We start from the raw sequence: 57,671 nt of genomic DNA on the forward strand, positions 1-57,671 counted from the left end.
CCAGCTTTCCAGCTTTCCAGCTTTCCAGCTTTCCAGCTTTCCAGCTTTCCAGCTTTCCAGCTTCTTTCCTGGATTCTCGCCAGCCCAGGCTGCCGGTCCAGCCTGTTATCATCGGCGGCAGTTCATTTGCCTGGAATCGTCATGTCTCGCGAAATTCGCATCGCTACCCGCAAGAGCGCCTTGGCCTTGTGGCAGGCCGAATATGTCAAGGCTCGCCTCGAAGCCGCACATCCCGAAGTGACTGTCAGTCTGGTGCCGATGGTCAGTCGCGGCGACAAGTTGCTCGATGCTCCGCTGGCTAAAATCGGTGGCAAGGGCCTGTTCGTCAAGGAGCTTGAAACGGCGCTGATGGAGCATGAAGCGGACATTGCCGTACATTCCATGAAAGACGTGCCGATGGAGTTTCCCAAGGGGCTTGGCCTGTATTGCATCTGCGAGCGCGAAGACCCACGCGATGCCTTCATCTCCAATCACTACGAGAATTTTGATGCGTTGCCGCCCGGCGCGGTCGTTGGCACGTCCAGCCTGCGGCGTCAGGCGCAGCTGTTGGCGCGGCGTCCCGATCTGAAGATCCAATTCCTGCGCGGCAACGTGAATACCCGTCTGGCCAAGCTCGACGCCGGCGAATATGACGCCATCATCCTCGCCGCCGCCGGCCTGATCCGTCTCGGTTTCGGTGAGCGCATCCGCGCCGGTATCAGCGTCGAGGACAGCCTGCCGGCCGGTGGCCAGGGCGCGGTCGGTATCGAATGCCGCACCGGCGATACCGAGTTGCATCAGCTGTTGCAGTGCATGAACGATCCACAGACGGCCCTACGCGTCAGCGCCGAACGCGCATTGAATCGCCATCTCAATGGCGGTTGTCAGGTGCCGATCGCCTGCTATGCGGTGCTCGAAGGCGATCAGCTGTGGCTGCGCGGTTTGGTCGGGCAGCCGAATGGCACGTTGTTGCTGCGCGCCGAAGGCCGTGCGCCGGGTGCCGACGCCGAGGCGTTGGGTGTGCGGGTCGCTGAAGCGCTGCTGGCGCAGGGTGCGGAAAAAATCCTTCAGGATGTATATGGCGAGGCCGGCAAGGCGTGAGCGGCTGGCGTCTGCTGCTAACGCGTCCCGCTGAAGACTGCGTCGCCCTGGCTGCGGCGCTGTCCGAGGCGGGTGTCCATAGCAGTAGCCTGCCGTTGCTCGCCATAGAGCCCCTGCCCGAGACAGACACGCAGCGCGCGACGATGCTTGAGTTGGATCGTTACTGTGCTGTCGTGGCGGTCAGCAAACCGGCTGCAAGGCTGGGGCTGGAGCTGCTTGATCGCTATGGGCCGCAGCCACCGTTCGGCCAAGTCTGGTTCAGCGTCGGAGCTGCGACCGGAAAGATACTGGAAGCCTTCGGTCTGGATGTCAGCTGGCCTGCCAGCGGCGATGATAGCGAGGCGTTGCTCGCCCTGCCGCGTCTAGCCCAAGCGCTCGGCGTAGCGGATCCAAAGGTGCTGATCCTGCGCGGCGAAGGCGGTCGCGAGCATATCGCCGAGACACTTCGTAGCCGTGGCGTTCAGGTCGATAGCCTCGAGCTGTATCGACGCTTTCTTCCCGATTACCCGCCCGGAATACTGTTCGAAACCCTCCGTTCTGAACGGCTGAATGCGGTGATGGTCAGCAGTGGGCAGGGTTTAGAGTCGTTGCGCGAGCTGGCTGGCTCCGACTGGTCCCTGCTGTGTGAACTACCCTTGTTCGTACCGAGCCCGCGTGTGGCCGAGATGGCCGTGACGTTGGGCGCCAAAAGAATAGTGGACTGCCGTGGTGCCGGAACCGCGGCTTTGCTGGCGGCGTTACGGGAAAATCCCGAACCCGCTTTCTGATGCAAAGGATGGAAACGTGAGCGAAGTAGATCCCGATAAGGCAACGCAGCAACCCACGGGCAACGATCCCGTCATTCCCACTAAAGACACCCCGCCGAAGAAACCGGCAAGTAGCACGCAGAAGCTCGATAGCGGTGGCCGCGGATTGGCCGGCCTTGCGCTGTTGATCGGTCTTGCCGGTCTGGCTGCTGGCGGCTACAGCGTCTGGCAGACTCAGCAACTGAGCACGCAGGAACAGCAGCAGCTCGAAGCGGCGCAAGCCACACGCGATCAGGCACGCCAATTGGGCGAACGCAGTCAGCAACTGGCTAGCCGCCTGGGACGGCTGGAACAGCTGCCTTCGGCAGAACAGCTGGAAGATCGGCGGCGCCTGCTTTCGGAACTGCAAAGCGACCAGCAGCGGCTTTCCGGGCGGGTAGAGCAGGTGCTCGGAGCCAGCCGCGAGCAGTGGCGACTCGCTGAAGCCGAGCACCTGTTGCGCATGGCCATGTTGCGGCTGTCGGCCATGCAGGACGTGAACAGCGCCGAATCGCTGATTGCGGAAGCGGACCTGATCTTACGCAAGCAGGACGATCCGGGCGCGTACGGTACACGGCAGAAATTACTGGAAGGGCTCGAGGCATTGCGCAGCTTGCCAGAGCTGGACCGTACCGGCCTGTTCCTGCAATTGGGCGCGCTACGCGGTCAAGCCAATCAGCTTAGCGGCCTGACCCCTGCGTTCGAGAACGGCCAGAGCCAGCCCGAGACGCAGGGCGAAAGCCGCTGGCAGCGTTGGCTTAACGAGCTGACGCGCTACGTACGGATCGATTTCAACGCCGGTACCGATGTCAAACCGCTGCTTGCCGGCCAGAGCCTGGCGCAGGTGCGGCTGGCCCTTTCGCTGGCCATCGAGCAGGCGCAGTGGGCGGTGCTCAATGGCAACGAGGAAATATATCGACAATCATTGAACCAAGCCGCTCGGCTGATCGAAGATCACTTCAGCGAAGAAAATGGCCAGAGCCGCGGCTTGCGCGATCGCATCGAGGCGCTCGCAAAACGACAGGTATCGGTCACTCTGCCGGACTTATCGCCCGCACTGAAGGCCATGCAGGCCTATGTGCAGCAGCGCGAATCTGCCGAGAGCGCCGAATCTTCTGAAGAAGGCGCAAGCGAGCAGTCCGCTGATGAGGCTGAACAGGCACCTGAGGCCGAGCAGGCAGGCGAGGAGGGACAGCGCACATGAAGCGACTGGCCATCATATTTGTCGTCCTGCTCGCCATTGTCGGCTTTCTCGGCTGGGCCATTTTCCAAGATTCCGGCTATGTCCTGATCAGCTACGACCGCTTTCGGTACGAGTCGAGCTTCTGGGTGTTTCTCGGGCTGATTGCCTGCCTTTGGCTGCTGGCGCTGGTGGCACACTGGGTGCTGGGATTGCTTTACACCTCAGGCACCCTGGCCAATCCCTGGTCGCGACGCCATCGCGCACGGCGCGTTGCCAAGGCCTCGCAGGCAGGCCTGCGGGAATTGGCCGAAGGCCAGTGGAGCCACGCGCTCGGCCATCTGCGTACCGCCGCCGAGCACGATCATCATCCCCTGGTGCATTACCTTGGCGCTGCCCGTGCAGCCAGCGAGTTGGGTGAGTACGAGCAGAGTGACGAGCTGCTGCAAAAAGCGAGGGAGCGCGAACCGCACGCCACGCTTGCGATTGGGTTGAACCAGGCCCAGCTGCAGATCGCACGCGGCCAATACGGCGAAGCTCGTGAGTCGCTGAATACGCTGCACACTGACCATCCGCGCCACCCATACGTCCTGACGCTGCTGCAGCAGCTCTATGTTCAGCTGCAGGACTGGCCCGCGCTGTGCCGTTTGCTGCCGGAACTACATAAGCATCGCGTGTTGCCACCTGCTCGCCTGAGCGAACTGGAGCTGCTGACCTGGACAGCCGCCCTGGAGCAAGCCGGGCAAGCTCAGGGCGGTGCTGAGGGCGATGCCCAGCAAGCACTCAACCAGCGCTGGCAGACCGTGCCTAATGCGCTACGCAGCGAACCGCTGGTGGTGCGTGCCTATGCTGACGGTCTGAGCCGGCTGGGTGCGGAAGAGAAAGCAGAAGAGGTTCTCTATGCCGCGCTCAAGCGTCAGTTCGATGATCGTCTGGTCGAGCGTTATGGGCGGGTGCGCGGACGCGAGCCGTCGCGCCAGCTGGCACATGCGGAGGCCTGGTTGAAAGGCCACCCGGAAAATGCCGAGCTGCTGCTCGCGCTTGGGCGTCTGAGCTTGCGCAATGAACTATGGGGCAAGGCACGCGACTATCTGGAAGCCAGCCTGCGCTTCGAACACCGTGCGGAAACCTGCGCCGAGCTCGCGCGCCTGCTGGCACAGCTGGGTGATAGTGAGCGCAGCAATCGTCTCTTTCAGGAAGGGCTCGGGCTCCTTGATCGATCCGGCGGTAGCCGATTGCCAGTCATCAACGGCAGCTGACGACTGGCACCGCGCGTGACGGTCATCTCGCGCCGCCGCGCCGAGTCTTGCATAGCGCTTGCAGCTCGTCGCGTGCAGCACTACCGTAGCGAGCTTTTCCCTGTCTGCGGAGTCACCATGAACCTGGCCAGCCCACGTTCGCTATTTTTTCTGGCTTTCATCGGCAGCGTGCTGATGATGATCGCTGCACTCTATCTGGAGCATGTGGTCGGCCTGGCGCCATGCCCTCTGTGCATCGTTCAGCGCATCTGCGTGATCGCTTTCGGCTTGGTTTGCCTGGTCGCTACGGTTCATGGTCCGCGCACCACCGGCCGCCGCGTTTATTCGATCCTGGCGCTGTTATCCGCGCTCGCCGGTGGTGCCACAGCCATACGCCAGATATGGCTGCAGAACATGCCGGCCGATCAGTTGCCGAGCTGCCTGCCCAGTCTCGAATACATGATGGATGCATTGCCGTTCCAAGAGATTGCCCGGCTGGTGCTTCACGGTACGGCCGAGTGCGCCGAAGTCAGCTGGACATTGCTGGGCCTGAGCATTCCCGAGTGGACTCTGTTGGCCTTTATCGGTATGGCGCTGTTCTGTCTCTGGCAACTGCTGCGGCGCGATTGAGGCTTTTTGTCGGGGTGGGCGAATGATCGCTGCGCTTGGTGGTCAATGATCGCAGAGCGAAGCGATTCGTCACGATTTTTGCCGGAGAATTCGTCCGCGCTGCTTGATGCTTCGATCGTCGCAGCATAGTCTGCTTGGGCAGTGTCGGTTTTCTGTCAATTTCGCTGTCACTCACCCAAGGCCGTTATCCCCAGACAAAATATCGTCTTGGAAGGCGCAACAAGCATCATTGATTAGGGAAGTGAGGTCATCATGCTCGAGAGCTGTCGGAACGCCCAGGAACGCTGGGGAGGTGTGCACTTGCTGATCGACCGTTGGCTCCAAGAGCGCCACGCACTGATCAACGCATTCGATGGGCTGCACGTGGGCGACGCTACCGCGAGCCGCTCCGTCTTGCAGAAATTTTGCGAAATTCTGCTCGACTACGTGTCGGCCGGACATTTTGAAATATACGAGCAACTGCTTAACGAAGCTGAGGCATTCGGCGACAAGCGCGGCCTCGACTTGGCTCATCAGATATATCCACGCATTGAAGCGATTACCGAGGTTGCGGTGGCCTTCAATGATCGTTGCGATAAGGGTGACTGCCTCGACAGTCCTGGCCTGCCGGATGAGTTGAATTGCCTTGGACGGCTGCTGCATGAGCGTTTCGAGCTCGAAGACTGCCTGATCGAGGTGCTGCACACGGCACATAAGCAGGCCGCCGCCACCGCATAGCTTGGTCGGGCTCAGTTAGGCACCGTGCGCGGCGTACAGCTTTGGCGGGGCTGTTGGCCGACTGCTGCAGTCCGTCCAGTATTGCTGCACCCATCCTGCCAGGAGGCGCCTTCATGCCTGCGAAGAAAAATTCTGTAACCACGCCGTTGGATTTGCTGCAGCAGTTGTCGAACAGCTTGGTGGTGCATTTGGAAAAAGCTTGCAGCGAGGCGCAGAAGGACACGGAAACCCTGCTCGCCAAGCTCGAGAAGCAGCGTGCAAAGACACAGGAAAAACTCACCAAGGCCCGCGCCAAACTCGACGATGCTGGAAAAGCGAAGGCAAAGACCAAGTCCGGCGCCAGGCTCGTCGAACTCGAAGCCATGCTCGCTTTGCTACAGTCGCGGCAGAGTGAAACGCTGAACTATCTGTCTGAACTGAAGCGCGATGCGGAACAAAGCCTGAATCTCGCCCAAGGCGTTATTCAGGTTGAAAAGGCCGCGGCACTAGCCCTGGCGTCACGTGGCAAGCAAGCCCCGTCTCCTGCTGCCAAGGCTCCGAGCAAGGCATCCGCTAGCATCACCGAGCCCTCCGCCAAAGCCACTCCGGCCAAGCCCACTGCCAAAGCGGCCTCTGCCAAGGTTTCGACCTCCTCCTCTCGTCCCTCCGTCAGCCGCGCTAAACCCGCCGCTGCGAAAATAGTGACATCGCAGACACCGGCCAAGCCATCCGCTCGCAGCGCTCCGGCTACGGGCGCTTCTCGTCCAGTCGGAAGTGGCAGTAAGCGAACTCCAGCGGCACAGGCCGCGTCGACAACCGCCAAGCCCGTCGCGAAGAAGCCCGCAGCGCGTAAGCCCGCAGCTCCGCGCAAGCCGGCCGCAGCCACGAACGAAGCTGCAAATCAATCGTCGCCCAGCGCGAGCTGAGCTGCCGCGCGGCGCAGTGTCTCCAGCGATGCATGCCGTTCGCCGCTGAGATCGGCGCCGAGCCGCTCCAGCCAATCAACTGTTCTGTTATCCGCTGTCCAATGCCGCGCTGCATGTTGCAAGCGCTGGAATTGGATGTGCTCGGCGTTCAGCTCCAGCTTTTTCACCCGCTCGCGTAGAGCAGCCAGTTCTTCATCGTTTGCGGCCTGTTCGCGCCAGGCTTGGCGAAGGCTGCGCAATGGTGCGACCACCTGGATCCGCCAGTCATCGCTGACTTCTTTCAGCTGCGCCAGTCGCACTTCGTCAGGGGCGATGCCGCTGCAATCCAGCCAGGCGCCGGTCAACATCAGGCAAACATCGGCGCCGGCCGCCTGCAGTTCGAGACAGGCGGTTTCCACGCCAGGTTTGGCGTAGCAGGCAACGGCGAAATTCCATAGGTCATCGCTCATGATCGGTAACGGCTTTTTTTCGTGGGGCATCGGATGGATTTCCAGGCGACCTGATAAACTCCGCCGCCATTATGATCCGACTTCAGAACCTGACTCTACAGCGCGGCCCGCAGCGTTTGCTCGAAGGCGCCGAACTGACCCTTCACCCCGGCCAGAAAGTCGGGCTGGTTGGTGCCAATGGCGCCGGCAAATCCAGCCTGTTTGCTTTGCTACGCGGAGAATTCGTCCCCGACGGCGGCGATTGTCACCTGCCGCCGGATTGGCGTATCGCCCATATGCGTCAGGAGGTCGATACGCTTGATCGCCTGGCCGTGGACTATGTGCTCGACGGCGATACCGAGTTGCGTCGCGTCCAGGCGGCGCTGGCCGCCGCCGAGGCTGCCCATGACGGCACGGCGCTGGCGCGCCTGCATACCGAACTGGACAACGCAGACGGTTACACCGCCGATGCGCGAGCGCGCAAGCTGCTCGCCGGACTGGGGTTTGCCAACGAGCAGATGGACCTTCCCGTCAGCAGCTTTTCCGGTGGCTGGCGGATGCGCCTGAATCTGGCCCAGGCGCTGATGTGCCCCTCCGATTTGCTGCTGCTCGACGAGCCCACCAACCACCTCGATCTGGATGCGATTCTCTGGCTTGAAGCCTGGCTCAAGGGCTATCCCGGTACGTTGATGCTGATTTCGCACGACCGTGACTTCCTCGACGAGGTCGTGGGCAACGTCGTGCACGTCGAGCAGCGCAAGCTGACCCTTTATCGGGGCGGCTATTCTGCCTTCGAGCGGGCGCGTGCCGAGCGGCTGGCGCAGCAACAACAGGCGTTCGAGAAGCAACAGGCGCAGCGCGAGCACATGGAGGACTTCATCCGGCGCTTCAAGGCCAAGGCGAGCAAGGCACGCCAGGCACAGAGCCGAATCAAGGCGCTGGAAAGGCTCGAGGAGTTGGCGCCAGCGCATATCGATTCGCCGTTCGACTTCGTCTTCCGTGAAGCGGACAGGGTATCTAGCCCGCTGCTGGATCTGGCTGAAGGGCGCCTCGGCTACGGCGACAAGCTGGTGTTGGACAAAGTCAAACTGCAACTGGTACCCGGCGCACGGATCGGCCTGCTTGGTCCCAATGGCGCGGGCAAATCCACGCTGATCAAGACGCTGGCAAACGAGTTGCAGCCATTAAGCGGCCGCCTGCAACGCGGCGAGAATCTGGTAATCGGCTATTTCGCCCAGCATCAGCTCGACGCGCTGGACCCCAACGCCAGCCCACTGCTGCACTTGCAGCGCATCGCGCCGGGCGAGCGGGAGCAGGTATTACGCGACTTCCTGGGTGGTTTCGATTTTCGCGGCAATCGCTGCGATGAACCGGTACTCAACTTTTCCGGTGGCGAGAAGGCTCGGCTGGCGCTGGCACTGATTGCCTGGGGTAAACCCAACCTGCTGCTGCTCGACGAGCCGACCAACCACCTGGATCTGGAAATGCGTCTGGCATTGACGCTGGCACTGCAGGATTTCGAGGGCGCGGTACTGGTGGTGTCGCACGACCGCCATCTGCTCAAGAGCACCACCGATGAGTTTCTGCTGGTAGCTGAAGGGCGAATCGCTGCGTTTGACGGTGATCTTGAAGACTATGCCCGGTGGTTGGTGGATTACCGGGCCCGCCAGCAGCCGGTGAGCGCCGCCGAGCCTGCCGGTGACAAGACTGACAAGCGCGCCTTGCGTCAGGCCGCAGCAGCGTTACGCCAGCAGCTGGCGCCGCTTAAGCGGCAGGCGGACAAGCTCGAAAAAGACCTGGCCGGCGTCCACGACAAGCTGGCTGTGCTCGAAGAGCGCCTCGGCGATTCTGCGATCTACGAGGCGGCGCGCAAGGACGAATTACGCGAGCTGCTCGCCAAGCAGGCGGAGCTGAAGGTGCGCGAGAGCGAACTGGAAGAGGCCTGGCTCGGAGCGCTGGAGGCACTCGAAGCGCTGCAGAATCAGCTCGAGGCCAGCGCATGAACGATCAGATTGTGCTTCTTTCCCAAGAATGGCGTGACCAGTTACTGCTCGGATTGCAGGTGCTGCTGATCCTGCTGGTCGCCTATATTTTGCAGCGCCTGGTGGTACGCGGACTGACGAGGCTCGGCAGTCGTTATCCGCTTCCGCCTGAATTGCTTCTGCCGCTGCGTGGTGGTATTCGCTGGTTCATCATTGGCGGCGCAATGATCATGGTGCTGGAACGCTTCGGGGTGTCCGCAACGGTGCTTTGGACCGCCTTCTCCGGGTTCGTGGCAGTGGCGGCGATTGCCTTCTTCGCAATTTGGAGCGTGCTCTCCAACCTACTCTGCGCGGTGTTGATCATGACCGTGGGGCCCTTCCGTCTTGGCGACGTGGTGGAGCTGGTCGAAAGCCTCGATAAGCCCATCGTCAAGGGGCGCGTCATTGATATCAACCTGCTTTACACCACGCTTGAAGAGGCTTCCGAAAGCGGAACTGATGCAATTGTCCAAGTGCCCAACAGCTTGTTCTTCCAGAAAGTCGTGCGCCGTTGGCGCGGGACCGACATACAGACTCTCAATCACAACACACACGAGTAACATTCATGGAATGGCTTAGCAGCCCGGAAATCTGGGTCGCATTTCTGACCCTGACCGCCCTGGAAATCGTCCTCGGCATCGACAACATTATCTTCATTTCCATTCTGGTCGGACGTTTGCCGAAGGAGCAGCAGCCCAAGGCGCGTTTCTTTGGGCTGGCGTTGGCGATGGGGACGCGGATCCTGCTGTTGTTGTCGATCGCCTGGGTAATGCGCCTGACCAACGACCTGTTCACGGTGTTCGAGCATGGCGTGTCCGGTCGGGACCTGATCCTGTTCTTCGGCGGTTTGTTCCTGCTGTTCAAAAGCACGATGGAAATCTGGCACAGCGTCGAAGGCGAAGAGGCTCACGACGGCAGCACTGGCGGCGCGGTCAAGGCCGGCTTCGTTGGCATCATCCTGCAAATCGCGGTGATCGATATCGTCTTCTCGCTGGACTCGGTAATCACTGCGGTGGGCCTGGTAGATAACGTGCAAGTGATGATCGCGGCAATCGTCATCGCGGTTGGTGTGATGATGCTGGCGGCCGGCACCATCAGCAATTTCATCGAAAAGCATCCGACGCTGAAGATTCTCGCGCTGTCGTTCCTCATCGTGGTGGGAACCCTGTTGGTTGCCGAGGCTTTCGGTGCGCATGTGCCCAAGGGTTACGTGTACTTCGCCATGGCTTTCTCGCTGGGCGTTGAAGCACTCAACATCCGTATGCGCAAGGCGATGAACCGCAAGCTGAAAGAGCCGGTGAAGCTCGGCAAGGATATGCCGGACTAACCTGAATGACTGACTGCGCTTCGGCGCAGTCGTTTTGAGGAACAATCATGACGCTCGAAACCTGGCTTGCGTTCTTTGTCGCGTGTTGGGTCATCAGCCTGTCGCCGGGCGCGGGGGCGATCGCCTCGATGTCCTGTGGTCTGCAGTACGGATTCTGGCGCGGTTACTGGAACGCCATCGGTCTGCAGCTGGCGTTGGCGCTGCAGATCGCGGTAGTAGCGGCGGGGGTTGGCGCCGTACTGGCGACCTCGTCGCTGGCCTTCAGTCTGATCAAGTGGTTCGGCGTCGCCTATCTCTTATGGCTTGCACTGAAGCAATGGCAGGCATTGCCAGAAATGCTCGATGACAGTTCCGCGCCGCGACCGATCGGAAGGCCGCTGACGTTGGTATTAAGGGGCTTTTTGGTTAACGCCAGCAACCCCAAGGCCATCGTCTTTATCCTCGCGGTGCTGCCGCAATTTCTCGATCCGCAGCGCGACCTCGTGCTGCAGTATCTGCAAATGGGCGCAACCATGGTGGTGGTCGATCTGATTGTCATGGCCGGTTATACCGGCCTGGCCGCCAAGGTATTGCGATTGCTGCACACGCCACGCCAGCAACGGCTGGTCAATCGCAGCTTCGCGGTAATGTTCGCCGGCGCGGCTGCATTGCTGGCTACGGTGCGGCGGGCTGTGGTGTGACGAAAACCGAGTCGTTGCGCGTGTGGATTGATGCTGACGCCTGCCCAAAGGCGGCGAAGGAGCAAGTGATCAAATTTGCCCTCAAGCGCAAGTTCGAGGTGCTGCTGGTGGCTGGGCAAAGCCAGATCAAGCCGGCCTTCGCCTGTGTACGCCTGATCGTAGTGCCGAGCGGCCCGGACGCCGCGGACGATTACTTGGTCGAACATGCTCAGCCCGGCGAGCTGGTAATCTGCAGCGACGTGCCGCTGGCGGATCGGCTGGTCAAGAAGGGTGTAGCCGCGCTCGACCCGCGCGGACGTGAGTTCGACGAGCGCAACATGGGTGATCGTCTGGCTGTGCGCAATTTATTCACCGATCTGCGCGAGCAGGGGCAGGTAGGCGGCGGTCAGGCTGCATACGGTGAACGCGACCGGCAGGCTTTTGCCAATGCGCTCGATAGGCTGCTCACGCAGCTAAAAAAAGCCGATAAAGCCGATAAAGGCGCTGGAGGCTTGAAGGCTGAACGGTAAGAGCGGCTGAAGCTTGAAGCGAACAGCCTGGCAGTCCCCATGCTGTCCAGCCTCCAGCCTCCAGCCTCCAGCCTCCAGCCTCCAGCCTCCAGCCTCCAGCCTCCTTAGCCCTTATCCGCAAAGATAGGTGCCGGTGCCCACTGCTACCAGAACCCCTTCCTCGTTATGCAGCTCGGAGCGAACCACCGCTACTTTGTTGCCGGAACGTAGCAGCGTCGCGCTGGCGCTGAAACGTTTGCCTCGCCCTGGCCGCAGATAGTCGATTCGCAGGTCGATGGTGCCGAGGCGCGAGAGCCGCAGGGCGCGCTCTTGGGTCGTCAGGTGCTGATGCTTCTCGAAGGTGCCGATCATCGCCATGGCGCCGCCGGCAACGTCGAGCAGGGACGCGATCACGCCGCCGTGAAGGATGCCATGGAAAAAGTTTCCGACCAGCTCCTGTTTCATCGGTAGATGCATGACGATTCGCTCGTGGGACACTTCGTCCAGCTCGATGCCCAGGTATTCATTGAAGGGAATGCGCTCGAAGAGCTGGCGCACGGCTTGTTGTTGCTCTCCGATAGTGTCGATGTGGCTGGTCATGGGTACAGGTTCCTGGCAGGTAGGACAAAGCTGCCGGAAGGTGACCTGATTGACCAGTGCCACGGCGGGAGCGCCGGTACGATTGGCCGTATAGCCCGCGCGGAATGAAAAACCCGAGCCTGCGCTCGGGTGGGTGTAAGTGAGGAAGGTGATTATCTGCTGGTAAGTTCCAGTACCCGATCGACCAGCTTGTATATGCCTGAAGCCGCTTCGCTGATCGACTGTGCGAGCATGTAAGCGGGGGTCGTCACCAGCTTGTGCTTCGCGTCCTCGACGATTTCAGTGACGTCGCAGGCCTGATGCTCTATGCCCATTTCACGTGATGCAGCCGCGGCGGGATCGTCGTCATCGCCCAGTGTGCAGACCACGCCAGTGCCGAAAATCTGTGCCGCCATGGTTGGTGCGATGCACATCATGCCGACCGGCTTGCCAGCCTTGGCGAAGGCCTGTGCGACAGCTAGTACATCCGGCAGGATCTTGCAGCTGGCCCCCTGGGTAGCGAAGTCGGAGAGGTTCTTTGCCGCGCCGAAGCCGCCAGGCATGATCAGCGCATCGAATTCGTCGACGTTCGCCTCACGCAGGTCCTTGATGTTGCCGCGAGCCAGGCGTGCGGACTCGGTCAGTACGTTGCGGCTTTCTGGCATTTCGTCGCCGGTGAGGTGATTGATCACGTGCATCTGTTCGATGTTCGGAGCGAAACACTGAACCGTGGCGCCGCGCTGGTCCAGGCGCAGCAGCGTAATGACACTTTCATAGATTTCCGAGCCGTCGTAGACGCCACAGCCGGAAAGAATCACGGCGACTTTTTTGTTCATAGATACTCCTGGTCAGATTCAGCGGCCCGACGAGACCGCCGTGCGAATGGCGTCGATGCTAATCCCTGGCGAGTTTCAAGGTAAGTCCATATCTGTGGTTTGGAGGCGTCATTGGCGCGGCTGTTCAATCGGCGCGGGCTCTGGTCGGCAGGTCTCAGCAAGGCGGTTGCTCGATCAAAGCACTGGAAGTGCCTGCCGTGGGTGGCGACAATGAATGTATTCGACACGCCGAGCCGCATGGCGCTGTCATTATTCGGTCATGAAGTCGGCCTATAAACGTCATATTCGCCCGCTTTGCGGGCCAGGAGTTCGCTGTGAGTTTCGTTCCTGCCAATCGACTGTTCCCCGCCACTCGCCTGCGTCGTAACCGTCGTGATGATTTTTCCCGCCGCTTGGTTCGGGAGAACCTGCTGAGCGTGGATGACTTGATCCTGCCGGTGTTCGTACTAGACGGCGAAAATCGCCGTGAGCAGGTGCCATCGATGCCGGGTGTCGAACGCCTTTCCATCGATCTGCTGCTTGAGGAGGCGGAGGAGCTGGTCGCGCTGGGCATTCCGGCGTTGGCGCTGTTCCCGGTCACTCCGTTGGAGAAGAAGTCTCTGGATGCCGCCGAAGCCTGGAATCCGGACGGGATCGCTCAGCGCGCCACCCGTGCACTGCGTGAGCGTTTCCCCGAGCTCGGTATCATTACGGACGTCGCGCTGGATCCGTTCACGACGCATGGCCAGGATGGCATTCTCGATGAGCAAGGCTACGTGCAGAACGACGTGACCGTCGATGCGCTGGTCCGTCAGGCGCTGTCCCACGCGGAAGCAGGGGCTCAGGTTTTGGCGCCGTCAGACATGATGGACGGGCGCATCCAGGCGATTCGTGAGGCGCTCGAAGTCGCTGATCACCACAACGTGCGCATCATGGCGTACTCGGCCAAGTATGCCAGCGCCTACTACGGCCCCTTCCGCGACGCTGTGGGCTCGGCCGCGAACCTGGGTAAAGGCAGCAAAAACACTTATCAGATGGATCCAGCCAACAGTGACGAGGCGCTGCACGAGGTGGGTGCCGATCTCGCCGAAGGCGCCGACATGGTCATGGTCAAGCCCGGCATGCCTTATCTGGATATTCTCTGGCGGGTAAAAGATGCCTTTCGCGTGCCGACGTTCGTCTATCAGGTCAGTGGTGAGTATGCGATGCATATGGCTGCCATCCAGAACGGCTGGTTGAGCGATGCGGTGATTCTCGAATCGTTGACGGCGTTCAAACGCGCTGGCGCAGATGGCATCCTGACCTACTTCGCCAAGCAGGCGGCACAACAATTAAAGCAGGGGCAATAAGCCCTTCCGAGGCAGATAGATGACCAACCAGGGACTCAGCGAAAGCGAATTGCAGCTGTCCGCCAGCGAGGCGCAACCACCTCAGGAATTGCTACCCGAGGTGGAGAGGGTAGAGGAGGCACCAGCCGCGGCGCCGGTGCAACCGGTGCCGAACCTGGACGACAACAGCCTCTATATCCATCGTGAGCTGTCGCAGCTGCAATTCAATATCCGCGTGCTGGAGCAGGCACTGGATGAGTCCTACCCGCTGCTGGAACGGCTGAAGTTCCTGCTGATCTTTTCCAGCAACCTCGATGAGTTCTTCGAGATCCGCGTCGCCGGGCTGAAGAAGCAAGTCACCTTCGCCCGCGAACAGGCGGGCGCCGATGGGATGCAGCCCCACCAGGCGTTGGCGCGGATTTCCGAGCTGGTCCATGAGCAGGTCAGCCGGCAATATTCGATCCTCAACGAAGTGTTGCTACCCGAGTTGGCCAAGCATCAGGTGCGCTTCATTCGCCGTCGACACTGGACGGCCAAGATCAAGACCTGGGTGCGTCGTTATTTCCGCGACGAGATCGCGCCGATCATCACCCCCATCGGTCTGGATCCGACCCATCCGTTCCCCTTGCTGGTAAACAAGAGCCTCAACTTCATCGTCGAGCTGGAAGGCATTGATGCGTTCGGCCGCGATTCTGGGCTGGCGATCATTCCGGCGCCCCGGCTGCTGCCGCGAGTGATCCGCGTACCCGAAGAGGTCGGGGGGACGGGTGCCAACTACGTGTTCCTGTCATCGATGATCCATGCACACGCGGACGATCTGTTCCACGGCATGAAGGTCAAGGGCTGCTATCAGTTTCGCCTGACGCGCAACGCCGATCTGTCGGTGGATACCGAAGACGTCGAGGATCTGGCGCGCGCGCTGCGTGGCGAGCTGATTTCCCGTCGTTACGGCGATGCGGTGCGGCTGGAGGTGGTCGACACGTGCCCGAATCACCTCTCGGACTTTCTGCTCAAACAGTTCAGTCTGAGCGAGAGCGAGCTCTATCGCGTCAACGGGCCGGTCAATCTGACCCGGCTGTTCGGTATTACCGGATTGGATAGTCATCCGGAGCTGCAATACACGCCGTTTACGCCCGCAATCCCCAAGTTGTTACAGAACAGCGAGAACATCTTTAGCGTCGTCGGCAAGCAGGACATCTTGCTGCTGCATCCCTACGAGTCGTTCACGCCGGTGGTCGACCTCTTGCGTGAGGCTGCCAAGGACCCTTGTGTGCTGGCGGTCAAACAGACGCTGTACCGCTCCGGCGCCAATTCGGAAATCGTCGACGCGCTGGTAGAAGCGGCGCGCAACGGCAAGGAGGTCACCGCAGTGATCGAGCTGCGGGCGCGTTTCGATGAAGAATCCAACCTGCAACTGGCGAGTCGACTGCAGCAGGCCGGTGCCGTGGTGATCTACGGCGTAGTCGGCTACAAGACGCACGCCAAAATGATGCTGATTTTGCGCCGTGAAAACGGCGAATTGCGGCGCTACGCTCATCTCGGCACCGGCAACTACCACGCCGGCAATGCCCGGCTGTATACCGACTACAGCCTACTAACGTCGGATGATGCGCTTTGCGAAGACGTGTCCAAGCTGTTCAGTCAGTTGATCGGCATGGGCAAGACGATGCGCATGAAGAAACTTCTGCACGCGCCGTTCACGCTGAAGAAATCGTTGCTCGACATGATTACCCAAGAAACCCAGCACGCCAGCGAAGGCAAGCCAGCGCATATCATCCTCAAGGTCAACTCGCTGACCGACCCGAAGATGATCCGCGCGTTGTACAAGGCCAGCCAGACCGGGGTGCGCGTGGATTTGATCGTGCGCGGCATGTGCTGTCTGCGCCCGGGAATCGTCGGGGTTTCGCACAATATTCAGGTGCGCTCGATCATCGGTCGCTTCCTTGAGCACAGCCGGGTCTTCTACTTTCTCAATGGCGGCGACGAGAAGCTTTACCTGTCCAGTGCCGACTGGATGGAGCGCAATCTGGATCGTCGCGTCGAGACCTGTTTCCCCGTTGAGGGCAAGAAGCTGGTCACACGCGTGAAGAAGGAGGTCGAAGGCTTCCTCACGGACAACACTCAGAGCTGGACGCTGCAATCTGACGGCTCTTATCTGCGCAATAGCCCGAGCGGCAATCAGAACCCGCGTAATGTGCAAAACATTCTGCTAGAGCGCCTCGGTAGCCCGATCGCTCGCTGATCCGGTAACGGCTCGTGGTCGAAGCTGACGGGGCTTGGCGTTGATGGGCAATCAGCGCACCGTCAAGTTGAAGTCGATGCGCTTGAGCCAGTCAGCTTCCTGAGCGAAGTCGGCCTGGGTAAGCGGATTATTTTCCAACCAGCCGTCCGGAAAGGCCACGTCGAGGCTGTTGTCGTCTGCCTTGAGCTGGCATGCCGGCGCCTGCTGCGGCCCGCGAATGTGATGGAAAAGAATGGCGAAGCGCAGCAGCACGCACAGGCGGGTCAGCTTGATGCCATCCTCGCTCAGCTCCTCGAACTTCTGCTTCGGTATGTTGCGACGATGGCCGCGAACCAGCAGGGCCAGCATCTGTTGATCCTGACGCGAAAATCCGGGAAGGTCGGAATGCTCGATCAGGTAGGCGCCGTGCTTGTGATAATGATAATGCGCGATGTCCAGGCCGACTTCGTGGACACGCGCCGCCCAACCAAGCAGTTCGCGCTGCCAGTCTTCGCCCAGGCTCCAGTCGGCCGACACCTGATCGAAGGCCTCCAGCGCTTTGCTTTCGACCCGCGCCGCTTGTTCGGCATCAACGTGGTAACGCTCCATGAGAAAGCTCAGGGTGCGATCGCGGATGTCTTCCTGATGATGCCGGCCGATGAGATCGTAGAGCACACCTTCGCGTAGTGCGCCTTCGGAGTGGGCCATGCTGGTGAGTTCCAATGCATCGAAAATCGCCTCGAGAATCGCCAGGCCGGCAGGGAAAATGCCCTTGCGATCGGGCTTGATGCCATCCATGTCGAGCTTTTCCACGTCGCCCAGTTTGAACAGCTTGCGCTTGAGCCAGCCGAGCCCGTCACTGGTGACTTCGCCATTGCTCAGGCCGGCGCCCTTGATCGCCAGCCCGACGGCGCGGATGGTTCCGGACGCGCCGACCGCATCCTGCCAGCCGAGTCGGCGCAGGCCGTGTTCGATGCTCATCAGCTCCAGTCGCGCCGCCGTGTAGGCCTGGGCATAGCGCGCAGGGGTGATTTTGCCATCGCGAAAGAACCGCTGGGTGAAGCTTACGCAGCCCATTTGCAGGCTTTCGCGTAGCAGCGAATCGAAGCCCTGACCAATGATGAATTCACTGCTGCCGCCACCGATATCGACGACCAGCCGTTTGCCGGGGGCCGCGGGGAAGGTATGCGATACGCCAAGGTAGATCAGTCGCGCTTCCTCGCGACCGGAGATCACCTCGACTTGATGGTTGATGATCGTCTCGGCCTGGCGAATGAACTGCGCGCGATTGCGGGCTTCCCGCAGGGCGTTAGTGCCTACCACGCGCACCGTACCCTGGGGCAGATGATTGACCAGTTGGGCGAAGCGGCGCAGACAGTCGAGGCCCCGCTGCATGGCTTGCTCGTCAAGCATGCGGTTCTCATCTATGCCCGCAGCCAGCTGAACCTTCTCGCCGAGCCGCTCGATGATACGCATCTCGCCGTTGCTGGTGCGGGCTAGCACCATGTGAAAGCTGTTCGATCCGAGATCGAGGGCGGCGATCATTGGAGAAGGTTCGGCGGCTGGTGGGCGCATGGGGCAGTCTCTGTGCAAAACGCCGACATCCTGACATGATCGTCGGTATCCGCCAATGCGCAGCACCCAGCAGCGCCATCTTGCATCTGACGCAAATACCCCGGTTCGCGGCGATGCGCCAATTGCCCGAGCGACGGGCTGCGACTTTCGGTCCGCATCAAGCCGGGCTATGATGGCGTCACTTTCGGTTTTGACCCTGGAGAAATTCCATGAGCGAGTACATCAACAATGTCAGCGACAGCAGCTTCGAGCAGGATGTGCTCCAAGCGGACGGTCCTGTTCTGGTCGATTACTGGGCCGAGTGGTGTGGTCCGTGCAAGATGATCGCTCCGGTACTCGACGAGATTGCCAAGGACTACGAGGGCAGGCTCAAGGTCTGCAAGCTGAACATCGACGAAAACCAGGAAACCCCGCCGAAGTATGGCGTGCGCGGTATCCCGACCCTGATGCTGTTCAAGAACGGCAACGTCGAAGCCACCAAGGTTGGCGCTTTGTCGAAGTCGCAGCTGGCGGCGTTTCTCGACAGCAACATCTGAGTGAAACAGCTCTGCTTTCCAAAGCCCTCGCAAAAGCGGGGGCTTTTTTCTAATAGCAGGGTGGACGCTTCGCCTGCGTGGTGCTAAATTCGGCCTTGCGACGCCTCTTTCGTCGCCCCCCTGCATGCCGTCGCCGACGCACTTCAGCCTCATAAAGCACAACGACCTGTTCGTCTCTTGCTGCGCGGCTTCTAAAGCTAATCGCTTTCTTCATCCTTCCTGATCTCTCTCTATGAATCTGACCGAACTTAAGCAAAAGCCCATCACCGAACTGCTGGAAATGGCCGAACAGATGGGCATCGACAACATGGCCCGTTCGCGCAAGCAGGATGTGATCTTCTCCCTGCTGAAGAAACACGCGAAAAGCGGCGAGGAAATCTCCGGTGATGGCGTGCTGGAGATTCTCCAGGATGGCTTCGGCTTCCTGCGCTCCGCGGATTCTTCCTATCTCGCCGGCCCCGATGACATCTATGTCTCGCCGAGCCAGATTCGTCGCTTCAATCTGCGTACCGGCGACACGATCGTTGGCAAGATCCGTCCGCCGAAGGAAGGCGAACGCTATTTCGCCCTGCTCAAGGTCGACACGATTAACTTCGATCGCCCGGAAAACGCCAAGAACAAGATTCTGTTCGAGAACCTGACACCGTTGTTCGCCAATAAGCGCCTGACCATGGAAGCCGGTAACGGCTCCACCGAAGACCTGACCGGCCGGGTGATCGATCTTTGCGCGCCGATCGGCAAGGGGCAGCGCGGCCTCATCGTGGCCCCGCCGAAAGCGGGCAAGACCATCATGTTGCAGAACATCGCCAGCAACATTACCCGCAACAATCCCGAGTGCCACCTGATCGTTCTGCTGATCGACGAGCGTCCGGAAGAAGTGACCGAAATGCAGCGCACCGTGCGCGGCGAAGTGGTTGCCTCCACCTTCGACGAACCGCCAACCCGTCACGTGCAGGTTGCCGAAATGGTGATCGAAAAGGCCAAGCGCCTGGTCGAGCACAAGAAGGATGTGGTCATCCTGCTGGATTCCATCACCCGTCTGGCGCGAGCCTATAACACCGTGATTCCTAGCTCCGGCAAGGTGCTCACCGGTGGTGTCGACGCACACGCCCTGGAGAAGCCCAAGCGCTTCTTCGGTGCCGCGCGGAACATCGAGGAGGGCGGTAGCCTGACCATTCTCGCAACGGCGTTGGTCGAAACCGGCTCGAAGATGGACGAGGTGATCTACGAGGAATTCAAGGGCACCGGCAACCTCGAGCTGCAGCTCGATCGTCGTATCGCCGAGAAGCGCGTGTTCCCTGCGATCAACATCAACCGGTCGGGTACTCGCCGCGAAGAGTTGTTGACCAGCGAAGAAGAGCTGCAGCGCATCTGGATTCTGCGCAAGCTGCTACACCCGATGGATGAAAGCGCTGCCATCGAGTTCCTGCTCGACAAGCTCAAGGACACCAAGACCAACGACGAATTCTTCATGTCCATGAAGCGTAAGTGATCGACAGGCGGCGAGCCGCCTGGGGCTGAAGGCTGGAAGCAGGACGAGACTTGGCTTTTCGTCCGGCCTCCGGCCTTCGGCGCTTTTATCGAGAAGCCTGATGAAATACTCCGATCTTCGCGATTTCATTCGCGTCCTCGAGCAGCGCGGCGAACTCAAGCGCGTTTCTACCGCTGTGTCCCCTGTTTTGGAGATGACCGAAATCTGCGACCGCACCCTGCGCAAGCAGGGCCCGGCGCTGCTCTTCGAAAATCCGACCGGCTTTGACATGCCGGTACTCGGCAACCTGTTTGGCACGCCTAAGCGTGTAGCGTTGGGGATGGGTGCCGATGAGGTTTCGGAGCTGCGTGAGATCGGCAAACTGCTGGCTTTCCTCAAGGAGCCAGAGCCGCCGAAAGGACTCAAAGACGCCTGGAGCAAGCTGCCGATCTACAAGAAGGTCATCAGCATGGCGCCCAAAGTGCTCAAGGACGCACCCTGCCAGGAGGTGGTGGTCGAAGGCGAGGATGTCGATCTATCGCAGCTGCCGGTGCAGACTTGCTGGCCGGGTGACGCCGCGCCGCTGATTACCTGGGGTCTGACCATCACTAAGGGGCCGAACAAGGACCGGCAGAATCTCGGTATCTATCGCCAGCAGGTGATTGGGCGCAACAAGGTCATCATGCGCTGGCTCAGTCATCGCGGCGGCGCGCTGGATTTCCGCGAGTGGTGCGAAAAATATCCCGACCGTCCCTATCCGGTTGCGGTGGCGCTCGGCGCGGATCCGGCTACCATACTCGGCGCGGTCACCCCGGTGCCCGACTCGCTGTCCGAATACGCCTTTGCCGGCCTGCTGCGCGGCAGTCGCACCGAGCTGGTGAAATGCCGTGGTAGCGATTTGCAGGTGCCGGCGGGCGCCGAGATCGTGCTTGAAGGCTACATCCAGCCCGGCGAGATGGCTGATGAAGGGCCCTATGGCGACCATACCGGTTATTACAACGAAGTTGATCGCTTTCCGGTGTTCACAGTCGAGCGCATTACCAAGCGTCGCGATGCGATCTATCACAGCACCTACACGGGGCGACCGCCGGACGAGCCAGCGATTCTCGGAGTAGCGCTCAACGAAGTGTTCGTGCCGATCCTGCAGAAGCAGTTCCCGGAAATCACCGACTTCTACTTGCCGCCCGAAGGCTGCTCCTACCGCATGGCGGTGGTAACCATAAAGAAGCAGTACCCCGGCCACGCCAAGCGCGTGATGCTCGGCGTATGGAGCTTCCTGCGGCAGTTTATGTACACCAAGTTCGTGATCGTTACCGATGACGACATCAATGCCCGTGACTGGAACGACGTGATCTGGGCTATCACCACGCGCATGGACCCCAAGCGCGACACGGTATTGATCGAAAATACTCCGATCGACTACCTCGATTTCGCCTCTCCGGTCTCCGGTCTAGGCAGCAAGATGGGGCTCGACGCCACTCATAAATGGCCGGGCGAGACCTCTCGTGAATGGGGTCGCGCCATCGTTCAAGACGAGGCGGTCAAGCGTCGCGTTGACGAACTCTGGGCCGAACTGGGCATCGACTGATGGCCAGCCGTCGTCAATTCAGGTTTTAGTGCATGAAAGTAACCCTGCAACCTTCCGGCGCCGTGCTTGAAGTCGAGCGCGGCGAACGGATTCTCAATGCCGCGCGCCGGTTGGGCTACGAGTGTCCGCAGGCCTGTCGCAATGGCAACTGCCTGATCTGTGCGGCGCTCCTGGTCAGTGGCCGGGTGCGTCAACGTGCTGAAAGTGTCGACCATGGTGAGGTTCTCGCCTGCCTGGCCGAGCCCGAAGAAGACTGTGTACTGCTCTGGGATGGCGTGCTTGCCCCAGGCGAGCTCCCGGTGAGGACCCTGAGCTGCCAGCTGATCAGTTGCGAGGAGGTCGGTGGCGACGTGTTTCGTCTGTTGCTGCGCGCGCCGGCGGGCAAGCCGCCGCGCTATCACGCTGGGCAATACTTGCTACTGGAACGAGAAGATGGCGAGTTCAGTGCCTTCTCGCTGGCGTCCGCTCCGGAGCGGGGGCGCGAGCTGGAGCTTCACATGCTGGCGCGAGAGCCTTCGGCTGTCGAGTTGCTCGAATCCATTCGCCGCCAAGGTCTGGTGAAAGTGCAGATGCCGTTTGGCGACACTCATCTCGCCGAGCTGCCGGATGGCCCGCTTGTGCTGATCGCGGCGGGGACCGGAATGGCGCAGATGCACAGCCTGATCGAGCATTGCCGGGCCGAGGGGTTTGTCCACCCGGTGCATCTATATTGGGGCGTGCGGCGACCGGAAGATTTCTATCGATTAGAGCATTGGGACGAATGGCAGGAAATGCCGAATCTGTTCCTGCACCAGGTCGTCAGCGATGTCTGTGGCTGGGAAGGGCGCTGCGGCATGCTGCACGAGGCGGTCTGCGAGGATTTCGCCGATCTCGGGTCTCTGCATGTCTATGCCAGCGGCTCTCCGGCGATGATCTACGGGACGCTCGACGCGTTGGTCGGGGCGGGGATGGACGCGACGCAGATGCGCGCAGATGTCTTCGCCTACGCGCCGCGGGAAAGCTAAGCCGAGCAGACAGCGCCGGTAGCTGAGCCCGCGCTGCTGAAGATCCTAGCAAATCTGCGGTATGGACTGCGGAGGCGTTGCGCCTCCCGATCCGCTATCTGGGCTCAGCGCGCCTGCCGCTGTTGCAGCAACAGGTTGTTGTAACCGCTTGCCGCCAGGGTCTTCTGCGCCTTGCCGAGCTGATTCCGATCGGCATACGGACCGACCAGCACTCGATACCAGACCTCATCCCGGACCGTGACGTTTTCGACGCGCACGTCCTGGCCGAGCAGGATGATCTGCGCACGGACTTTCTCGGCTTCCGGCTTCTGCCGGAACGAGCCCGCTTGAAGAAAGAACTGCGTAACTGGCGCTTTCGCTACAGTAGGCGGCGGAGGCGGGACCTTGCCATTCAGTGCGGCTTCGGCACGTGCCGCATCGATCTTGGCGGCCTCCTCGGGCGTCACCGGCGTTGGTGGCTTGGGTTCCTCCGGCGGCAAGATTACTTCGGACTCCGGCAACAGCGTGTAGAAGTCATATTTCGGCTTGACCGATTGGCCCGTCGCTGGCGCTGAGCGCTTCGGCTGTTCCTTGGGCTTGGGCGTATCCTTGGCGCGCTTGATCTCGTCTCCGCCGGGTTCCAGGTTCATCAAGAACACGATGAAGCCGCCAATCACCAGGCCGCAAATCAGCCATATCCAGCCGGGAACGGGTTTTTTTGGGGGGGCTTGGTAGCGGCTCGCGCCGCGCTTCGGTGCGGGTTTCTTCTTGGCTACCACTTACATCCGCTCCAGCGTTTCCAGGCCCAGCAGTTCCAGGCCCTGCTTGAGGGTTTTGCCGGTCAGGGCGGCCAGGCGCAGGCGACTCTGTTTCACGATCTCGCTCTCCGCGGTGAGTATTGGGCAGTGCTCGTAGAAGCTGGAAAACAGCCCGGCTAGATCGTACAGGTAGCTACACAGCAGGTGTGGAACGCCTTTTTCGCCGACACCGTTGAGCACTTCAGCGAACTGCGCGAGTTTGGTACCCAAAGCCTGCTCCTGTTCTGCATCCAGCTTGATCGTGCCGGTAAGGCCGTCCATGCCGGTGCCGAGTTTGCGAAAGACGCTGGCAACGCGGGTGTAGGCGTAGAGCAGGTACGGGGCGGTGTTGCCTTCGAAGCTGAGCATCTGCTCGAAGTTGAAGCTGTAATCGCTGGTGCGGTGTTTGGATAAGTCCGCGTACTTAACCGCGCCGATGCCCACGGCGCGGGCGATGCTCCGCAGTTCAGCTTCGTCTAGATCGGGATTTTTCTCTTTCACCAAGCTGTAAGCTCGCTGTTCTGCTTCGTCGAGCAGGTCAACCAGCTTGACGGTGCCGCCGTCGCGGGTTTTGAACGGGCGTCCGTCGGCGCCATTCATGGTGCCGAAACCCATATGCTCAAGCTGCATCTCGCTGGGCACGAAACCGGCACGGCGCGCGACCTCGAAGGTCATCTGGAAATGCAACGCCTGACGCTGATCGACGAAATACAGCGCACGATCGGCATGCAGCTGCTGGCTGCGGTAGCGCATGGATGCAAGGTCAGTAGTGGCGTAAAGATAGCCGCCACCGGCCTTCTGTACGATCACTGGAAGGGGGTTGCCTTCGGCGTTCTTGAACTCATCGAGGAATACGCACTGGGCGCCGTTGCTTTCGCTCAACAAACCTTTGGCGCTGAGTGACGCGACGATATCGCCGAGCTCGGCGTTGTAGGCGCTTTCGCCTTTGACGTCGTTCGGCGTGAGCTTGACGTTGAGTCGGTCGTAGACCTTCTGGCAATGCGACAGGGAAATCTCGTTGAAGCGAGTCCACAGGCGCAGGCAGTCGATATCGCCAGCCTGCAGCTTCACCACCAATTCTCGGGCACGCTCGGCAAACTCCGCGGAGTCGTCGAAGCGCTGCTTTGCTGCACGGTAAAACTGTTCGAGGTCGGACAGCTCGCTTTCGGCAGCGACGGGATTTTCTTCGAGGTAAGCCAGCAGCATACCGAACTGGGTGCCCCAATCGCCGACATGGTTCTGGCGGATCACCTCGTCGCCGAGAAACTCCAGCACCCGCGCAACCGCGTCGCCGATGATGGTCGAGCGCAGATGGCCGACGTGCATTTCCTTAGCCAGGTTGGGTGAGGACAGGTCGACGACGACGCGTTGCGCTGGGCTCGTCTTGCTCACGCACAGATGCGGATCGGCAAGCGCCGTGTCGAGTCGCTCGGCCAGCGCTGCGCTGTTCTGGAAGAAGTTGAGAAAGCCGGGGCCGGCGATTTCGACTTGGCTAATACCGGCATCCGCGGGCAATGCCTCGATAAGCTTCTGCGCTAACTCGCGCGGCTTCATTCCCGCCGGTTTCGCCAGCATCATGGCGATGTTGCTGGCGAAGTCGCCATGGGTCTTGTCGCGGGTGTTCTCCACCTGAATAGACGGCGTCAGCCCGTCGGGCAGCACGCCTTCGGCGGTGAGGCGGGTCAGGGCTTGCTGGATCAGATGACGAATGCTGTCTTTCATCGTTTGCTCGGTCGGCCCGGAGGCTTTGGTCGAAAACTGGACATTATCGGTGCCTGGGGGGCGAACCTTCAAGGCTTAAGGCGCTTAGTTGCAGGATGTCGACAGATTCGGCTGGCGTCAGAACAGGTCGATCGGATCGACATCCAGCGACCAGCGTACCGTACGGCTGCCCGGTAGCGTATCGATCCGCGGCAGCCATGCGCTCATCAGCTTGTGCAGAGGCGCCCGGGCGTTGCCTTGTAGCAGCAGCTGCGCACGGAAGCGACCCGCACGCCGCTCCATTGGCGCGGGTATCGGGCCCAGCAGCTCGACGCCGCTGAGGCCGAGTTGCCCGATGAGGTGTTCGGCCTGGCTGCAGGCCTGGTCGAGGAAGTCTTCCGCTTGGCCGGGTTTTGCCGCTTCGGCACGTAGCAGGGCTAGGTGGCTGAAAGGCGGCAGGCTGGCTGCGCGGCGCTCGCTCAATGCCTGGTCGGCAAAGGCGAAATAACCTTGCTCGGTCAGTTGTACCAATAGTGGGTGGTCGGCGAGATGGGTCTGGATGATGACTTTTCCAGGTTCCTCGGCGCGCCCTGCGCGGCCGGCCACCTGCACGATCAACTGAGCCATTCGTTCGCTGGCACGGAAATCGGCGGAAAACAGCCCTCCGTCGGCATCGAGAATAGCGACCAGAGTAACCCGGGGGAAGTGGTGACCCTTGGCGAGCATCTGGGTCCCGACCAGTAGGCAAGGTTCTCCGCGGTTGATGGTGGTCAGCAGCTGCTCCATCGAACCCTTGCGTGAGGTGCTGTCGCGGTCAATGCGCAGCACCGGATAATTAGGAAACAGGACGCCGAGCCTGTTTTCTGCGCGTTCGGTACCGGCGCCCACGGGACGCAGATCGACCTTGCCACAGTCAGGGCAGTTCAACGGTGGCCGCTCCGCATGGCCACAATGGTGACAGCGCAGCTCATTATGACGCTGGTGCAGCGTCATGCGTGCATCGCAGCGCGGGCATTGGCTTAGCCAGCCGCAGTCGTGGCACAGCAGCGAGGGAGCGAAGCCGCGGCGGTTGAGAAACACCAGTACCTGTTGTCCAGCGTCCAGCGTTTGTGCCATGGCTTGCTGCAACGGGCCGGAGATGCCGGAATCCAGCGGCCGGCTTTTCACATCCAGGCGCAGGAAGCGGGGGGCTTGCGCACCGCCAGCGCGTTGGGTCAGCTTGAGCAGCGCATAACGACCACTATGGGCGTTGTGCAGGCTTTCCAGCGAAGGGGTCGCCGAACCCAGCAAGATCGGCAAATTTTCCTGGCGCGCCCTGACCACCGCCAGGTCGCGGGCGTGATAGCGCAGGCCTTCCTGTTGTTTATAGGAGGCGTCGTGTTCCTCGTCGAGAATGATAAGCCCCGGGTGCTTCATCGGCGTGAACAGCGCCGAGCGGGTGCCGATGATGATGTCCGCTTCGCCGTCCCGCGCCGCTAGCCATGCATCCAGCCGTTCCCGGTCATTGATGTTGGAGTGCAGCAAGGCGATGCGGGCATTGAAGCGCTTCTCGAAGCGCGCCAGGGTTTGCGGACCGAGGTTGATTTCAGGAATCAGCACCAATGCCTGTTTGCCGGCTTCGAGCACTTGGTGAATGAGCTGCAGATAGACTTCAGTCTTGCCACTGCCGGTGACGCCCGCCAGCAGCGATACCTGAAAGCCATTGAAACCCGCGCGAATGGCTTCGAACGCGGCGCGCTGTTCTTGATTAAGCGGCAACTCAGGCTGCAGTAACCAGCTGCCCTGGTGTCGAGGGGCTTGATGGCTGCGCCGCGTCTCGATCCGCAGCAAGCCTTTCTGCAGCAGCAGGTCGAGGCTGTCCTTGCTCAGTTGGAGTTGGTTCAGCAGGGAATGAGCGACACCATGTGGATGTTGGGCGATGGTTTTCAGCGCCTCGCGCTGGCGTGGCGCACGGCTCAGACGGGGATCTTCCGGCCGTGCCCCGGTCGCGGCATGCCAGAAGCGTTCCTGTCGCGCCTCCGCCGGCTCACCCTGGCGCAATAGCACCGGCAGTGCCCAGCTGAGGGTATCGCCGAGGCTGTGCTGGTAATACTGCGCTGTCCACAGGCACAGCTTGAACAGTGAAGGCGGCAGTGGCGGTTGGGCGTCGAGCAGTTCCAGCGCGGGCTTGAGCTTTCCTTCGGGTACTTCGCTGTGTGTCGCCAGTTCCACCAGAACGCCGATCACCTCGCGTCGACCGAAGGGCACGCGCAGACGAATGCCGGGCTGCAATACAGCGCAGGGCACGCCGGCCGGTGGCAGGTAATCGAAGAGTCTGCGTAGGGGGGAAGGCAGCGCGAGGCGTAGAATGGGCTGAGGCACGCGGAGGTCCTTGACGACGAATGTCGATGGTAAACGATCCTGCAGCTAGCCGACCCGCTAACAATCGATCGAGCTGCATGCATGTCGGCAGACATATTCGATTGCCAGCCGCGCACACGTCCGCTGTGCGACCGCCTGCGCTTGCATCGACACCCTGCTCTGGTATCATTCGCGCCCTTCCGTGCGGTACTCGACATAGGGTCGGGTGGCGGCACAAGTCCTAGAGGATTCTTCCATGAAAGCCGATATCCATCCTAATTACGTAGAAATCGAAGCCACTTGCAGCTGCGGCAACGTCATCAAGACTCGCTCGACGCTGGCCAAGAACATGAGCATCGACGTTTGCTCCGAGTGCCATCCGTTCTACACCGGCAAGCAGAAAGTGCTGGATACCGGCGGCCGTATCGACCGCTTCAAGCAGCGTTTCGGTGTGTTCGGCGCCAAGTAAGCAGTCGCCGCGACGGAAATCCCATGAGATTTTCCGAGCATCTGAAAAAGGCGTCCCTGGTGGGCGCCTTTTTCGTTTCCGCCATTTTCAGTCTGCAGGCGCAGGCGCTTTGTTCTGTCAGTGGTCCGCTGTCGCGAGTGGCTGTAGCAAAGGTTATCGACGGCGACACGCTTCGTCTGGTCGACGGGCGCAATGTCCGGCTCATTGGTCTGAATGCACCTGAAATAGGGCACAAAGGTCGCAACGCCGAACCCTTTGCAGAAGCGACCAAGCGGCATCTGCAGGCGCTAGTCAGAGCCAGCGATGGACACGTAGGTCTGCGTCTCGGTCAGGAGGCCAAAGACCATTACGGCCGGGTTCTGGCCCATGTATTCAATGAGCGCGGCGAGAATTTGGAAGCTGCCCTGCTCGCCGAAGGTTTGGGTTATTTCGTCACCATTGCGCCAAATACCTTATTGGCGGACTGTCATCGAGTCGTCGAGCGGCAGGCTCGGGCCGCCGGCAAAGGGGTCTGGCGTCAGTCCCCGCTAATCGCAGTCGAGCGCTTACGCCGAGGTGGCTTCGCGGTGGTGAGAGCGCGTGTCGATCGGCTGGAGGAAAATCGGGGCGGTATCTGGCTCGAGTTGGAAGGCTCGCTGGTATTGCAGATTCCTCATCGGGCCGTTGCGGCGTTCACCGAATACTCGCTAACGGATTTGCCAGGCAGAGAGATCGAGGCGAGAGGGTGGGTGATCGATCGGAAGGGGCGTGCGGATCTGTCGCGGCAAGCCCGCTGGATGCTTAGGGTCAACCATCCTTCGATGCTTGTTCCGCTACCCTGACGTAAGTCCGGGCTGCGCGGGGAATGCGAAGCAGTTGTCCCGCCCGTCAGCTGAAAGTCGTAGGTCGAGCCCTTGACAGACAGCTTTCCCACTGGCTTGTGACAGCGATCGATCTTGGCGTATCCTCGACCGCCTGTCTGTCCCAGAAAAAATAAGCGGAATGCCTCATGACTGACCTGAAAACTGCCGCTCTCGACTACCATTCGCAGCCCCGTCCGGGAAAGCTGAGTGTCGAGCTGACCAAGCCCACCTCCACCGCTCGCGACCTGTCGCTGGCCTATAGTCCTGGCGTGGCGGAGCCGGTGCGAGAAATCGCCCGCGATCCGCAGCTGGCTTACCGGTACACCGGCAAAGGCAACCTGGTAGCGGTGATTTCCGATGGCACGGCAATTCTTGGCCTAGGAAATCTGGGTCCGCTGGCCTCCAAACCCGTGATGGAAGGCAAAGGTGTTCTGTTCAAGCGCTTCGCCGGCGTCGATGTGTTCGACATCGAGGTCGATGCGGAAAGCCCGCAGGCCTTCATCGATACGGTCAAGCGTATTTCCATCACGTTCGGTGGAATCAACCTGGAAGATATCAAAGCACCCGAGTGCTTCGAGATCGAGCGGGCTTTGATCGAGCAGTGCGACATCCCAGTGTTTCATGATGACCAGCACGGCACTGCCATCGTGACTGCGGCAGGGATGCTCAACGCACTGGAAATCGCGGGGAAGACGCTCGAGGAGGCCAAGATTGTCTGCTTGGGTGCTGGCGCTGCGGCAACCTCCTGTATGAAGCTACTGGTCAGCATGGGCGCGAAGATCGAGAACATCTTCATGATCGACCGCAAGGGTGTGATCCACGCCGGCCGCGACGATTTGAACCAATACAAGGCGGTGTTCGCCCATGAAACCGACAAGCGCACCCTGGATGATGCGCTCGACGGTGCCGATGTCTTTGTCGGTCTGTCCGGTGCCAATCTGCTGAGTGCCGAAGGTCTCAAGCGTATGGCGGCGAACCCGGTAGTGTTCGCTTGCTCGAACCCCGATCCCGAGATCAGCCCGGAATTGGCGCACGCGACCCGCTCCGACGTGATCATGGCGACTGGCCGTTCGGATTATCCGAATCAGGTCAACAACGTGCTGGGCTTCCCATTCATCTTCCGTGGGGCGCTGGATGTTCGTGCGTCGCGCATCAATGAAGAGATGAAAATCGCCGCTGCAGTTGCCCTGCGCGATCTAGCCAAGCTGCCAGTTCCGGCGGAAGTCGCTGCTGCTTATGGTGTCGATCAGTTGCAGTTCGGTCGTGAGTACATTATCCCGAAACCAATGGATCCTCGCCTGATCACCTTGGTTTCCGATGCCGTGGCCAAGGCTGCGATCGAAAGCGGTGTGGCGACGCTGCCGTATCCGTCGAACTATCCGCTGAAATCGGTTGACGACGTGTTTAACGGTTGATTGAGCGCTGCTCGTATTGGAAAAAGCCTCGCCTTCGGCAGGCTCTGATCGCGATAGAACCCCGGCCCTTCGGTCGGGGTTTTGCTTTTCGGTTATCGCTTTCCAGGAGTCGGCTGATCATTGCAGCGCAAGGACTAAGCTTCGCTTGCGGCAGCAATTAAAGCGGTAGCGCTCTGGTTCTCAGTATGAGCTCAGATATTTCGCGCGCAGTCTGGCGAATACATTAGCCGGCAGAATTTGTAACGGTTCCTGAATGATAAAAGCCTGTTCCGACTCCTCAGAATAGGTCGATCGGTGCGGCCTCGGATGCCGGTAAGGGGCTGCCGGGCACAGCGGAGCCCGGAATCAGCTCGTCCATGTTGGGCGGGGAATCTTCACTTCGAAACAGTTCGAAATAGGCATCCGGCGTTCCGGGGGAAGCTGCACGACCACTCTTGGGGTCGATTCGCAGCGTCATGATTCCTTCGGGTTCGGCGGGGGCATGTTCGGGCGCGCCTTCGAGCACCGAGCTCATGTACTTCATCCAGATAGGCAGCGCTACCGTTCCACCATATTCCCGACGACCGAGGCTCTGCGGTTGATCGAAGCCGGCCCAGACGGTCGTTACGATGTCTGCGTTATAGCCGGAGAACCAGCTGTCCTTGGACTCGTTGGTGGTGCCGGTCTTTCCGGCGATATCGCCACGCCCCATCGCCAGGGCTCTTCTGCCTGTCCCGCGCTTGATGACGTCCTGCAGCATGCTGGTCATGATATAGGCGGTGCGTTCGTCAATGATTTGCTCGGCATACACTGGCGGCTGCTCTACCGGCTCCGAATCGCTAGTTAGCGGTTTGTCATTCTGTGCATAGGTGGTTATCGCTGCTTGGTCTTTTTCTGCCTGGGCTGAACGAGCAAGACTGTGCTCGGGTACGCGCGCCGGGTTTGCTTCGAATATCACCTTGCCGTCTCGGTCCTCGATGCGCTCGATGAGATAGGGTTCTACTTTATAGCCGCCGTTCGCGAAGGCGGTCCAGCCGATGGCGATTTCCATTGGCGTCAGGGTTGCTGTACCAAGTGCCAATGATAGATTCGCTGGTAGGTCTTCGGCCTTAAACCCAAAGCGTTTGACGTAGTCGATGGTGTCTGGAATTCCAAGGGTCCGCAGCAGGCGAATCGAGACTAGATTGCGAGATTTGTAGAGCGCTTCGCGCAGGCGGATCGGGCCAAGGAAGGTATTGTTGTCATTTTTTGGCCGCCAGACGCGATCCAGATCTTCCTCGACAAAGACGATGGGCGAATCATTAACCAAGGTCGCGGCTGTGAACCCGGCATCCAGCGCCGCACTATAGACGAATGGTTTGAAGCTGGACCCCGGCTGACGTTTTGCTTGAATGGCTCGGTTGTAATTGCTTTGACCGAAAGAAAAGCCGCCGGTCAGCGCTTCGATGGAGCCGTCAAGAGGGTCGATCGACACCAGTGCAGCCTGGGCTTGGGGTATCTGGCTGAACAATAATTCATCATCCGAGATAAGAACGCGGACGACGTCCCCCACCTTGATTACATCCGACGGCGCTTTGGGTTGCGGCCCAAGGCTATTGGTATTAATGAACGGACGAGCCCATTTCATGCTCTCCCAGCGAACGCTTCGCTCGGTACCATCGCGGAGCAAGACCTGAATTTTGTCGCTGGAGACCTGACTGACAACGGCGGGTAGCAGGCCGGACTGGCTTCGGTACTCGCGAAGTTTCTGTAGCCAGGTTTCGCGATCGGTGCCCGCCAGCTGGGCTTCCGGTCCTCGATAGCCATGACGCTGGTCATATTCGATTAATCCCTGCGTGAGGGATTGATTGGCAGCAACCTGACGCTCGCTAGTGGGGGTCGTGTAGACGCGGAAACCGTCGGTATAGGCGGCGCTGCCGAAGCGGCCAACCATCTCGGCGCGCGCCATCTCGGCTACATAGGGTGCATCGAGCTCTGGTGAGGAACCGTGATAGGAGGCGTCCACGATTTCCGCCATTGCTTGCTGATAACGGACTTCGTCTATTGACCCGAGTCGATACATGCGCCCGAGAATCCAGTCGCGCCTTTCCTTGGCTCGCTCTGGGTTGGCCAAGGGATTAAACGCCGACGGAGCTTTGGGCAGCCCAGCGATCATTGCCATTTGCGCCAGGCTTAGCTCGCCGATCGATTTCCCATAATAGACATGAGCTGCCGCCTCGATGCCGTAAGAGCGGTTGCCCAGATAGATTTTGTTGACGTACAGCTCAAGAATTTCGTCCTTGCTCAGCTCTCGTTCGATCTGCAGTGCTAGAAGAATCTCACTGATCTTGCGGGAAAAGCTCCGCTCGCTGGTGAGGAAGTAGTTCTTCGCCACCTGCATGGTAATGGTGCTGCCGCCGGTCTGAATCTCGCCGGTTTTCAATAATTGCGTGGCAGCGCGCATCAGGCTGGAAACATCAACGCCATAATGATTCGCGAAGTTGTCATCTTCGGCCGCCAACAGTGCGGCGATGAAATCTTTGGGTATTTCATCAAAGTCAATTGGGGAGCGACGCATTTCGCCATACTCGGCGATCAGCTTGTCGTCATTGCTGTAGACACGCAGAGGAATCTGGAGCTGTATGCTGCGTAGCGATTCGACCGATGGCAAATTAGGGCTCAGATAGAGAAAAGCCCCACTGAGACTGAGCAGAAGTCCGCAGAAAATAGCCAAGCACGACCATAAGAAAAACTTCAGGAAACGCATCGGGGTTCATTGAATCCAGGATGGGGAATGGGGTGTAAGCCGCAGACGATGCCGAAAGGGAAAACCGGTCACATTATAAGCGGATTTTTTACTGGGGAGCCATTTGCGCTTCTGTCAAGGCTGTTATCTAATGTGGATAAACATAATTAATCCGTAAGTAGCGGATAAAGATAGGAAATCGGCCGTGCTAGGGCTCTTCACGAAGAAAGCGAACACGCTGCTTGGGATCGACATCAGTTCGACATCCGTCAAGCTACTCGAATTAAGCCGCTCGGGCTCCCGATATCGGGTTGAGTCTTATGCCGTCGAGCCGCTTCCGCCAAATGCTGTGGTGGAAAAAAATATCGCCGAGCTGGAGGGCGTGGGCCAGGCCCTGACCCGGTTGCTGGCCAAGGCTAAAACCGGGGTTAAGTCGGCTGCCGTAGCAGTTTCCGGTTCGGCAGTCATCACCAAAAGCATCGAGATGGAAGCAGGGCTGACCGACGATGACTTGGAGAACCAGCTGAAGATAGAGGCCGATCAGTACATTCCGTATCCGCTCGAAGAGGTCGCTATCGACTTCGAAGTGCAGGGGCCTGCCGCTCGTTCTCCCGGTCGCGTTGAGGTGCTGCTGGCAGCGTGCCGTAAGGAGAATGTGGAAATTCGCGAGGCGGCTCTCGCCTTGGCGGGGCTGACCGCCAAGGTCGTAGATGTCGAAGCCTATGCGTTGGAGCGCTCATACGGGCTGCTGGCACCGCAGTTGGGCGCTGGTCACGATGAACTTACCGTCGCGCTCGTGGATATCGGTGCCACCATGACCACGCTGAGCGTGTTGCACAACGGTCGCACCATCTATACGCGCGAACAGCTATTCGGCGGGCGGCAGCTTACCGAAGAAATTCAGCGTCGTTACGGTCTGTCGATGGAGGAGGCTGGCCTGGCAAAAAAACAGGGTGGCCTTCCAGATGACTACGACAGCGAAGTATTGCAGCCGTTCAAGGAAGCAGTCGTTCAGCAGGTGTCGCGCTCGCTGCAATTCTTCTTCGCTGCGGGACAGTTCCATGATGTGGATTACATCCTCCTGGCAGGCGGAACTGCCTCGGTTCCCGGACTGGATCGGTTGATCCAGCAAAAAATCGGAACCCAGACTTTAGTCGCCAACCCGTTTGCCGATATGGCCTTGAGCAGCAAGGTCAACGCTGGCGCTCTCGCCAGTGATGCGCCGTCCCTGATGATTGCCTGCGGGTTGGCGTTGAGGAGTTTCGACTGATGGCCCAGATTAACCTTCTACCCTGGCGCGAGCAGCTTCGCGAAGAGCGTAAACAGCGTTTCTTGGTTTCCCTCGCGGGCGTTGCCCTCGTGGCGGTGGGCATGCTGTTTCTAGCGGATCAGTACTTCACTCACGCCATCGAGCGGCAGAACGCGCGAAACGATTTCGTCCGGAAAGAAATTGCCGTGCTGGATGCGCGGATCGTGGAAATCAAGGAATTGCGAGAGCGTCGGCAGCAATTGCTCGAACGTATGAAGATTATTCAGGACCTGCAGGGCAATCGGCCAATCATCGGCCGGATATTCGATCAGCTGGTACGTACTCTGCCCGATGGCGTGTATTTCACCGGTTTGAAGATGACTGGCAAAAATATCGCCATTGTCGGTGGCGCGGAATCCAACAACCGGGTCTCTAACCTGATGCGCAATTTGGACGGCTCTGAATGGCTGGAATCGCCAAATCTGAACGAAGTGAAGGCTGTCACTGCGGGCGCTGTCGAGCAGGAGAATGTCTTTCAGCTTACGGTACAGCAGACGCAGCCGGCAGCTGCTACAGAAGGAGATAAGCCATGAGTCTGGCGAGCTCCATGGAAAGCCTCCGCAGCGTCGATCTGTCCGATTTGGATATGAACAATCTCGGCTCCTGGCCTGCGGCGGTAAAGGTCATTGCCGCGATACTGCTGATGGTTCTGGTGCTCGGGGGCGGCTATTACTTTTACCTCAGCGATTTGCAGGTCAGCCTCGAGCAGCAAAGAGCACAAGAGGATACGTTGAAGCAGCAATTTTCCTCGAAGGCCTTCCAGGCTGCGAACCTCGAAGCCTACAAAGCTCAGATGGTCGAGATGGAAGCGTCGTTCGGTGCATTGCTGCGCCAGTTGCCCAGCGACACGGAAGTGCCTGGTTTGCTTGAAGATATAACACGCACCGGTTTGGGTAGCGGGCTTGAGTTCGAAGAAATCAAGCTGCTGCCGGAGGTGATCCAGCAATTTTATATCGAGCTGCCGATACAGATTAAGGTGGTTGGTAGTTACCACGACCTAGCAACTTTCGTCAGTGGCGTATCGAGCCTGCCGCGGATCGTTACGTTGCATGACTTCGAGATAGCACCTGAAAGCAAGGATTCATCTTCCAAGTTACGCATGAATATCTTGGCCAAGACTTATCGCTATAACGACAAGGGGCTGCAGAAATGAATGGAGCCCGACTTATTGCGCTGGGCTTGGGCCTGGCTCTGCTAGCCGGCTGTGGTGGCAGCAGCAACTTCGACGACTTGCGAGCATACATGGACGAGGTGCGGGCCAAGCCCAAAGGCTCGATCGAACCACTGCCAGCGTTCCTGCCGTATGAGGCGTTCACATACAGTGCTGCGTCCCTGCGGCATCCGTTTCAGCCGCCGATGAAGATAGACCTGACGCAGCGGCAGAAGGGCTCGAAAGACATTCGACCTGACGAAACACGCATCAAGCAGTTCCTGGAAGAATTCAATATTGAGACTTTTGTCATGGTCGGCACGCTGACCAATGATGCGGGTAAATACGCCTTGATTAAAGGCGGCGACGGCGTTCACCGAGTCAAGGTCGGTGACTATCTGGGGCGCAATCACGGCCGTATCGTTGAAATCAGCGAAGCCGAGGTGGATGTGCTTGAAATCGTTCCTGACGGAGAGGGTGGGTGGCTTGAGCGCCCGCGTAGCCTGACCTTGAAAGAGCGCTCCTGAGTTGGGGCAAAAATGGAAAACCTATACCGGTCTGCACAACGGAAGCCTTTTATGAATACCACCCTCTCTCGTCTCGGCTTGTCCTTGCTGGCAGCGTTCATTTCGCCCGCCCTGCTAGCGGCGTCTCTGAATACCCTCGATGTTGCATCGTTGCCAGGCGATCGCGTCGAGTTGAAGCTGGCTTTTGATGAGCCAGTACCTACTCCGCGGGGTTACACCCTTGATCAACCAGCACGCATTGCGCTCGATTTACCGGGCGTTTCAAGCAAGCTTGGTACCAAAACCCGCGAGCTCGGTGTCGGTAATGCGCGGAGCGTTACGGTGGTGGAGGCCCAGGGGCGTACTCGTCTGATCGTCAATCTCACATCCCTGGTTCCCTATTCGACTCGTGTAGACGGCAATAACCTATTCATCGTGCTTGGCGAAAGCGGCGCATCTTCAGCTGCTGTTGCAGCCACGCCGGTGGCGCCAGTGAATAAGGCTGCCCCGATCGTCCACGCAGCGGCGAGCAAGGCGATCAACAATATTGATTTCCGTCGCGGGGAAGACGGGGCTGGCAATGTGGTCATTACGCTGTCGGATCCTTCGATCAGTCCGAGCATCGAAGAGCAGGGCGGCAAGATTCGTGTGTCCTTCGCAAAGACGCAACTGCCGGAAGCGTTGCGTGTAAGACTTGATGTGCAAGACTTCGCTACCCCGGTCAAGTTTGTCGATTCGAGCAGCAAAGCTGACGGTGCGAGTATCGCAATCGAGCCCACCGGGCGATACGACTATCTCGCCTACCAGACCGACGACAAGCTGACTATCAGTGTTAAGCCGCTTAGCGAAGCCGATGCCGAAAAGCGCAAGGCAGAGCATTTCACCTATTCCGGAGAGAAGCTATCGCTGAACTTCCAGGATATTGATGTGCGCTCCGTTCTGCAGCTGATCGCTGATTTTACTGACCTTAATCTGGTTGCCAGCGATACGGTGCAGGGCAACATTACACTGCGTTTGCAGAACGTGCCTTGGGACCAGGCACTGGATCTTGTGTTGAAAACCAAAGGGCTCGACAAGCGCCAGGTTGGCAACGTGCTGCTGGTAGCGCCAGCGGACGAGATTGCCGCGCGCGAGCGGCAAGAGCTTGAGTCGCAGCGGCAGATCGCCGAACTGGCGCCACTGCGTCGCGAGGTTGTGCAGGTCAATTACGCCAAAGCGGCCGATATTGCCCAGTTGTTCCAGTCGGTGACGAGCACGGATGGCGCGAGCGAAGACCGTGGCTCGATCGCTGTCGATGACCGCACCAACAACATCATCGCTTATCAGACACAGGAACGTTTGGATGAGCTGAGGCGGATCGTCGCACAGCTGGATATTCCGGTGCGGCAAGTGATGATTGAAGCGCGGATCGTCGAGGCTAACGTTGATTATGACAAGAGCCTGGGGGTGCGTTGGGGTGGCTCGCAGTTGTTCGCCAATGGCCGCGGACTTGTATATGGAAACGATGAAACGGGTGATGAGAACGGTGATGAAGGCGAGGACAGCAACGGCAACGTTCCGTTTGTTGACCTGGGAGTGACGGGGGCTACCTCGGGTATCGGGATCGGCTATATAACCAACAACCTTATTCTCGACCTTGAGCTGTCGGCAATGGAGAAGTCTGGTAATGGCGAGGTTGTATCTCAGCCAAAGGTTATGACGGCTGACAAGGAGACGGCGAAGATCCTCAAAGGGTCCGAGATTCCATACCAGCAAGCTAGCTCCAGCGGTGCAACTACGACCACTTTCGTCGAAGCTGCCCTGTCACTTGAGGTTACGCCTCAAATCACTCCCGACAATCGCATCATCATGGAAGTAAAAGTCACCAAGGATGAGCCCGACTTTGCAAACGATGTCAATGGAACACCGACTATTCGCAAGAACGAGGTAAATGCCAAAATTCTTGTTAATGACGGCGAAACCGTTGTAATCGGTGGTGTCTTCTCCAACACGCAAAGCAGATCAGTGGATAAGGTTCCTTTCTTGGGAGATCTGCCTTATCTTGGCCGCATGTTCCGGCGAGACGTCGTGTCTGATGCGAAGTCTGAGCTTCTTATCTTCCTGACGCCGAGAATCCTGAATAATCAGGCTATTGCAGTGAATCGTTGATATCGGTGGAAAATATCATCCTCGTGGGCCCGATGGGAGCCGGTAAAAGCACCATCGGGCGCCTGCTCGCCAAGGAGCTTCGCCTGCCGTTTCGGGACTCCGACAAGGAGATCGAGCAGCGCACAGGCGCCAGCATTCCGCTGATATTCGATGTCGAGGGCGAGTCGGGTTTTCGCGAGCGTGAGCATGCTGTCATCACGGATATCTGCCAAATGCAGGGTGTCGTGTTGGCAACGGGCGGTGGTGCGGTGCTCCGGCAGGATAATCGTTGGGTGTTGCGCGATGGCGGTCGGGTGATTTATCTATGCACGTCGGTCGAGCAGCAACTCGATCGAACCTCTAGAGATCGCAATCGTCCGCTTTTGCAGGCACCTAATCCCCGCGAGATATTGGTTGGCTTGATGGCTGTGCGGGACCCCTTGTACCGTGAAATCGCAGACATCATTGTCGAAACGGATGAACGCCCACCTCGCTTGGTGGTAATGGAAATCCTTGATCAAATTCACGGTCTTTCGCCTCGTGAAAGCCTGGGTCGATCTGCGCTATCCTAGCTCCCCTTTAACGGTGGAGCCCCCATGCAGACTCTACAGGTCGATCTCGGCGAGCGTAGCTACCCGATTTTCATTGGTGAACAGCTCATCGATCACGGCGAGCTGTTATCCCGTCACATTCGTGGCAAGCAAATTGCCATCGTCACCAACGACACTGTCGCCCCGCTGTACCTTGAGCGCCTGTCGCGCAGCCTTGCCGATTACGCTATTACTCCGGTTATTCTGCCGGACGGTGAAGCGCACAAGAATTGGCAGACTTTGCATTCGATCTTCGACGCACTGCTCGCTGCCAGGCATGATCGCAACACCACGTTGATCGCGCTGGGTGGCGGGGTCATCGGTGATATGGCTGGTTTCGCTGCTGCGAGCTACCAGCGCGGCGTTGATTTTATCCAGGTGCCCACCACTCTTTTGTCTCAGGTCGACTCCTCGGTTGGTGGCAAAACGGGTGTCAATCATCCGTTGGGCAAGAACATGATCGGCGCCTTCTATCAGCCGCAGGCAGTGTTGATAGACACCGCCACTCTCGTGACTTTGCCGGCGCGCGAACTATCGGCCGGTCTGGCTGAAGTAATCAAGTATGGCCTGATCTGCGATGAGCCGTTCCTCGGCTGGCTCGAAAGTAATGTCGACAAGCTTCGGGCGCTTGATCAGTCGGCGCTCACCGAAGCAATACGGCGTTCCTGCGCTGCGAAGGCCAAGGTGGTCGGTGCGGACGAGCGTGAGTCGGGCATTCGCGCCACGCTCAATCTGGGGCATACCTTCGGCCATGCCATCGAAACCCATAAGGGTTACGGGGTCTGGCTGCATGGCGAGGCGGTATCGGCGGGTACAGTGATGGCGCTGGAAATGTCGCGGCAGCTTGGCTGGATCTCTGGGAGTGAGCGGGATCGTGCCGTGCGCTTGCTGTCGCGTGCCGGCCTGCCGGTAGTCCCGCCTGCCGATATGAAAGCTGATGACTTTCTGCGGTATATGGCGGTCGACAAGAAAGTCCTGAACGGCCAGCTGAGACTGGTACTGCTCAGGCAATTAGGCGAGGCGGTGGTAACAGGCGACTTCCCTCGCGAAGTATTGGAAGCCACATTAAACGTCAATTACGACGTTCTCATGCAACAGTCGAGAACCTAATTCCATGACCAGTTTGTCCGCCGACGATTCGTTTCTGAACCACTACGGGTTCAATCATGATCCTTTCGCTACTCGCGTGCCTGGGTTCAAGTTCTTTCCGGCCCAGCGCAAGCCGGTGCTGGGGCAGTTGCATCACCTTGCCCGCTACAGTCAGTTGCTATTGGTGGTGACGGGGCCTGAAGGGAGCGGTAAAACGCTGGTGCGCCAGGCGCTCGTTGCGAGCAGCAACAAACAATCGGTTCAGAGTGTGGTCATCTCGCCACAAGAGACCACCGATTCGAGCATCGTCTTGCAGCAGATAGCCCAGGCGCTAGGTAGCTCGAGCACTGACTTTGATTCGATCATGGCGCAGATCATTCAATTGGCGTTGACCGGGCAGGATGTTTACCTGCTGGTCGATGATGCTGAGCGGCTTACGGGCGCTGCGGTAGAAACGCTGTTGCGATTGGCCCAGGGGAACCCCGAAGGGCGGCCGCACGTCTTTCTGTTCGGTGAGCACTCGTTGGTGGCACGCCTGGAGGCCCTGGTCGAAGGTGAGGAGCGCTTCCATGTGATCGCGCTCCAGCCTTACGAAGAGGAAGAGACCCGTGAATATCTGACGTTGCGCCTCGAAGGAGCCGGAAGCGGTCTGGACTGTTTCAGCGAAGAGCAGATTGTACGGATCCATGAGGATTCCGGCGGATGGCCGGGCGCGATAAATCAGGCGGCCCGGGACGAGCTCGTCGATGCGATGCAGCACTCGAAGGGCGGTCGAAAATCGGCTGGATGGGGTTTGCCGTTGCCGATGAAGCATCTTCTGGCTTTGGCTGCTGTCCTGTGTGTCGTCGTGATTGCGTTTCTAATGCGCGATGCTGGCGATCAGTCTGTAGCACCTTCTACCACTAGCTTGCCGCTCGACATGGGTTCTGCGGAGGTGTCGGCGGAGATTGGAGAGGCCGAGGACCCCGCCGGTGATTTCGCGCCCAACGGCGCTCAAGCTCAGCCTGAGCAGCCCGTTATTCGCGAGCCCCTCGCTGCGGCCGGCAGCGCTGAAGTGGATGAGTCGTCGGAGCCTGTACCGGAGGACCCCGTAACATCCCGCAAGGAAGTCGCCCCGGCTCAGGAAGGCTCGGCTGCAGTTCAGAGCCCGCCTTCCGAACCTGTAGCTCCAGCTGAGGCTCCTCGCGAGCCAGAGCGGCCGGCTGCGAAGCCTGCAGCGGCCGGCGCGTCCGCAGCCGCCTGGTATGCCAGTCAGCCCGGAACCAATTATCTGATTCAGGTGTTAGGAACACGTACTCAAAATAATGCAGAGGCCCTGGTAAAACTGCACGGCGATGGCTATCGGTATTTCGTCAAACAGCATGAGGGCAAGCCGCTATACGTTATCACTCATGGCGCTTTCTCCAGCCGGAACGCCGCGCTGGAGGCGATCAAGGCCTTGCCGGCTTCGTTGAAGGCAGGCAAGCCGTGGGTGCGAAGTTTCGCTAGCGTGCAGCAAGAAATCGCCCAGGCGCGCTAGGCCTGCCCCAAAAAGGTGCGCTGCGCACCTTTTTGGGGCTTGCGAAAATTAAATTGTGTCGTTCTACCTAGCTTTGTAAACTGCTCCCCCTTTTGCCCACGTGTATGACGGGGCGGTTCTGTGCGCCGTCAATAAGGGGTTGATTTACAACGCATTTAGCTGGTGGAGTGCCTATGAGAGCAGGTCTGTTTCGTCCTGAAGAGTTCAAGGATAACTGCGGCTTCGGTCTGATCGCCCACATGCAGGGCGAGGCAAGCCATCACCTGCTTCAGACCGCTATTCAATCCCTCACCTGCATGACTCACCGAGGCGGCATTAACGCCGACGGTAAAACCGGCGATGGCTGCGGCCTGCTGATGCAGAAACCCGATGCGTTCCTGCGCGCCATGGCCAAGCAGCATTTCGACGTCGATCTGCCGGCGCTCTATGCCGTCGGCATGATCTTCCTCAGCCAGGACGCGGCCAAGGCGGATGCGGCCCGGGCAAGCATCAACGAACAGATTGCAGCCCAAGGGCTTACCCTGGTTGGCTGGCGTGAAGTTCCAGTCGATACCACCGTGCTGGGCCGCCTTGCGCTGGAGCGCCTGCCGCGCATCGAGCAGGTGTTCGTCTCGGCTGAAGGCCTTTCCGAGCGCGATTTCGGCATCAAGCTGTTCTTCGCGCGCCGACGTGCTGAAGTCGCGCTGGCTAGCGACAAGGAATTCTATGTCTGCAGCCTCTCCGACAAGGACATCATCTACAAAGGCCTGATGATGCCGGCCGACTTGGCGCAGTTCTACCCCGATCTCGGCGACGAGCGTCTGGCGACCGCCATCTGCGTATTCCATCAGCGCTTCTCCACCAACACGATGCCGCAATGGCCGCTGGCCCAGCCGTTCCGCTTCCTCGCCCACAACGGCGAAATCAACACCATTACCGGTAACCGCAACTGGGCGCAGGCGCGTCGGCTGAAATTCGCCAACGAGTTGCTGCCCGACTTGGAAAGCCTCGATCCGCTGGTCAACCGTACCGGTTCCGACTCATCGAGCATGGACAACATGTTGGAGTTGTTGGTCACCGGCGGCATGGATTTGTTCCGCGGTCTGCGCATGATCATTCCGCCGGCGTGGCAGAACGTTGAAACGATGGACCCTGATCTGCGGGCTTTCTACGAATTCAACTCCATGCACATGGAGCCGTGGGACGGTCCCGCTGGAGTGGTGCTCACCGATGGCCGCCACGCGATCTGCTTGCTTGACCGCAACGGCTTGCGGCCGGCGCGCTGGGTGACCACCACTAACGGTTACATCACCCTGGCGTCTGAAGTTGGCGTATGGGATTACAAGCCGGAAGACGTTATCGCCAAAGGTCGCGTGGGGCCGGGTCAGATCCTGGCAGTCGATACCGAGACGGGACAGGTGTTGCATACCGATGACATCGACAGCCGTCTGAAGTCCCAGCATCCGTACAAGACCTGGTTACGCCAGAACGCGCTACGCATTCAATCGACCCTGGACGATAACGACCACGGCTCGGCGTTTTACGACGCCGACCAGCTCAAGCAATACATGAAGATGTTCCAGGTCACCTTCGAGGAGCGTGACCAGGTGCTGCGTCCGCTTGCCGAGCAGGGCCAGGAAGCGGTCGGGTCTATGGGTGACGACACGCCGATGGCTGTGCTGTCGCGTCGCGTACGTTCGCCGTTCGACTACTTCCGCCAGCAGTTCGCGCAGGTCACCAACCCGCCGATCGACCCGCTGCGCGAATCCATCGTGATGTCGCTGGAAACCTGTCTGGGTGCCGAACGCAATGTTTTCGAAGAAACCGCCGATCACGCCAATCGTGCGATCCTGACTACTCCCGTAATCTCGCCAGCGAAGTGGCGGACGATCATGGAGCTCGACCGCCCAGGCTTCGAGCGCCAGGTGATTGATCTTAACTACGATGAATCCATCGGCCTCGAAGCTGCGGTGCGCAACATCGCGGATCAAGCCGAGGAAGCGGTGCGCGGTGGCAAGGTCATGCTAATCCTCAGTGACCGCCACATCATGCCGGGCAAGTTGCCGGTGCATGCTTCGCTGGCCGTTGGCGCAGTGCATCACAGGTTGATCGAGACTGGCCTGCGCTGCGACTGCAACATTCTGGTGGAAACCGCCACTGCACGTGATCCGCATCACTTTGCGGTGCTGATCGGCTTTGGCGCGACGGCGGTCTATCCGTTCCTCGCCTTCGAAGTGCTCGGTGACCTGATCCGCACCGGCGAGGTGCTGGGCGACCTCTACGAGGTGTTCAAGCACTACCGCAAGGGCATTTCCAAGGGCCTGCTGAAAATCATCTCGAAGATGGGCATCTCGACCATCACCTCATACCGCGGTGCCCAGCTGTTCGAAGCCGTGGGCCTAGCCGATGAAGTCGTCGACCTCAGCTTCCGCGGCGTTGCAAGTCGTATCAAAGGTGCGCGTTTCGTCGATCTGGAAGCCGAGCAGAAAGCGCTCGCGGGCGAAGCCTGGAGTAATCGCAAGCCGATTCAGCAGGGTGGCTTGCTGAAGTTCGTCTACGGCGGCGAGTATCACGCCTACAACCCCGACGTGGTAGCTGCGCTGCAGGTCGCTGTGCAGCAGGGCGACTACAGCCGCTTCAAGGAATACACCGCGCTGGTCGACCAGCGTCCCGCGGCGATGCTGCGAGATCTTCTCAAGCTCAAAGTTGCTGACCAGCCGTTGGCACTCGAAGCGATCGAGCCGCTCGAGCAGATCCTCAAGCGCTTCGACTCGGCCGGCATCTCCCTCGGCGCGCTGTCGCCGGAAGCCCACGAGGCGATCGCTGCGGCGATGAATCGCATCGGTGCACGCTCCAATTCGGGTGAGGGTGGCGAAGATCCGGCGCGTTATGGCACCGAGCGCAGCTCGAAGATCAAGCAGGTCGCGACGGGGCGTTTCGGTGTCACGCCGGAGTATCTGGTCAACGCCGAAGTGCTGCAGATCAAGGTTGCCCAGGGCGCCAAGCCCGGCGAGGGCGGCCAGCTACCTGGCGGCAAGGTCAACGGGCTGATCGCAAAGCTGCGCTACGCGGTACCGGGCGTCACGCTGATTTCGCCACCGCCGCACCATGATATCTACTCGATCGAAGACCTGGCTCAGCTGATCTTCGACCTCAAGCAGGTCAACCCCAAGGCGTTGGTCTCGGTCAAGCTGGTCGCTGAGCCGGGCGTTGGAACCATTGCCGCGGGCGTTGCCAAGGCCTACGCGGATTTGATCACCATTTCCGGCTATGACGGCGGTACCGGCGCGTCGCCGCTAACCTCCATCCGTTATGCCGGATCGCCCTGGGAGCTCGGCCTGGCCGAGACCCATCAGACCCTGCGCGGCAACGATCTGCGCGGCAAAGTCCGAGTGCAGACCGATGGTGGCTTGAAGACCGGTCTGGACGTGGTCAAGGCCGCCATTCTCGGTGCGGAGAGCTTCGGCTTCGGTACGGCGCCGATGATCGCGCTGGGCTGTAAGTACTTGCGTATTTGCCACCTGAACAACTGCGCCACCGGTGTCGCCACGCAGAACGATCAGCTGCGCAAGGATCACTTCATCGGCACTGTCGACATGGTGGTCAACTTCTTCACCTTCGTCGCTGAAGAAACGCGCGAGTGGCTGGCCAAGCTGGGCGTACGCAGCCTGCAGGAGCTCATCGGTCGCACCGATCTTCTTGAGCTGCTGCCGGGCGAGACCGCCAAGCAGAACCATCTCGACCTGACGCCTCTGCTCGGCAGCGACCATATTCCAGCTGACAAGCCGCAATTCTGCGAAGTGGAGAAGAATCCGCCGTTCGATCAGGGCCTGCTGGCCGAAGAGATGGTCAAGCTCGCTCGTACGGTAATTGACGCCAAGAGTGGCGGGGAATTCGAGCTGGATATCTGCAACTGCGACCGTTCCATCGGCGCCCGTGTTTCCGGCGAGATCGCTCGGGTGCACGGTAACCAGGGCATGAAAGATGCGCCCATCACTTTCCGCTTCAAGGGTACGGCCGGACAAAGCTTCGGCGTCTGGAACGCCGGCGGTTTGCATCTCTATCTGGAGGGTGATGCCAACGACTACGTCGGTAAAGGCATGACCGGTGGCAAATTGGTCGTCACTCAGCCGAAGGCCAGTGGTTTCGAGTCGCAGAACTCGGCCATCATTGGAAACACCTGCCTGTATGGTGCCACTGGCGGCAGATTGTTCGCTGCCGGTACCGCCGGTGAGCGTTTCGCAGTCCGTAACTCCGGCGCGCACGCGGTCGTTGAAGGAACCGGCGACCATTGCTGCGAGTACATGACCGGCGGTTTCGTTTGCGTTCTGGGCAAGACCGGTTACAACTTCGGCTCTGGCATGACCGGTGGTTTCGCCTATGTACTCGACATGGATAACAGTTTCGTCGATCGCGTGAACAACGAACTGGTAAACCTGCAGCGCATCACGGGCGAGGCGATGGAGGCCCACCGTAGTCATCTGCAAGATGTGTTGCGCGAGTATGTCGCCGAAACCGGCAGCGCATGGGGTGCGAAGCTTCTCGAGAACCTTGACGACTACTTGCGTCGCTTCTGGCTAGTCAAGCCAAAGGCGGCCAATCTGGCATCGTTGCTGTCGACTACTCGGGCGAACCCCCAATAAAAAGCAGATTCAAGCGACAAGCTTCGAGCATCAGCTTGAGGCTTGCTCCGCTCCGTGATTGTCATGCAGCTTGCAGCCCAATGCTTGCGGCTGCCGCTAAGAGGTTTTGAAATGACTGAACGTCTGAATAACGACTTCCAGTTCATCGAGGTCGGGCGCAAGGATCCGAAGAAGAAGCTGCTGCGTCAGCGCAAGAAGGAGTTCGTCGAGATCTACGAGCCCTTCAAGCCGCAGCAGGCATGCGACCAGGCCCATCGTTGCCTGGGCTGCGGCAATCCTTATTGCGAGTGGAAATGCCCAGTCCACAACTACATTCCCAACTGGCTCAAGCTGGTCTCCGAAGGCAACATCCTCGCTGCGGCCGAGCTGGCGCATCAGACCAACACCCTGCCGGAAGTCTGTGGCCGCGTCTGCCCGCAGGATCGCCTGTGCGAAGGCGCCTGTACGCTCAATGATGGCTTTGGCGCGGTCACTATCGGCTCGGTAGAAAAGTACATCGCCGACACCGCCTTCGCCATGGGCTGGCGTCCCGACATGTCCAAGGTCAAGCCGACCGGCAAGAAGGTTGCGATCATCGGTGCTGGTCCGGCCGGTCTCGGTTGCGCCGATGTGCTGGTACGCAGCGGTGTCACGCCGGTGGTCTTCGACAAGAACCCGGAAATTGGCGGTCTGCTGACTTTCGGCATTCCGGAATTCAAGTTGGAGAAGAGCGTCCTCAGCCGTCGCCGCGAAATTTTCGGCGGCATGGGCATCGAGTTCCGCTTGAATACCGAGGTCGGCAAGGACGTGACCATCGATCAGCTGCTCGCCGATTACGACGCGGTGTTCATGGGCATGGGCACCTACACCTACATGAAGGGCGGCTTCCCCGGCGAGGATCTGCCGGGCGTGCATGATGCGCTGGATTTCCTGATTGCCAACGTCAACCGCAACCTCGGTTTCGAGAAGTCGCCAGAAGACTTCGTCGACATGAAGGGCAAGAAGGTCGTGGTATTGGGTGGCGGCGATACTGCGATGGATTGCAACCGCACCTCCATCCGCCAGGGAGCCAAGAGCGTGACCTGCGCGTATCGCCGTGACGCGGCGAACATGCCGGGCTCGCGCAAGGAAGTGAAGAACGCCAAGGAAGAGGGCGTGAAGTTCCTCTTCAACCGCCAGCCCATAGCCATTGTCGGTGAAGGCAAGGTCGAAGGCGTGAAGGTGGTCGAGACGCGTCTCGGTGCGCCGGATGCTCGCGGTCGCCGCAGTCCCGAGCCGATTCCCGGTTCCGAGGAAGTGCTGCCGGCCGATGCCGTAGTCATTGCCTTTGGCTTCCGTCCGAGCCCGGCCGGTTGGTTCGAAGGACAAGGTATTCAGATCGACAATCAGGGCCGCGTGGTAGCCCCGGAAATGGGCGAGTTCAAGCATCAGACCAGCAATCCAAAGATCTTCGCCGGCGGTGACATGGTGCGTGGTTCTGATCTGGTGGTTACGGCGATCTTCGAAGGCCGCCAGGCGGCTGAAGGGATTCTCGACTTTTTGGAAGTCTGAACGGGCGCCGAAAGCTGATGCTGGTTGGTTTGAAAATGACGGTCGCGCTGGCCTGTAGGATGGGTCGGGCTGATTCATGAGGTGGATCACGCAGCTCCGACCCGCGGAACGCGGCGTAGGGTGGATATAAAATCCCTACGCTTGCCTCCAGCCTCCAACCTGTCTGACCCAAATCAAGCCCATAGACAAAAGGCACGGCACTCGCCGTGCCTTTTGTTTTGTGCTTTGCGACAATGCCGCCACTTTTTTGCTGGAACCCAGACATGACTGCCTTGAAGAACGATCGCTTCCTCCGCGCCCTGCTCAAGCAACCTGTCGACGTCACCCCGGTGTGGATGATGCGCCAGGCTGGACGCTACCTTCCGGAGTACCGGGCTAGCCGTAGCAAAGCCGGCGACTTCATGAGCCTGTGTATGAATCCCGAGCTGGCCTGCGAGGTTACGCTGCAGCCACTGGATCGCTATCCGCTGGATGCCGCGATCTTGTTCTCCGATATTCTCACCGTGCCTGACGCCATGGGTCTGGGCCTGTATTTCGAAACCGGCGAAGGCCCGCGCTTTAAAAAGACCATTAGCAGCATGGCTGATATAGAGGCTTTGCCGGTCCCGGATCCCGAAAAGGACCTGGGTTACGTGATGGAGGCGGTACGTACCATTCGCCGTGAGCTGAACGGTCGTGTGCCGCTGATCGGTTTTTCCGGTAGCCCTTGGACGCTCGCGACGTACATGGTGGAAGGCGGATCATCCAAGGACTTCCGCAAGTCCAAGGCCATGCTCTATGAAAACCCGCAGGCGATGCACGCACTGCTCGATAAGCTGGCGCAGTCAGTCATCAGCTACCTCAACGGGCAGATTCTGGCCGGTGCGCAAGCGGTGCAGATCTTCGACTCCTGGGGCGGCAGCCTCTCCGCAGCGGCCTATCAGGAGTTCTCCTTGGCCTACATGCAGAAGATTGTCGATGGGCTGATTCGTGAGCACGATGGGCGTCGTGTGCCAGTAATTCTGTTCACCAAGGGCGGCGGATTATGGCTCGAATCGATGGCCGATTCCGGTGCCGAGGCGCTGGGCCTCGATTGGACATGCGACATCGGCGCTGCACGGGCACGCGTTGGCAGCAAGGTTGCCCTGCAGGGCAACATGGATCCCAGCGTACTGTTCGCCAAGCCTGAGGCGATCCGCGCCGAAGTTAGCCGGATACTCGCGAGCTTCGGTCATGGCAACGGTCATGTGTTCAACCTTGGCCACGGCATCACGCCTGAGGTTGACCCGGCCCACGCCGGCGCCTTCATCGAGTCGGTACATGAGCTATCGGCGCAATATCACCGCTGATGGAACAAAAAAGAGCCGCTAATAGCGGCTCTTTTCGTTTATGGCTGTTGATAATGGCCTGGCGTAGTGCCTGGCTCATGCTCATGAATCAGCTTGGTTACGCGAATATCGGTAATCCCTATCACCTCGGCCTGCTCCAAGAGCTTGGCCTCGTCCGCACCCGCTTCTGGCATCACTAGGCTGTTCTCGGCATCGCCATTATGCAGCTCGATCAGGTGCCGCGCGGCGCTGCCCTGAGACATATGATCCTCTTCCGACTCGATGATTTGAACGCGCGGGTCGTTCTGAAAGATGTAGTTGATTTCGAATTTGTGCGACGGCTTGTCGAACATGGGGCAGCTCCTCGAAATGGTAACGGGTTCTGCTTCTGTTGACTCGCCGGTCCACTTATTCGTTCGGTCCGGTGCAGTCCTTGACCGACAACCGGAGGAGCGGAACGCGAGCGTTTGAAACGCCAGCGGAAGCCCTGCGCCGCACGAGGCGGGCAGGGTACGGCAACGGTCTTATTTGACCTTGGCCAGGTTACCTTTAATGGCGACGCCCGCCATGATCGCGCCGGCATGGCACTCGTACTTCTGACTGTCCTTGTACTCGACGTGCTTGTAGTTGCTGGTGATGTCCACCACCGCGTTAGCACCGGCCGCTTGCGCGGCTTTCTGCATGCTGATCAGCGCGGACTGCAGGGCCCAGCTGCAGGCGCCTTCGTCGGTCTTGTTGAAGGCGTTGGTCTTCTTGCTGGTCGACACATCTCGGCGGATGACCTGCGCTCTGCCAGGTGTTTTGCCGGCCAGGTAGAACTTAACACTGCCGTCCAGCTTGCCCGATGCGGTGGCTTCGGCGACTACTTGATCGAACGGCAGGTAGTGAGTGGTATCACGGGCCTGGCTGATACCGGGCAATGCACAAAGCATGAGTGCGGCGCCGATCCATGTGGTTTTCTTCATTGCATTCTCCTTGCGTGTTTTTGTGGTGTTTCTTTGAAGCGGGGGGTAAAACGCACTCAGGCCCAGCGGCGGAAAATCAAAGAGGTATTGATGCCGCCAAAGGCGAAATTATTGTTCATCACGTACTCGTACTGCATCGGTCGCGGAGTGCCCACCAGATAATCCAGCTCGCCACAGCGCGGATCGATACTGTCGAGGTTCAGCGTATGGATATAGCGATCGCGATTCATCATTTCGATGCTGAACCAGGATTCCAGCGCACCGCAGGCACCCAGCGTATGGCCGAGAAAGCTCTTCTGCGAGCTGATTGGCATCTTCGAGCCGAACAGTGCCTGGGTCGCAAGCGTCTCGGCGATGTCGCCCTGCTCAGTTGCCGTGCCGTGACCATTGACGTAGCCAATCGCACCGGCTGAAAGCCCTGCATCCTCAAGCGCCAGCTCCATGGCTCGGCGCATGGTCAACTGCTCCGGTTTGGTGGCGTGTAGACCATCGGCATTGCTACCGAAGCCGACCAGCTCGGCGTGGATGGTGGCACCGCGGGCCAGGGCATGCTCCAGCTCTTCTAGCACCAGCATTCCGGCGCCTTCGCCGATCACCAGACCATCGCGACCGGCGTCGTAGGGACGCGGCGAGGTGTGAGGGGCATCGTTCTTCAGGCTGGTGGCATAGAGCGCGTCGAATACCATCGCTTCGGTGGCGCAAAGCTCTTCGGCACCGCCGGCAAGCATCATCGGCAGGCGACCGAACTTGATCGCCTCGTACGCATAGCCGATGCCCTGACTGCCGCTGGTGCAAGCGCTGGAGGTGGGGATCACCCGGCCGGTCAGGCCGAAGAAGATGCTGATATTGGCCGCCGTGGTGTGCGGCATCATGCGGATGTAAGAGTTGGCGTTGAGGCCATCGGCTACCGAGTTGAGCAGCATGTTGCCGAACGCCTTGATCTCCTCGGTGCTACCGGTGGACGAGCCACAGGCGACACCCATGCGGCCGTCGCGAATCGAGCCGTCGCTGAGCAAACCTGCGTGCTCCAATGCCTGCTCGGCAGCCTTCACCGACAGTCGCGAGACTCGCCCCATACTGCGCAGCTGCTTGCGTGTCCAGTGGCCTGGCACGGCGAAATTGTCCACCGGGCCGGCCAATCGCGTATTGAGTTCGGTAAAGCGGTCCCACTCGTGCATGCGGCGAATGCCGCTGCGATTGGCGCTGAAATTAGCCTCGATGGAGGTCCAATCGCTGCCCAGCGAAGTGATGCCGGCCATGCCGGTGACGACGACACGTTTCATCAGCACAGTCCGCCATTGACCGCCAGGACCTGACGGGTGATGTAGCCGGCCTCGTCCGACATCAGGAAATTCACCGCACCGGCGACTTCTTCGGGGGTGCCCATGCGTTGAGCTGGAATCATCTTGAGCATCTCCTCGATAGGCAGATTTTCGTCGAGCATGTCTGTATCGATCAGCCCCGGCGCGACGCAGTTGACCGTGATGCGGCGCTTGCCCAGTTCGACGGCGAGGGCTTTGGCTGCGCCGATTACGCCGGCTTTGGAGGCGCTGTAGTTAACCTGGCCGCGGTTACCGATCATCCCCGATACCGAGGTGATGCAGACGATGCGCCCAGGCTGGCGGCGGCGAATCATTGGCATAGTCAGCGGCTGCAGCACATTGTAAAAGCCATCCAGATTGGTGCGCATCACCAGGTCCCAGTCGTCTTCGGTCAACGCTGGAAAAGCGCCGTCGCGGGTCAGGCCAGCATTGCAGACCACCCCGTAATAAGCGCCATGCGCTTCGATATCGGCTTCCAGTTGCGCGCGGCATTGAGCGCGGTCGGCAACGTCGAATTGCAGAATCCGCGCCTGACGGCCCATCGCCTGAATCAACGTTTGTACGGCTTCGGCCTCCTCGCGCCGTGCACGGCAATGCAGGACGACGTCGTAGCCGCTTCGTGCCAGGCGGAGGGCGATGGCGCGACCGATGCCACGGCTGGAACCTGTGACGAGAATGCTTTCAGTCATGGAAGGGGCTCTTCTAGATAGCTCGCTACTTCGGGCGGGCGGAACACGTTGAGGCGCGCCTCGGCATGGATGCCGGGCCCGTCGAGATGACACTCGAACACACCCATGCCGTTGTCATCCTGAAGCGAGCGCAGCGCCTTAATGCGCAGCTGGCAACCGGCGGGGAAGTACTCGACATTGCACTGAAAATTACGGGTGCCGAGCAAGAAGCCCAATTCCACCGGCTGATCGGCCTGCCTCGCATGGCAACCGGCAAACGCAGCGACCGTCTGAGCCATGATTTCGATGCCGACCCAGGCCGGCAGGCTGCCGTCGGCCAGGCTGAACAGACCGCCGGACCGAACCTGCAGGTGGACAGTGATGCTATCTGCGTCGAATGCCTCGACTGCATCCAAAAGAATCATGTCGCCTGCGTGGGGCAGCAGCTCGGCTATCGGCCAGTCGATCACGGCGCATCCCCCACGATCAGGCTGACGTTGTTGCCACCGAAGGCGAAGGAGTTGCTCATCATCTGCCGCGTACCGGTAACTGCCATCGACGTGCCGGTTGCGATCAGGTCAAGGCGTGGCAATTCGGGATCTTGCTGGCCGTCCCAGAGGTGCGGTGGCAAGAGCTGCGCAGGGTTGTGCTCGGACAGTGCCAGCCAGCAGAACGCGGCTTCCAGCGCGCCAGCGGCACCCAGCGTGTGACCGGTAAGCGGTTTGCTCGACGAGCAAGGCACTCCGACCGGAAACACCGCGGCGACTGCAAGGCTTTCCATGGCGTCGTTATGGCGGGTGGCGGTGCCATGCAGGTTTAGATAGCTGATGTGCTCCGCTTGAATCGATGCGCTGGCCAACGCCTTGTGCATCGCTTCGATGGCGCCCCGGCCCTGCGGATCGGGGGCGGAAATATGATGAGCGTCGGAGCTGGCACCGCCGCCAAGCAGTGCGACAGGTGCTTCGTTGCGGGTCATCAGAAACAGCGCCGCCGCCTCGCCGATATTGATGCCGTCGCGGTTGGCGGAGAATGGGTTGCAGATCCGCGCGCTGATGGCTTCCAGTGCGCTGAAACCCTGCAACGTCAGGTCGCAGAGCGTATCGACACCGCCGCAGAGCACCGCATCGCAGATACCGGCATCCAACAAACGCTTGGCGCTGAGCAACGCGCGGGCGCCAGAGGTGCAGGCCGTCGAGATGGAGTAGCAGGGTCCGCTGAGCTGGAATCGTTCGCTGAGAAAATTCGCCGGCGCGCTCAGTTCCTGATGGCCATAGTGATAACTGGGGGGCAGCTGTCCGTCGCGGACCAGTCCAGCGATGCCTTGGGTCGCTTCTTGTATACCGGTCGTGCTGGTGCCGATGACTACACCAATCCGTGCAGTACCGAAGCGGACAATGGCCGCACTGATCTCAGCAGCTATTTCTTCTGCCGCAGCCAGCAGCAACTGATTGTTACGCGTGGCATCGCGCAACTCGGCGCCAGCCAATGAAGGCGGCTCAGCCGCTACTGCGCCGACTGGCAGCTCGCGTCCGGCGACCCTATCTGGATGGTTTCGCATGCCAGAGCCGTCACCGGCCAACAGCCGGCGTGCCACCTCGGCCTTGCCGCGACCCAGCGCGCAGATCACCCCAAGGGCGTTCAGATAAACAGTCATCAGTGGCGGGTTCCGGCAGCTGCAGCAATGGGGGCGACACGATAGGTGAGCGCTGGCCCGACGTCGAGTTCGAAGCGGCTATTCTGCCGATAGCGCACGCGCCAGGGCGACGAAGCGTCGTGCAGCATCGTTCGTTCATCTTTCAGCTGGCTCCACTGCTTACCCGCATACAGCGTGCTCAACTGCTCCGCCGGCGTCAGCGCGAACAGCAACGCGGCGAACAGCTCGCGCGCCTCGGCATTGGGCGGCAGCAAGCCGTCGGCATGCCATTGGCCGTCGCGCAGCAGCTGACGGGCCAGCGGAATGCCGAGGGGGTCGAGCAATGACCAGCGCAGAGCGTCGCCTTCCTGCTGAATAACCAGCAGCCAGTCACGGCTTTCACCCAAACTGTGACGCTGAATGTGTAGCTGTAAAGGCAGCTCCAGTTGCGGCGTCTGCGTTGGCAGCGGCAAGCGCTGGGCGCAGGCGGCAAGCAACAGCAGCGGCAGCCATATCAGCGCCCGCAGGCGTACCACGAGCACATTCATGCCGGTGCGTCTGCCGCGCAAAGCTCGGCCAGTACACGTAGGCGACGTTTGGATTCGGCGACATAGGGATTCTTCAGATCCCAGGCATAGCCAGCAAGAATCGAGCTGATCATTCGGCGTACCTCCGGTTGGGCGTGCTCGTAATAAATCACGTCCTGGAAACTGCAGTCGTACCAACCCTCTACATAGGTCCGGAATGTGTCGACGCCGTGCTTGAGTGGCGCGGCGAACTCGGTTTCCCAGTCCACCACCTCGCCCGACAGCTGGCGATGTAGAACGGCAGCGGCCATGCTCGCGGAACGCATCGCGATGGTCACGCCGGAAGAGAACACCGGGTCGAGGAATTCAGCCGCGTTACCCAACAGGGCGAAGCCCGGACCGTGCAGCGCTTTAACGTTGGCCGAATAACCGCCGATCAAGCGTGCAGGCGTATCCCACTCGGCGTTCTTGAGGATGCGTTGGAGATTGGGCGCCTCGCTCACGAATTCCTTGAGACAGGCATCCAGGTCGAGAGGTCGTCCTTCGTAGCGTTCCGCGCTGGCGACCACGCCAAGCGAGCAGCGTCCGTTGCTGAACGGGATGGTCCAGTACCAGACATCGCGAAGCTCGGGATGCGTCGTGATAAGAATCTTGTCGCGATCGAAGCGCGGATCGTCGATGTTGTCCTCGATGTGGGTGAACACGGCTCGGCGCATCGGGAAATTCGACGGCGCTTCCAGGTCGAGCAAACGTGGCAACACTCGACCGTAACCGCTGGCGTCGAGGATGAAGTCCGCCTCGATCGCGTATTCGCTGCCATCCAGGCGACGGGCCTGCAATAACGGGCGCAGACCTGTGAAGTCCGCCGTAATGATTTCTTCCTCGTAGCGGATCTCCACACCCTGCAGCTCGGCCTGGTCGGCCAGCAGCTTGTCGAAATCGGCGCGTTGAACCTGATAAGTGCTGCCATGGCCCTCAGTGAATTTGTCGCGGAAATCGAAATCCGTGTAGCGCTCGCCCCACCCGAACGCCGCGCCATGTTTGGTCTGGAAGCCGGCGGCCCGTACCGCTTCGAGCATCCCAGCCTCTTCGACGAAATCCAGGCAATGCGATAGCAGGCTCTCGCCAATGGAGAAGCGTGGGAACCGCTGTCGCTCGATGATCAACACGTCGTGCCCCTTGCGCTTGAGCAAGGCGGCGGCAATGGCGCCGGAAGGCCCTGCTCCGATTACGACGACGCTACGTTGTTCAGGATTTATGAATGCCTTGGTCATTTCTTGACTCGACAAAAGGGGAATGGTTGATGACCGGCGGATGCCCAGCGCGTCCGGCAGCGGGTGTAAGATCGCCTCAGCGACAGCAGGCTGAGGCGATCGGGTTCAGATTGAGGGGTAGGTGCACATAGCGCGGTCGTCAGCATGCGTCTTTCCCATCCGATTCGGCGGCCCAGGGTGCCAAAGCAAAGGCAAACACCAGGCCGAGCCCTACCGCCAAGCCGAAGTTGCTCACCGCCGGTGTGCTCGACAAGGCCAGCAGGCCGAACGACAGCCAGGTGGTGACGGCTGCCAGCAAGGTACCGACCAAACTCACTGCAGCGCCGCCGACTCGCTCGCGCATGAGGATGGCGTAATCGACCCCGATTGCGGTGACCAGCAGCAAGCCGAACAGACCGAACAGAGTCAGCGGTTGGCCCAGCCAGCCCAGGCAGGCCAAGCTGCCGAAGGCTGCCAGCAGCGGCACGGCAAGGCAGCGCAGGGCACCACGCCAGCCGAACGGCAGGCACAACAAGGCGAAAATCAGCGTGGCGGCGAGCATTTTGAGGAGGGCCGCTTGGGCCTGGGTATCGGCAAACAGGCGGTTCAGTTCGGCCAACCGGTCGATCAGGCTGACGCCAGCGATATCGGCGGTCAGGCCCTGAAGCGCCGCGCTATCGCGAAGACCTTGCAGGCTCACCAGCCCAGCAACCGAGCCATCGCTTTGAACGCCTAGCCACAAGGGTCGCCATGGCTCCGCCAGTGGTCCGGCAAGCACGTCTTCCAGGCTCGTCACAGGTTGTGCCAGAAGGCCGGTCACCTCTGTTTCAAGCATCTCGGGCGTAACGCCAAGTTCCAGCAAGGGCTGGCTGGCTTCCAGCAAATGCGGCAGCATGAGGTGCAGGCTTTCCTGGGCCGACGCTGGTGCGATCAGCTGGCTCAGCGCCAAATAGCCGTGAAGTTTCTGCTCCGCAACCAACGCATCGAGGCGGGCACCGAGTTCGTCCTGTCGTGCCAGCAGCTCATCGGAATTCGCCGCACGGACCAGAAAATACTGGCTGGTCGGTTCGAAGCCGGTGATTTCGCCGATGCGTTCGGCCTGTTGCTGGAGGACTGGCGCACGGCTGACCCATTGGCGCAGATCGTCCTTGAAGGAGACTTGGCTGACGCCGGCAACACAGAACAACGCAAACCCGGCCAGCAACCACGGCGTGGGGAGCCGGCGAAGCAACGCATTGCGCAGCTTCAAGCCGTGCCGCGCCCAACCCAGCGGGGCGGCCCACGGCTGCAGCGGCGCGCTCAGCAGTGATGGCAACAAACAAGTGGCGCAGGCGAAGGCGCCGAGCAGGCCTGCGGCGGAAAACACCGCCACCTGGCTCAGCGCCGGAAACGGGGTGAACGCCATGGCCAGATAACCAATGACGTTGGTCGTCAGTGCCAGTGCCAGTCCCGGAAGCGTCAGACGCAACGCTCGGTAGCTGTGCCACGGCTGCAAGGTCCAGCTCTTGGATAGATAATGCAGCGGGAAATCGATACTGACGCCGACCAGGCTGGCGCCGAGTACCAATGTCAGTACATGGATCTGGCCGAACAGCGCGATACAAGCGGCGGCACCGCTGAGCGCGCCGACCACGACCGGTAGCGCAACCAGCAGGACGCGCGGCGTACGAAACAGCATATGCAGCAGTGCGAGCGTGGCCACCAGCGAAATGCTGCCGATCAGGCTGGCTTCCTCGCGTGCCTGGCGCTGTCCATAAGCGGCATGCAGCAATCCGCCTGCGGCCAGGAGCTCACCCTGGTGCGCCTCGACCCGGCGGCGGGCATCGCTGACCTGGTCCGCCACCAGCATGGGCAGCCGATCATCGAACGCATCGCCATGGGTTTGTGCATGGATGACGGCCCAGCGCTGCCCGCCCTGTTCAGCGATCAGCCTGCCATCGAGGCGCGGATGGATATTGCCCGGTTGCGGCAGCCGTCTTTGCGCCAGATCGGCGAGTCCGAACCAGTCCAGTTCAATCGGCACGATGCCGGCGCCTTCGAACGGGCTGTACAGGCGCTGCAGACGGCGCTGAACGAATTCTTCCGGTGAGGCGGCCAAAGCTTCACGACTCGCCGGACTGAGCAGCGCCAGTCGTTGGTCGAGCAACTGCTGGCGCACCGCGGGCAAATCGGCCTGCACCGAGCGGCGAACCTGGGCGAACAGGCCGCTGGCACGAAGGCTGTCGGTGATCTCGTCGGCCAGCCCAAGGGCCACGTCTTCATCGCTGTGGTGAATCAGTAGCATCAGGTCGCGGTTCAGCGGCTCCTGCATACGCTGCTCGGCGCGTTGCTCCAGCGCACCCGGAGCGCCGCTGGGCAACAGCTGCAGCAGGTTGGCGCTGACCGGCGAGCCGTTACGCCATTGCCAGGCAGTCAGCCCCACCAGCCCGAGCAGTGCCAGAAGAAACAGCGAGGAAAGCCAGGGCGGCGGCCTGAGCGCTTTGTCAGTCGGCGAAGTCATGAAGTTCGGTGGGGCTCAATTGGTCGTCGATCTGGCTGTCGTTCAGCAACAGCACAGTGCTGTCGCCCTGGGTTTCGAGAAGCTCGATCCGTTCGACCGTGGCGCCGCCGCGGATGAGAATGGCGCTGAATATTTGCCCAAGCAGCTGTGAACGCGGTGTCAGCGCCAGCTGCCAAGTCTCCGTTGTGCCACTCAGCTCCAGTTCGAAATC

At 60.0% G+C, this 57,671-nt stretch carries 50 protein-coding genes (1 of these 50 cut by a window edge); 32 read left to right on the forward strand and 18 right to left on the reverse strand.

All coding sequences use genetic code 11. The features are described 5' to 3' along the window. Positions 1-141: 141 nt before the first annotated feature. The 7 genes from hemC (at position 142) to AC2LD7_RS00730 (ending at position 6,535) form a co-directional block, all read left to right on the forward strand. The gene (gene hemC, locus AC2LD7_RS00700) at positions 142-1,080 is read left to right on the forward strand and encodes a hydroxymethylbilane synthase (RefSeq protein WP_484595936.1); all 939 of its coding nucleotides are present in this window, start codon (positions 142-144) and stop codon (positions 1,078-1,080) included. After that, entirely contained in the window at positions 1,077-1,847 is a 771-nt protein-coding gene (locus AC2LD7_RS00705; RefSeq protein ID WP_484595937.1) for a uroporphyrinogen-III synthase, read from the forward strand. Before hemC ends, AC2LD7_RS00705 begins: the two co-directional genes overlap by 4 nt. A gap of 16 nt (positions 1,848-1,863) precedes the next feature. Then, positions 1,864-3,069, forward strand: coding sequence for a uroporphyrinogen-III C-methyltransferase (locus AC2LD7_RS00710; protein WP_484595938.1), 1,206 nt, complete (start codon positions 1,864-1,866; stop codon positions 3,067-3,069). Next, positions 3,066-4,304, forward strand: a complete 1,239-nt coding sequence (locus AC2LD7_RS00715) for a heme biosynthesis HemY N-terminal domain-containing protein (protein ID WP_484595939.1) — start codon at positions 3,066-3,068, stop codon at positions 4,302-4,304. Before AC2LD7_RS00710 ends, AC2LD7_RS00715 begins: the two co-directional genes overlap by 4 nt. A 117-nt stretch (positions 4,305-4,421) precedes the next feature. Then, positions 4,422-4,913 carry a disulfide bond formation protein B gene (locus AC2LD7_RS00720; protein ID WP_484595940.1) on the forward strand — a complete coding sequence of 164 codons (492 nt, stop codon included), beginning with the start codon at positions 4,422-4,424 and terminating at the stop codon, positions 4,911-4,913. A 252-nt stretch (positions 4,914-5,165) separates the two neighbouring features. Next, positions 5,166-5,630, forward strand: a complete 465-nt coding sequence (gene rsd / locus AC2LD7_RS00725) for a sigma D regulator (RefSeq protein WP_484595941.1) — start codon at positions 5,166-5,168, stop codon at positions 5,628-5,630. Between the two features lie 113 nt (positions 5,631-5,743). Further along, on the forward strand, positions 5,744-6,535 hold the full coding sequence (locus tag AC2LD7_RS00730; RefSeq protein WP_484596042.1) for an AlgP family protein: 792 nt from the start codon (positions 5,744-5,746) through the stop codon (positions 6,533-6,535). On the opposite strand, the gene AC2LD7_RS00735 is transcribed toward AC2LD7_RS00730, so the two are convergent. After that, a complete protein-coding gene (locus tag AC2LD7_RS00735) occupies positions 6,511-7,014 on the reverse strand; it encodes a TIGR02444 family protein (protein WP_484595942.1) in 504 nt (167 codons plus the stop codon). The two genes, AC2LD7_RS00730 and AC2LD7_RS00735, sit on opposite strands and share 25 nt — an antisense overlap. A gap of 41 nt (positions 7,015-7,055) precedes the next feature. Between AC2LD7_RS00735 and AC2LD7_RS00740 the strand changes: the two genes are divergently transcribed. The 5 genes from AC2LD7_RS00740 to AC2LD7_RS00760 are packed head-to-tail and all read left to right on the forward strand — an operon-like array spanning position 7,056 to position 11,500. Continuing rightward, positions 7,056-8,966: an ATP-binding cassette domain-containing protein gene (locus tag AC2LD7_RS00740; RefSeq protein ID WP_484595943.1), complete on the forward strand. Its 1,911-nt coding sequence runs from the start codon at positions 7,056-7,058 to the stop codon at positions 8,964-8,966. Then, on the forward strand, positions 8,963-9,544 hold the full coding sequence (locus tag AC2LD7_RS00745; protein ID WP_484595944.1) for a mechanosensitive ion channel domain-containing protein: 582 nt from the start codon (positions 8,963-8,965) through the stop codon (positions 9,542-9,544). Before AC2LD7_RS00740 ends, AC2LD7_RS00745 begins: the two co-directional genes overlap by 4 nt. A gap of 5 nt (positions 9,545-9,549) precedes the next feature. Continuing rightward, positions 9,550-10,311 carry a TerC family protein gene (locus AC2LD7_RS00750; RefSeq protein WP_484595945.1) on the forward strand — a complete coding sequence of 254 codons (762 nt, stop codon included), beginning with the start codon at positions 9,550-9,552 and terminating at the stop codon, positions 10,309-10,311. 47 nt (positions 10,312-10,358) lie between these two features. After that, the gene (locus AC2LD7_RS00755) at positions 10,359-10,991 is read left to right on the forward strand and encodes a LysE family transporter (RefSeq protein WP_484595946.1); all 633 of its coding nucleotides are present in this window, start codon (positions 10,359-10,361) and stop codon (positions 10,989-10,991) included. Between the two features lie 14 nt (positions 10,992-11,005). Next, a complete protein-coding gene (locus AC2LD7_RS00760) occupies positions 11,006-11,500 on the forward strand; it encodes a YaiI/YqxD family protein (protein WP_484595947.1) in 495 nt (164 codons plus the stop codon). A 111-nt stretch (positions 11,501-11,611) separates the two neighbouring features. On the opposite strand, the gene AC2LD7_RS00765 is transcribed toward AC2LD7_RS00760, so the two are convergent. Beyond that, positions 11,612-12,079: a thioesterase family protein gene (locus AC2LD7_RS00765; RefSeq protein WP_484595948.1), complete on the reverse strand. Its 468-nt coding sequence runs from the start codon at positions 12,077-12,079 to the stop codon at positions 11,612-11,614. 152 nt (positions 12,080-12,231) lie between these two features. Continuing rightward, positions 12,232-12,894: an isoprenoid biosynthesis glyoxalase ElbB gene (gene elbB / locus AC2LD7_RS00770; protein ID WP_484595949.1), complete on the reverse strand. Its 663-nt coding sequence runs from the start codon at positions 12,892-12,894 to the stop codon at positions 12,232-12,234. 314 nt (positions 12,895-13,208) lie between these two features. On the opposite strand from elbB, the gene hemB reads away from it, so the two are divergent. After that, positions 13,209-14,222: a porphobilinogen synthase gene (gene hemB, locus AC2LD7_RS00775; protein WP_484595950.1), complete on the forward strand. Its 1,014-nt coding sequence runs from the start codon at positions 13,209-13,211 to the stop codon at positions 14,220-14,222. Positions 14,223-14,241: 19 nt separating this feature from the next. After that, the gene (gene ppk1 / locus AC2LD7_RS00780; RefSeq protein WP_484595951.1) at positions 14,242-16,443 is read left to right on the forward strand and encodes a polyphosphate kinase 1; all 2,202 of its coding nucleotides are present in this window, start codon (positions 14,242-14,244) and stop codon (positions 16,441-16,443) included. Between the two features lie 51 nt (positions 16,444-16,494). Here the strand turns inward: ppk1 and ppx are convergent, their stop codons facing one another. After that, positions 16,495-17,997, reverse strand: a complete 1,503-nt coding sequence (gene ppx, locus AC2LD7_RS00785) for an exopolyphosphatase (RefSeq protein WP_484595952.1) — start codon at positions 17,995-17,997, stop codon at positions 16,495-16,497. A gap of 209 nt (positions 17,998-18,206) precedes the next feature. Here ppx and trxA point away from each other — a divergent pair, with 209 nt between their 5' ends. From trxA to AC2LD7_RS00805, 4 genes are all read left to right on the forward strand, one after another. Further along, positions 18,207-18,533: a thioredoxin TrxA gene (gene trxA, locus AC2LD7_RS00790; protein WP_003283463.1), complete on the forward strand. Its 327-nt coding sequence runs from the start codon at positions 18,207-18,209 to the stop codon at positions 18,531-18,533. Positions 18,534-18,765: 232 nt separating this feature from the next. Continuing rightward, complete coding sequence (gene rho, locus AC2LD7_RS00795) at positions 18,766-20,025, forward strand: transcription termination factor Rho (protein ID WP_255980048.1); 1,260 nt, start codon at positions 18,766-18,768, stop codon at positions 20,023-20,025. Positions 20,026-20,125: 100 nt separating this feature from the next. Beyond that, a complete protein-coding gene (gene ubiD / locus AC2LD7_RS00800; protein WP_484595953.1) occupies positions 20,126-21,592 on the forward strand; it encodes a 4-hydroxy-3-polyprenylbenzoate decarboxylase in 1,467 nt (488 codons plus the stop codon). 32 nt (positions 21,593-21,624) lie between these two features. Then, positions 21,625-22,596: a CDP-6-deoxy-delta-3,4-glucoseen reductase gene (locus tag AC2LD7_RS00805; RefSeq protein ID WP_484595954.1), complete on the forward strand. Its 972-nt coding sequence runs from the start codon at positions 21,625-21,627 to the stop codon at positions 22,594-22,596. 104 nt (positions 22,597-22,700) lie between these two features. On the opposite strand, the gene AC2LD7_RS00810 is transcribed toward AC2LD7_RS00805, so the two are convergent. The 3 genes from AC2LD7_RS00810 to AC2LD7_RS00820 all read right to left on the reverse strand — a co-directional run bounded on the left by AC2LD7_RS00810 (position 22,701) and on the right by AC2LD7_RS00820 (position 27,434). After that, positions 22,701-23,354 carry an SPOR domain-containing protein gene (locus tag AC2LD7_RS00810; protein WP_484595955.1) on the reverse strand — a complete coding sequence of 218 codons (654 nt, stop codon included), beginning with the start codon at positions 23,352-23,354 and terminating at the stop codon, positions 22,701-22,703. Continuing rightward, positions 23,355-25,094, reverse strand: coding sequence for an arginine--tRNA ligase (argS, locus tag AC2LD7_RS00815; protein ID WP_484595956.1), 1,740 nt, complete (start codon positions 25,092-25,094; stop codon positions 23,355-23,357). 117 nt (positions 25,095-25,211) lie between these two features. Next, positions 25,212-27,434 (reverse strand): primosomal protein N', encoded by a 2,223-nt coding sequence (locus AC2LD7_RS00820; protein WP_484595957.1) that lies wholly within the window; start codon positions 27,432-27,434, stop codon positions 25,212-25,214. Between the two features lie 235 nt (positions 27,435-27,669). Here AC2LD7_RS00820 and rpmE point away from each other — a divergent pair, with 235 nt between their 5' ends. From rpmE to AC2LD7_RS00835, 3 genes are all read left to right on the forward strand, one after another. Continuing rightward, the gene (gene rpmE, locus AC2LD7_RS00825; protein ID WP_122167025.1) at positions 27,670-27,882 is read left to right on the forward strand and encodes a 50S ribosomal protein L31; all 213 of its coding nucleotides are present in this window, start codon (positions 27,670-27,672) and stop codon (positions 27,880-27,882) included. A gap of 23 nt (positions 27,883-27,905) precedes the next feature. Then, positions 27,906-28,703, forward strand: coding sequence for a thermonuclease family protein (locus AC2LD7_RS00830; protein ID WP_484595958.1), 798 nt, complete (start codon positions 27,906-27,908; stop codon positions 28,701-28,703). A 167-nt stretch (positions 28,704-28,870) separates the two neighbouring features. Then, entirely contained in the window at positions 28,871-30,139 is a 1,269-nt protein-coding gene (locus AC2LD7_RS00835) for a malic enzyme-like NAD(P)-binding protein (protein WP_484595959.1), read from the forward strand. Between the two features lie 277 nt (positions 30,140-30,416). Here the strand turns inward: AC2LD7_RS00835 and AC2LD7_RS00840 are convergent, their stop codons facing one another. Next, complete coding sequence (locus tag AC2LD7_RS00840; RefSeq protein WP_484595960.1) at positions 30,417-32,864, reverse strand: penicillin-binding protein 1A; 2,448 nt, start codon at positions 32,862-32,864, stop codon at positions 30,417-30,419. Between the two features lie 184 nt (positions 32,865-33,048). Here AC2LD7_RS00840 and AC2LD7_RS00845 point away from each other — a divergent pair, with 184 nt between their 5' ends. From AC2LD7_RS00845 to hemE, 11 genes are all read left to right on the forward strand, one after another. After that, positions 33,049-34,113: a pilus assembly protein PilM gene (locus AC2LD7_RS00845; protein WP_484595961.1), complete on the forward strand. Its 1,065-nt coding sequence runs from the start codon at positions 33,049-33,051 to the stop codon at positions 34,111-34,113. Beyond that, a complete protein-coding gene (pilN, locus tag AC2LD7_RS00850; RefSeq protein WP_484595962.1) occupies positions 34,113-34,685 on the forward strand; it encodes a type 4a pilus biogenesis protein PilN in 573 nt (190 codons plus the stop codon). The genes AC2LD7_RS00845 and pilN overlap by 1 nt, the downstream gene beginning before the upstream one ends. Beyond that, positions 34,682-35,305 carry a type 4a pilus biogenesis protein PilO gene (gene pilO, locus AC2LD7_RS00855; RefSeq protein ID WP_484595963.1) on the forward strand — a complete coding sequence of 208 codons (624 nt, stop codon included), beginning with the start codon at positions 34,682-34,684 and terminating at the stop codon, positions 35,303-35,305. The genes pilN and pilO overlap by 4 nt, the downstream gene beginning before the upstream one ends. Further along, positions 35,302-35,829, forward strand: a complete 528-nt coding sequence (gene pilP, locus AC2LD7_RS00860) for a type 4a pilus biogenesis lipoprotein PilP (protein ID WP_484595964.1) — start codon at positions 35,302-35,304, stop codon at positions 35,827-35,829. Before pilO ends, pilP begins: the two co-directional genes overlap by 4 nt. Positions 35,830-35,880: 51 nt before the next feature. Then, positions 35,881-37,956, forward strand: a complete 2,076-nt coding sequence (locus AC2LD7_RS00865; protein ID WP_484595965.1) for a type IV pilus secretin PilQ — start codon at positions 35,881-35,883, stop codon at positions 37,954-37,956. 5 nt (positions 37,957-37,961) lie between these two features. Further along, on the forward strand, positions 37,962-38,507 hold the full coding sequence (aroK, locus tag AC2LD7_RS00870; RefSeq protein ID WP_484595966.1) for a shikimate kinase AroK: 546 nt from the start codon (positions 37,962-37,964) through the stop codon (positions 38,505-38,507). Between the two features lie 24 nt (positions 38,508-38,531). Further along, positions 38,532-39,635: a 3-dehydroquinate synthase gene (gene aroB / locus AC2LD7_RS00875; protein ID WP_484595967.1), complete on the forward strand. Its 1,104-nt coding sequence runs from the start codon at positions 38,532-38,534 to the stop codon at positions 39,633-39,635. A gap of 4 nt (positions 39,636-39,639) precedes the next feature. Beyond that, positions 39,640-41,133 carry an AAA family ATPase gene (locus AC2LD7_RS00880; RefSeq protein ID WP_484595968.1) on the forward strand — a complete coding sequence of 498 codons (1,494 nt, stop codon included), beginning with the start codon at positions 39,640-39,642 and terminating at the stop codon, positions 41,131-41,133. 173 nt (positions 41,134-41,306) lie between these two features. Next, the gene (gltB, locus tag AC2LD7_RS00885) at positions 41,307-45,755 is read left to right on the forward strand and encodes a glutamate synthase large subunit (protein ID WP_484595969.1); all 4,449 of its coding nucleotides are present in this window, start codon (positions 41,307-41,309) and stop codon (positions 45,753-45,755) included. A gap of 111 nt (positions 45,756-45,866) precedes the next feature. Continuing rightward, positions 45,867-47,285, forward strand: coding sequence for an FAD-dependent oxidoreductase (locus tag AC2LD7_RS00890; RefSeq protein WP_484595970.1), 1,419 nt, complete (start codon positions 45,867-45,869; stop codon positions 47,283-47,285). 263 nt (positions 47,286-47,548) lie between these two features. Continuing rightward, entirely contained in the window at positions 47,549-48,613 is a 1,065-nt protein-coding gene (hemE, locus tag AC2LD7_RS00895; protein ID WP_484595971.1) for a uroporphyrinogen decarboxylase, read from the forward strand. A 38-nt stretch (positions 48,614-48,651) separates the two neighbouring features. Here hemE and AC2LD7_RS00900 read toward each other — a convergent pair whose 3' ends face one another. From AC2LD7_RS00900 to AC2LD7_RS00945, 10 genes are all read right to left on the reverse strand, one after another. Beyond that, positions 48,652-48,945 carry a hypothetical protein gene (locus AC2LD7_RS00900; RefSeq protein ID WP_484595972.1) on the reverse strand — a complete coding sequence of 98 codons (294 nt, stop codon included), beginning with the start codon at positions 48,943-48,945 and terminating at the stop codon, positions 48,652-48,654. A 171-nt stretch (positions 48,946-49,116) separates the two neighbouring features. Beyond that, on the reverse strand, positions 49,117-49,557 hold the full coding sequence (locus AC2LD7_RS00905) for an excinuclease (protein ID WP_484595973.1): 441 nt from the start codon (positions 49,555-49,557) through the stop codon (positions 49,117-49,119). Between the two features lie 56 nt (positions 49,558-49,613). After that, complete coding sequence (locus AC2LD7_RS00910; RefSeq protein WP_484595974.1) at positions 49,614-50,840, reverse strand: beta-ketoacyl-ACP synthase; 1,227 nt, start codon at positions 50,838-50,840, stop codon at positions 49,614-49,616. Then, positions 50,840-51,568 carry a 3-oxoacyl-ACP reductase FabG gene (gene fabG, locus AC2LD7_RS00915; RefSeq protein WP_484595975.1) on the reverse strand — a complete coding sequence of 243 codons (729 nt, stop codon included), beginning with the start codon at positions 51,566-51,568 and terminating at the stop codon, positions 50,840-50,842. Before fabG ends, AC2LD7_RS00910 begins: the two co-directional genes overlap by 1 nt. Then, entirely contained in the window at positions 51,565-52,017 is a 453-nt protein-coding gene (locus tag AC2LD7_RS00920) for a hotdog family protein (RefSeq protein ID WP_484595976.1), read from the reverse strand. Before AC2LD7_RS00920 ends, fabG begins: the two co-directional genes overlap by 4 nt. Continuing rightward, positions 52,014-53,201 carry a beta-ketoacyl-ACP synthase gene (locus AC2LD7_RS00925; protein ID WP_484595977.1) on the reverse strand — a complete coding sequence of 396 codons (1,188 nt, stop codon included), beginning with the start codon at positions 53,199-53,201 and terminating at the stop codon, positions 52,014-52,016. The genes AC2LD7_RS00920 and AC2LD7_RS00925 overlap by 4 nt, the downstream gene beginning before the upstream one ends. Continuing rightward, positions 53,201-53,728 (reverse strand): DUF3261 domain-containing protein, encoded by a 528-nt coding sequence (locus AC2LD7_RS00930; protein ID WP_484595978.1) that lies wholly within the window; start codon positions 53,726-53,728, stop codon positions 53,201-53,203. The genes AC2LD7_RS00925 and AC2LD7_RS00930 overlap by 1 nt, the downstream gene beginning before the upstream one ends. Beyond that, positions 53,725-54,981 (reverse strand): NAD(P)/FAD-dependent oxidoreductase, encoded by a 1,257-nt coding sequence (locus AC2LD7_RS00935; RefSeq protein WP_484595979.1) that lies wholly within the window; start codon positions 54,979-54,981, stop codon positions 53,725-53,727. The genes AC2LD7_RS00930 and AC2LD7_RS00935 overlap by 4 nt, the downstream gene beginning before the upstream one ends. Positions 54,982-55,120: 139 nt before the next feature. After that, a complete protein-coding gene (locus AC2LD7_RS00940) occupies positions 55,121-57,460 on the reverse strand; it encodes an MMPL family transporter (protein WP_484595980.1) in 2,340 nt (779 codons plus the stop codon). Then, positions 57,444-57,671, reverse strand: partial view of an outer membrane lipoprotein carrier protein LolA gene (locus tag AC2LD7_RS00945; protein WP_484595981.1) — the end only. 387 nt of this gene lie beyond the right edge of the window; only the last 228 of its 615 coding nucleotides appear in the window; the start codon falls outside the window, past its right edge; its stop codon occupies positions 57,444-57,446. The genes AC2LD7_RS00940 and AC2LD7_RS00945 overlap by 17 nt, the downstream gene beginning before the upstream one ends.

Source organism: Stutzerimonas sp., assembly GCF_982611455.1.

Coding starts and splice junctions, on each gene's coding strand:
- hemC (WP_484595936.1), top strand. CDS start 142: ATGTCTCGCGAAATTCGCATCGCTACCCGCAAGAGCGCCTTGGCCTTG.
- AC2LD7_RS00715 (WP_484595939.1), top strand. CDS start 3,066: ATGAAGCGACTGGCCATCATATTTGTCGTCCTGCTCGCCATTGTCGGC.
- AC2LD7_RS00720 (WP_484595940.1), top strand. CDS start 4,422: ATGAACCTGGCCAGCCCACGTTCGCTATTTTTTCTGGCTTTCATCGGC.
- rsd (WP_484595941.1), top strand. CDS start 5,166: ATGCTCGAGAGCTGTCGGAACGCCCAGGAACGCTGGGGAGGTGTGCAC.
- AC2LD7_RS00730 (WP_484596042.1), top strand. CDS start 5,744: ATGCCTGCGAAGAAAAATTCTGTAACCACGCCGTTGGATTTGCTGCAG.
- AC2LD7_RS00735 (WP_484595942.1), bottom strand. CDS start 7,014: ATGCCCCACGAAAAAAAGCCGTTACCGATCATGAGCGATGACCTATGG.
- AC2LD7_RS00740 (WP_484595943.1), top strand. CDS start 7,056: ATGATCCGACTTCAGAACCTGACTCTACAGCGCGGCCCGCAGCGTTTG.
- AC2LD7_RS00745 (WP_484595944.1), top strand. CDS start 8,963: ATGAACGATCAGATTGTGCTTCTTTCCCAAGAATGGCGTGACCAGTTA.
- AC2LD7_RS00750 (WP_484595945.1), top strand. CDS start 9,550: ATGGAATGGCTTAGCAGCCCGGAAATCTGGGTCGCATTTCTGACCCTG.
- AC2LD7_RS00755 (WP_484595946.1), top strand. CDS start 10,359: ATGACGCTCGAAACCTGGCTTGCGTTCTTTGTCGCGTGTTGGGTCATC.
- AC2LD7_RS00765 (WP_484595948.1), bottom strand. CDS start 12,079: ATGACCAGCCACATCGACACTATCGGAGAGCAACAACAAGCCGTGCGC.
- elbB (WP_484595949.1), bottom strand. CDS start 12,894: ATGAACAAAAAAGTCGCCGTGATTCTTTCCGGCTGTGGCGTCTACGAC.
- ppk1 (WP_484595951.1), top strand. CDS start 14,242: ATGACCAACCAGGGACTCAGCGAAAGCGAATTGCAGCTGTCCGCCAGC.
- ppx (WP_484595952.1), bottom strand. CDS start 17,997: ATGCGCCCACCAGCCGCCGAACCTTCTCCAATGATCGCCGCCCTCGAT.
- trxA (WP_003283463.1), top strand. CDS start 18,207: ATGAGCGAGTACATCAACAATGTCAGCGACAGCAGCTTCGAGCAGGAT.
- rho (WP_255980048.1), top strand. CDS start 18,766: ATGAATCTGACCGAACTTAAGCAAAAGCCCATCACCGAACTGCTGGAA.
- ubiD (WP_484595953.1), top strand. CDS start 20,126: ATGAAATACTCCGATCTTCGCGATTTCATTCGCGTCCTCGAGCAGCGC.
- AC2LD7_RS00805 (WP_484595954.1), top strand. CDS start 21,625: ATGAAAGTAACCCTGCAACCTTCCGGCGCCGTGCTTGAAGTCGAGCGC.
- argS (WP_484595956.1), bottom strand. CDS start 25,094: ATGAAAGACAGCATTCGTCATCTGATCCAGCAAGCCCTGACCCGCCTC.
- rpmE (WP_122167025.1), top strand. CDS start 27,670: ATGAAAGCCGATATCCATCCTAATTACGTAGAAATCGAAGCCACTTGC.
- AC2LD7_RS00830 (WP_484595958.1), top strand. CDS start 27,906: ATGAGATTTTCCGAGCATCTGAAAAAGGCGTCCCTGGTGGGCGCCTTT.
- AC2LD7_RS00835 (WP_484595959.1), top strand. CDS start 28,871: ATGACTGACCTGAAAACTGCCGCTCTCGACTACCATTCGCAGCCCCGT.
- AC2LD7_RS00840 (WP_484595960.1), bottom strand. CDS start 32,864: ATGCGTTTCCTGAAGTTTTTCTTATGGTCGTGCTTGGCTATTTTCTGC.
- pilN (WP_484595962.1), top strand. CDS start 34,113: ATGGCCCAGATTAACCTTCTACCCTGGCGCGAGCAGCTTCGCGAAGAG.
- pilO (WP_484595963.1), top strand. CDS start 34,682: ATGAGTCTGGCGAGCTCCATGGAAAGCCTCCGCAGCGTCGATCTGTCC.
- pilP (WP_484595964.1), top strand. CDS start 35,302: ATGAATGGAGCCCGACTTATTGCGCTGGGCTTGGGCCTGGCTCTGCTA.
- AC2LD7_RS00865 (WP_484595965.1), top strand. CDS start 35,881: ATGAATACCACCCTCTCTCGTCTCGGCTTGTCCTTGCTGGCAGCGTTC.
- aroB (WP_484595967.1), top strand. CDS start 38,532: ATGCAGACTCTACAGGTCGATCTCGGCGAGCGTAGCTACCCGATTTTC.
- AC2LD7_RS00880 (WP_484595968.1), top strand. CDS start 39,640: ATGACCAGTTTGTCCGCCGACGATTCGTTTCTGAACCACTACGGGTTC.
- gltB (WP_484595969.1), top strand. CDS start 41,307: ATGAGAGCAGGTCTGTTTCGTCCTGAAGAGTTCAAGGATAACTGCGGC.
- AC2LD7_RS00890 (WP_484595970.1), top strand. CDS start 45,867: ATGACTGAACGTCTGAATAACGACTTCCAGTTCATCGAGGTCGGGCGC.
- hemE (WP_484595971.1), top strand. CDS start 47,549: ATGACTGCCTTGAAGAACGATCGCTTCCTCCGCGCCCTGCTCAAGCAA.
- AC2LD7_RS00900 (WP_484595972.1), bottom strand. CDS start 48,945: ATGTTCGACAAGCCGTCGCACAAATTCGAAATCAACTACATCTTTCAG.
- AC2LD7_RS00905 (WP_484595973.1), bottom strand. CDS start 49,557: ATGAAGAAAACCACATGGATCGGCGCCGCACTCATGCTTTGTGCATTG.
- AC2LD7_RS00910 (WP_484595974.1), bottom strand. CDS start 50,840: ATGAAACGTGTCGTCGTCACCGGCATGGCCGGCATCACTTCGCTGGGC.
- fabG (WP_484595975.1), bottom strand. CDS start 51,568: ATGACTGAAAGCATTCTCGTCACAGGTTCCAGCCGTGGCATCGGTCGC.
- AC2LD7_RS00925 (WP_484595977.1), bottom strand. CDS start 53,201: ATGACTGTTTATCTGAACGCCCTTGGGGTGATCTGCGCGCTGGGTCGC.
- AC2LD7_RS00930 (WP_484595978.1), bottom strand. CDS start 53,728: ATGAATGTGCTCGTGGTACGCCTGCGGGCGCTGATATGGCTGCCGCTG.
- AC2LD7_RS00935 (WP_484595979.1), bottom strand. CDS start 54,981: ATGACCAAGGCATTCATAAATCCTGAACAACGTAGCGTCGTCGTAATC.
- AC2LD7_RS00940 (WP_484595980.1), bottom strand. CDS start 57,460: ATGACTTCGCCGACTGACAAAGCGCTCAGGCCGCCGCCCTGGCTTTCC.